Origin of the sequence: Halopseudomonas maritima, assembly GCF_021545785.1 — a bacterium.
Taxonomy (GTDB): domain Bacteria; phylum Pseudomonadota; class Gammaproteobacteria; order Pseudomonadales; family Pseudomonadaceae; genus Halopseudomonas; species Halopseudomonas maritima.
In genome coordinates, this window is record NZ_CP079801.1 from 3,615,731 (window position 1) to 3,671,641 (window position 55,911).

The window sequence follows — 55,911 nt, forward strand, 5'->3', positions numbered from 1 at the left end:
CGCTGGGCTACCGGGCGCGGCAATCGCAATGGTCGCTGCGCCTATCAATTTGCCCGTGCTTGGGTGGGGCAGCGTCTGTTGGAGCAATAAACTGGTTCAGAGGCGCCCAGTCAACTTGGCGACCAGAGCATGCTCGGCCGGTAATATGGACGATACGCTGCTGCGTGCGGTCAAGCGGCTCAGCAGTGACGACAGGCCCGGCCAGCGATACTCGTCGATCAGCTCGCCGGCGTGTGCCAGGTTGATCAGCTGGCAGCCCACTGCGATATCGGCCAAGCTGAATTGCTGGCCGAGAAACCAAGGCCGGTTGCCTAGCTCCCTTTCCAGGTAATCAAGCAGCGGCGGTAAGTGCTCGTTCAGCGTGCGCTGCACCTGCGCTTCATCTGCGCTTTCGCCCACGCTGCGGGCAACGATTCGTGGAAAAAACACCCCAAAGGTGCTGTGCGGCGCTACCTCGTAGTCTGCGTACTTTTCCAGCCAGCGCACGCGTGCGGCGTCTGCCGGGTTGCTGCCATAGAGCGACGGGCCGCCACGACTATCCTGTAGGTATTGGGCGATCACCGCTGAGTCTGCAAGCTTGAGATCGCCGTCAGTCAGTGCCGGAATGCGGCCGAGCGGGCTGATGTCGTAGTACCAGTCGGGCTGGCCGCGCGGCGGGATAAACTGGTGCTGGTAGGGGATTTGGTGCTCGGCGAGCAGGATGCGTACCTTGCGTACATAGGGCGACAGGATGGCGCCATAAAGTGTTACAGCCATGCGGTAATCCGAATCGGGTTGCTGGAAAAGTAGCAGGTAGGCCGCTACTGGGGCTGTCGACGCCTCATGTGGCAGGTGGGTGAAGCGTCAACAGGCCTTGCGCTCAATCGTCGTACACAGCCTTTTTTTGCCACTCTTGGTCGGCTGACTCCATCTGGGCCAGCCCGTCGTTCAGCTCGCTGGGTTGGCCCTCATCTGCTTTATTCTGCGCCAAAACGGCGGCTTCGGCACGCTTGAGAAGCTGTTTGTATTGCTCCAGGTGCTGGGCCAGGGCGGGGCTGTTGAGTTTGGTCAAGAAGGCGATAGCCCGCTCGTACTGCAGCTTGGCAATGCGTGGTTTGCCTTGACGCATACCTTGTTTGGCGGTGGCGTTGAAGGTGTCCAGGGTTGCGCTGACCAATGAGCGCCGTACATGCGCGCCCCATTGTTTGAGGCTGGCGTTGTCGATAAGCCCATCCTGCTCAGCCTGCTGCAATTGCTTTAACAGGTTCTCTAGTTGCAGTCGCGCTTCCTTGCCGCGCGCCTCGCTGTCCAGCTCGACAGGCGGATTGCTGGGCACCTTGCCCTCGGCCAGTTCGGCACGGGTCTGGTCCAGTCGCTGCTGTACCTGCGTTGACTTGGTGACGCGTTGCAGTCGTTCGAGCAGCCCAGCTTCTATCTGCAGCATCAATGTGCTCAGCTCGGCGGGCAGGAACTGACCAGGCAGCCCCGCAGCGGCTTGGCGGCAGACTTTAATGCGGGCATTGAGTTCAGCGGCTCGTCTGGCCTTTTCCAGTCGGCTACGCTCCAGGCTATGGCTGATGAAACCGATACATACCAGGATGATCAGACCACCTGCCAGCAGACCGCCTATCAATAGTGGGGACACGGTTTTGGTCTCTCTTTTTATTGGTCGGCATTCAGTACTATCGCCCCGTTTGCCAAGGGGCTCAATAGCAATGGATATCAATTTAGCATCATCGCCGAGCGGTGAGAGTACGACAAGTATTTTCTGGCGTCATAAAACCAGCGACGTGCCGGTTCATCTGCAGGTCATCTGGTTGGCGAGTAAAAAAACCTGAAAAAATATTGGCTTGGGGTTGACGGGTGGTCTCCGGCCTCATAAAATTCGCGCCGCTTGCAGCGAACAATGCGCAGCAAGCAAGCCAAGGTTCAGGCCTCGGCACAGAGAAGTCCGGATACGTCCCCTTCGTCTAGTGGCCTAGGACACCGCCCTTTCACGGCGGTAACAGGGGTTCGAGTCCCCTAGGGGACGCCACTTTCGGCGTCAATTTGCGGGAATAGCTCAGTTGGTAGAGCACGACCTTGCCAAGGTCGGGGTCGCGAGTTCGAGTCTCGTTTCCCGCTCCAGTCGTAACAAAGAAACCGCTCATGAAGCGGTTTTTTTGTGCCCGAAGATCGGGCGCAAAAGGAATGGCTCAGTTGGTGGAGCACGACCCGCCGAGGTAGGGGCTGGGCGGGCAGCTGTGGGCGGCGAGCCTCGCGAGTTCGAGTCTCGTTTCCCGCTCCAGTCGTAACAAAGAAACCGCTCCTGAAGCGGTTTTTTTGTGCCCGAAGATCGGGCGCAAAAGGAATGGCTCAGTTGGTAGGGCGCGACCTTGCCTGGTTTGAGTTGGAAGGTTGGCTGCGGGCGGCAAGCATCGCGAGCTGGAATTGCGTTGATAGCCTTGGATGTGTCGGGGAATGCGTTCCGCCCGCTGTTCTTTTGGCAGGGCGGAACGCAGGTTTTATTACACAAGGTGCATATTAGTTGTTGACGAGGTGGCGAGTGATACATAAAATGCGCGCCACTTGCAGCGAAACACTGCGCTGCAGGTAGCCAGGGTAAAACCTCGGCATAGAGAAGTCCGGATACGTCCCCTTCGTCTAGTGGCCTAGGACACCGCCCTTTCACGGCGGTAACAGGGGTTCGAGTCCCCTAGGGGACGCCACTTTCGGCGTCAATTTGCGGGAATAGCTCAGTTGGTAGAGCACGACCTTGCCAAGGTCGGGGTCGCGAGTTCGAGTCTCGTTTCCCGCTCCAGATGTAACAAAGAAACCGTCCTTGAGACGGTTTTTTTGTGCCCGAGATTCGGCTAGTTCGTGGGCTGGTGCGGACGGCTGGAGGGTGCGCCGTCCGCGCTTTGGTTTTTAGTGGTTCAGTTGAGCGAGTCCGTTCAGCAGGGCTTCATGAAAGCGCTCGGGCGCTTCAACCTGCGGCGAGTGGCCCAATTCCGGGAATTCCACCAGTGTTGCGTTTGGGATGGCTGCCGCAGCCTTGCGTCCGAGCTCCGGGTAGTTGCCCAGGCGTGCGGCGACATCCGACGGGGCCAGATAGGCGCCGGGGGCGGTGCGGTCCATGCCGCCGATCATCAGCAGGGTTGGCGTTGTTAGTCTGGGAAACTCGTGTACCACCGGCTGGTTCAGCAGCATCTCGGCAGTCTGCGCCTGGTTCCAGGCCACTATTTCTTTGCCGGGGCCGGTGTACATGCCGTAGAGCATCTGGACCCAGTGATCGTACTCAGGTTGCCAAATGCCGTTGTAGTAGTACTTGAGCTGATAGTTCTTGATGCCCTCGTAGCTGGTCTTGAGCTGGCTTTGATAGAGTTGGTCGATACTGATATAGGGGACGCCTTCGGCTTGCCAGTCCTCCAGTCCTAGCGGGTTGACCATGACCAGTTGCTCGATGCGGCCAGCATGCTCCAGCGCGTAGCGTGCTGCCAGCATGCCGCCCATCGAGTGCCCGATGACTGTGACTTTCTCGATGTTCAGCGAGGCGAGCAGGGCGTCGGTATTGGCGGCCAGTTGGCCAAAGCTGAACTGGTAGCCGCGCGGCTTGCTGGAGCTGCAGAAGCCAATCTGGTCTGGTGCGATAACCCGATAGCCCGCGTTGCTCAGCGCCTTGATGGTCGACTCCCAGGTTGCTCCGCAAAAGTTCTTGCCATGCAGAAGAGCCACGGTTCGGCCGTTGGCCTGCCGAGCGGGTGCGATGTCCATGTAGCCCATCGACAGTGTCTGCTGCTGGGATGCAAATTCAAAACGGTGTAGCGGGTAGGGGTAGCTGAAGCCTTCTAGCTGTGGGCCGTAGCTGTTGGCGGCCTGCACAGAGGCAAGCGGCGCCAGACAGAGGGCCAGGGTGGCAAGGGCTGTTGTTGTTTTCACGGGCATGTTCCTGCTCTGGTCGTATGACGCTGGTCAGACTATCAGGTCTGATAGCAGGGAACTGTCTAGCGGGGGACGATTACGCAGCTTGGCAGGCCGGCTTGCGGCGACCTGCCAGAGGGTCAGTGTCTCAGTGTGCCTGCAGCAGCTGTCGAGCCTGTTCCCAGTCGAATGCTTCGCCGCGGGCTTCGGCTTCGGCACGGTGCTCGTCCAGCAGTTGGAATTGGGCGATTTCCTCGTCTGGCATAAAGTGCAGGCAGTCGCCACCGAAGTACCACAGCAGGTCGCGCGGAATCAGGTGGGCGATTTGCGGGTAGCGGGCGATGATCTGGCAGAGGATGTCCTGGCCCTGATAGAGGCTGTCGTGATCGCCTTGCTGTAGTTGAGTCAGTAGCTCGGAAAAGCGCTCCATAAAGAGTTCGTTACTTTCCTCGGGAACCTGATCGAGCAGGGCAGTCTGCGCCTTGATGGTATCAAACAGGCTCTGTAGCAGGGCGAGGTGGTATTCGTGGTAGCTGGGCGGGGTAGACATGGATGCTCCTGATAGGCCGGGCGTGTAGCGAGTGCCGAAACCCGGCGAGTCTATCAGGTTGAGCGCGTCAGGCCAGCCATCTCTGGCTGGCCTGACGTTTGCTCAGGCGTCGTCGGCCTTGGCTTTGGCCTTGGTGCGACGGGGTTTGGCGGGTGTCATTTCCTCCTTGGAGAAATCGTCTACCTTGATCACCGCGCTGCGGGCCTGGCGTGCGTTGCGCACCTGCTCGGCCTCGGCGGCGGTAATCAGATCGCTCTCAACCGCAGCGGCAAGCGGGTCTGCACCCTCTGGCTTGAGTTCACCACTGCGCAGGGCTTTTTGCAGGCGCGCTTCAATCGGTGCGCTTTGCAGTACGGCTTCCAGCGTGGTGTTAAGCAGGCCGGTGACATCCTGCGGGTCGTCGCTCTGGTAGCAGCCGGCGATCAGTCGGTCCCGTGCCGCCCCGGGGCGCATCAGAATGCGGGCGATCTCGGTTTCCAGCTCATCACTTGGCGGCGTCAGGCGACGCCCCAGCGGGAAGACAGCAACACGCAGCAGGCAGCCCATGCTCGGATTGGGGAAGTTGAGCAGGATTTCATGCAGGCTGTTTTCGATGCGGTACAGCAGGTCTTCCAGACCCCACTGAACGAAGGGCAGGTCTTCTTCTGGGCGGCCCTGATCGTCAAAGTGCTTGAGCGTGGCGCTGGCCAGATAGAGGTTGCTCATCACATCGCCAAGGCGCGCAGAGAGGCGCTCGCGGCGTTTCAGCTCGCCGCCCAGCATCAGCATGGTGCAGTCGGTCAGGGTGGCGAAGGCGGCCGCCAGACGCGACAGCTGCTGATAATAGCGGCGTGTCTGCGGGTAGTCTGGCACGTTGGCCAAACGGCCACCGGTCAGGCCCAGCAGCAGGCTGCCAGCGGCGTTGCTAAGCGAGAAGCCGACATGCTCGAACAGCAGACCGTCAAACTGCTTGAGCGATTCGTTTTCGTCATCCAGTGCTGCCGCTTGCATTTCGCGCAACACATAGGGATGGCAGCGAATGGCGCCTTGACCAAAGATCATCATGTTGCGGGTCAGGATGTTGGCGCCTTCCACGGTGATGGAGATCGGCACCGACTGGTAGGCGCGGCCCAGGTAGTTGCTGGGCCCCATGCAGATGCCTTTGCCGCCATGCACGTCCATGGCGTCGTTGACGCACTGGCGCATGCGCTCGGTGAGGTGATATTTGACCACGGCAGACAGCACCGAGGGCTTCTCGCCAAGGTCAACCGCTCCTGCGGTCATGGTGCGCGCGGCGTCCATAACGTAAGTGTTGCCGCCGATGCGCGCGAGCGCTTCCTGAATGCCCTCAAACTCGCCAATCGGCAGGTTGAACTGCTCGCGGATGCGGGCATAGGCGCCGGTGGTCATGCTGGCCATCTTGGCGGCGCCGATGCTGCCGGCCGGCAGTGAGATGGAGCGGCCAACCGAGAGGCAGTTCATCAGCATGATCCAGCCCTGACCAATGCGCTCCTGCCCGCCGATCAGGTAGCTCATGGGGATGAACACATCCTTGCCGGAGTTGGGGCCGTTCATGAAGGCGGCGTTGAGCGGGAAGTGGCGACGGCCAATCTCCACGCCCTCGGTGTCGGTCGGAATAAGCGCCAGGGTAATGCCCAGCGACTCCTCGTCGCCCAGCAGGTGGTCGGGGTCATAGGCCTTGAAGGCCAGGCCGAGCACGGTGGCAACTGGCCCCAGGGTGATGTAGCGCTTCTCCCAGGTGACGCGCAGGCCCAGCACTTCTTCACCGTTGAACTGGCCTTTGCAGACAATACCTTTGTCGGGCATGGCGCCGGCGTCAGAGCCGGCATCCGGCGCGGTCAGGGCAAAGCAGGGGACATCTTCACCACGGGCCAGACGTGGCAGGTAGTGCTGTTTCTGCTCATCGGTGCCGTAGTGCATCAGCAGCTCGGCCGGCCCCAGGGAGTTCGGGACCATAACGGTGGTGCCCAGATCGCCGCTGCGGCTGGCCAGTTTCATGGCTACCTGGGAGTGGGCGTAGGCAGAGAAGCCCTTGCCGCCAAACTCCTTGGGAATGATCAGGCCGAAGAAGCCGTTGTCGCGGATGAACTGCCAGACGTCCGGTGGCAGGTCCTGCAGGTGGGTGGTCAGCTCCCATTCGTTGGTCATGCGGCAGAGTTCTTCCACCGGGCCGTCTAGGAAGGCTTGCTCCTCTTCGCTTAGATGCGGCGCTGGAAAGCTGTGCAGTTTGCCCCAGTCCGGGCGGCCGCTGAACAGCTCGCCATCCCACCAAACAGTGCCAGCATCCAGTGCCTGCTGTTCGGTATCGGACAGCGGCGGCAGCACCTTGCGGAACCAGGTCAGCAGTGGCGCGCTGATGCTGCGTTGGCGCCATTCGGGCAAGTTGAGGGGGATGGCAATGCCGAGGAACAACGCCCACAGCAGTAGATCGATCAACCAGTGGACCGGACCCAGAAGGGTCATCACGGCCAAGTAGGCAGCCACACCGAGGGTGGCGTTGAGCAAACTTGTTCGAATGTAGGCCAGGCCGCAGATGCAGAGTAGCAGGCCAACCAGCCAAAGCAGGGTCATCATGTCGCGCACTCCTTGTTCGTCACAGTACTCCTGACCGCGTATGGCGCCGAATAATTCCCCACTCTTTATTAGGTTCTGTTGCCGTACTGTCGATGCTGCTGACCAGCAGGGGGCGCCGCGGGGGTGTTAGCGGTCATGCTCTATTAAGGATAGTCGTTTGCGACAGGAATGCAGCAGAGGGGAGGGCACCGGGTGCGCGCAGGCACCCGGTGTATAGCGTTCAGTGGTCGACGTTGTCGAGGTCGTGACGCAGCGTGCGGCCAGCAAAGTAGTAGTGCGCGCACGCCCAGATGTTGAGGAAGGCAGCGCCAATCAGGGCGTAGCGCAGGCTGTCGGTGCCAAAGCTGCCGCTGATCATGTCGCTGACGATGCCGATCAACTGCGGGCCGAGACCCAGGCCGACCAGGTTGAGCACCAGCAGCATGATTGCCGAGGCCAGTGCGCGGCTGCGCAACGGCGTGAGGCTCTGGATCATGGCGAAGCTGGGGCCGAGGTAGAAGGCGCCCAGGAAGACAGCAGGGCAGTAGACGACCAGCGCCCAGAATGTACTGTCGATCATGTAGAAAGCGACAATAAACGGAATCGCCAGGAACTTGGCCAGGCCAACGATCCAGGCATTCCAGCTGGCGTCACGGGCAGCCAGCTTGTCGGCCAGCATGCCGCCAATCCAGGCGCCCAGGCCACCCACCACGCCCATCAATGGGCCGAGGAACAGGCCAACCTGGCCGGGCGTCAGGCCATGGCTGCGAATCAGGAAGGCAGGGTTCCAGACGATGGTGCCGTAGCCCACCAGCGCTGTCAGGCTGACGCCCAGGACCACGTGACGGGTGGTGCGCACGCGCCACAGCACGGCAAAGCCGGCTTTGATGTTGACCTTGCCCAGCGGCGGCGGCTTGACGCCATCGGCAAAGCCACGTGGCGGCTCGACCATGGTAAAGCGTACCAGCAGGGCAATCAGAATACCGGGCAGACCGACAACGAAGAACGCCGCACGCCAGCCCCACCACTCGGCCACAAAGCCGCCGACGATAAAGCCGATCATGATCCCCAGATAGACGCCCAGCGCGTAGATGGACATGGCGCTGGAGCGCTTTTCTTTAGGGTACAGGTCCGCAATCATTGAATGCGACGGCGGGCTGGAGCCGGCTTCGCCGATGCCGACACCGATACGTGCCAGAGCGAGTTGCCAGAAGTTCTGTGCCGTGCCGCATAGCGCGGTCATAGCGCTCCAGATAGCGATGGACCAGGCGATGATGTTGCGACGGTTGGAGCGGTCGGCAAAGATCGCGATCGGAATACCCAGCGTGGCGTAGAACAGCGCAAAGGCGATGCCAGACAGAAAGCCAAGTTGGGTATCCGACAACAGCAGGTCTGCCTTGAGCGGCTCGATCAGAATGCCAACAATGTTGCGATCGACATGGCTAGAGGTATAGGCCAGCACCAGAATAAAGAGTGCATAGCGTCGGTAGGCTGGGGTAATGCGGTGGCTGACGTCGTTCGCGTCCGTCACGTTGTCTGGCGTTTGGGCCATCATTGTCTCCGGCGTTTGTTGTTTGGCTGCGAGAATACGTTGTCCCGTTGTGAGTCACAACGAACCGGCTGGCCGCATTTGTTGCAAAATTGTAAGCCGCTAATTCCGCAGTGCGGTATTTGTATTCGCGTTTTCAATGGTGTGTCATCGAGATGGCGGAGTCCTCAAAGCAGGGGTTGATTCTTCGCTATTCGGCCGCATAGTTAGCCCTCTACTTTGCAAGGCATGAGGCACGGCATGAGCGCAGCTATTCGTATTCGGGGCCTGGAGAAAACCTACGGTTCCGGAATGCGTGCCCTCAAGGGCATTGATCTGGAGGTGCGCGAGGGTGACTTCTTCGCGCTGCTCGGGCCCAACGGGGCCGGCAAGTCCACCACTATCGGGATCCTATCCTCGCTGGTTAACAAGTCGGCAGGTCAGGTGAGTATCTTCGGTCACGATATTGACCGTGAGCTGATGGCCGCCAAGCGTTGTATTGGCGTTGTGCCTCAGGAGTTCAACTTCAGTCAGTTCGAGAAGGTCATGGACATCCTGGTCAGCCAGGCTGGCTATTACGGTATTCCTCTGGCCAGGGCCAGGGAGCGTGCTGAACACTACCTCAAGCGTCTGGGCTTGTGGGACAAGCGTGACGTGCCGGCGCGCATGTTGTCTGGCGGCATGAAGCGTCGCCTGATGATCGCGCGGGCGCTGATCCATGAACCAAAACTACTGATTCTGGATGAGCCGACCGCGGGCGTGGATATCGAGATTCGTCGCTCGATGTGGCAATTCCTGCAGGAGATCAACGCGCAGGGCATCACCATTGTGCTGACCACGCACTACCTGGAAGAAGCCGAGCAGCTGTGCCGGCACATCGCGATCATCGACCAGGGGCGCATCATCCATAACACCAGCATGCGCGCGCTGCTCAAGGAGCTGCATGTCGAGACCTTCCTGCTGGATATCCGCCAAAGCCTGACTGCGGCGCCAGATCTGGGTGAATACGCCTGCCAACGGATTGATGAGCACACCCTGGAGGTGCAGGTAGATAAGGCGCAGGGGCTTAACGCGCTGTTTGCAGCACTGACTGAAGCCGGTCTGGAGGTGACGAGCCTGCGCAACAAGAGCAACCGACTGGAGGAGCTATTCCTCACGCTGGTGGATGAAAATGCCGAGAAACGGGGAGCCTGACATGCAGTATTGGCAACAGAGCTGGGTGGCGTTCAGCACCATTGTGACCAAGGAAATTCGCCGCTTTACCCGTATCTGGCCGCAGACGCTGCTGCCGCCGGCGATCACCATGGCGCTGTACTTTGTCATCTTCGGCAACCTGATCGGCAGCCGCATTGGTGAGATGGGTGGGTTTCGCTATATCGACTACATCGTGCCCGGCCTGATCATGATGTCGGTCATTACCAACAGCTACTCCAACGTGGTTTCAAGCTTTTTCAGCACCAAGTTCCAGCGCTCCATCGAGGAGCTGATGGTGGCGCCGGTGTCGCCCCATGTGGTGCTGCTGGGGTACACCTTCGGCGGTGTTGCGCGGGGGCTGATGGTCGGCTTTATCGTCACCCTGACCTCGCTGTTCTTTACCCGTTTGCAGGTCCAGCATATCGGGCTGACCATTGCGGTGGTGTTTTTCACCTCGCTGGTGTTCTCGCTGGGCGGCTTCATCAATGCGGTGTTTGCTCGCACCTTTGATGATATTTCCATTGTGCCAACCTTTGTGCTGACGCCGCTGACCTACCTTGGCGGGGTGTTCTACTCGATCAGTCTGCTGCCGCCGTTCTGGCAAGCGGTGTCGCAGGTCAACCCGATTCTGCACATGGTCAATGCCTTCCGTTACGGCATTTTGGGGGTATCGGATATTCCGATTGCGACCGCGCTGATCATCATGTCGGTATTTACGCTGATTCTTTACAGCTTGAGCTACTGGTTGCTGGTCAGGGGCACCGGTCTGCGACAATAATGGCGCCGGGCCGCCACTCGGCGGCCTTTTGGCCAACTGAGGTTACTCGTATGTCTGATCATCCAGCGACGGATTCGCCACTGGGTAAATCCAGTGCCTACGTCAGTGTTTACACACCGTCGTTGCTGTTTCCCATTGCACGCCAACCCAAATGGCAGGAGCTGGGGCTGGATGCGCGGCGATTGCCCTTTCACGGTGCTGATATCTGGAACTGTTTCGAGCTGTCTTGGCTGACACCGTCAGGCAAGCCCGAAGTGGCGGCGGCGGAGTTTGTGTTCCCGATCAAGGCGGCGCGCATCGTCGAGTCCAAATCCTTCAAGCTCTACCTCAATTCGCTGAATCAGACCGTGTTCCGTGATCGTCACGAGCTGCTGCAGACGCTGGAGTCGGATTTGTCGGTAGCAGCCCAGGGGCCGGTGGCCGCGCGTCTGTTCAACATGCAGCAGCTGCACCAGTTGGGCATGTTCAGCCTGCCTGGACGCTGCATTGATGACCTGGAGGTGGATGTCAGCTGCTACCAGTACGACGCCGCATTGCTGGCCCTAGACCCCAGCCAGGTGCAGGTCAGCGAGGTGCTGCACAGTCATCTGCTGAAATCCAACTGCCCGGTGACCGGTCAGCCCGACTGGGGCTCGGTACTGATCAGCTACAGTGGACGGCGAATCGATCCGGCGGCGCTGGTGCGTTACCTGGTGTCGTTTCGTGAGCATTCGGATTTTCACGAGCAGTGTGTGGAGCGCATTTTCCTCGATTTGCTGGCGCTGCTCGGTGAAGGGGCCAAACTGACTGTCTATGCGCGCTATGTGCGCCGTGGCGGGTTGGATATCAATCCCTGGCGCTCGACTGAGCCGGGCATGCCTGAGAATCTGCGCCTGGCCCGGCAGTAAAGGAATTGATCAGTGCTTTGTGAACGGCAAAACGCCCCGGTTGACGGGGCGTTTTTGCAAGGGCCGGGATGGCTCAGATGCCCATGTCGGCCAGGCTCTGCATGACGCTGCGCAGGGTCCCCGCCAGCGTGGGGTGGCGCGCTTCAAACTGTTCGGCCATGAGGTTGACGCCGTCGACCAGCGTCGGATCTTCTTCGACCTCCGCCTCACCGCGCTCTTTCAACAGGCGTGCTTCCAGGCTGGTTGCCAGCGCCTGCAGGGCCTCGCGCTCCTCCGTGGTCAGTTCCGAGTGACTTTCGTTAAGGGTCGCCTGTAACGATTCCAGCTGAGATTTCAGACGCTCTGTGGGCATGTACGCTCTCCTGTCCTGCGGGTTTACTTCACTATACCCCCAGATAGACAACGCGTGCGGTGGTTTTACGCCAACGCGGCCTTGGCTTGACGTGCCTCAATGTCATCCAGGCAGCTGGCCAGTTCGTCGACACTGTCGATTACGTAGTGCGCCCCTGCGTTCATCAATGCCATGGTGGCCTGCAGTCGCAACCGGTCGCGGGTGCCGCTGTCCTGGTCTCCCAGGCGCGCCATAGCTTCAGCGCTCAACGCGCCGCTCAGTGCCGTGCCCACGGTCCAGACGCCAGCGTTGAGCCCGGCGCTGACAGCCTCGGGGCTGCCGCACACCAGTACGCAGCGGCGCAAGGCGCAGACCCCCATCTGTATAGCGAGCGTCACTACCCGGTCCGGTGCAGGGTAGGGGCGCAGTGTCTCGACGCCTTGCAGGCAGGTGATGGCGGTGGATCTCAGCTCGGTGTAGTCACGCTGATGGTGGTCGGGCACTAGGCCGGCTGGCAGTGTGCGTGTGGCCAGCTGCTGCAGGCTGGGCAGCGCCTGGGGGAGTAGGGTGAGTGCGTCGGGCGCTGGGTCGGCGGCAGTCAGGGTGCCGGCGAGATCGAAGAGTACGGCCTCGATCCGGTGTGCGGTCATGGTCCGGGGTCCTTGTCGGAAATCGGTGGTGACCGCACATTATCTTGCAATGATATTGCAGTTTTATGACGCAGCCAGCGGTTCTGCCCCCATGGCGACACGCACGCTGTCGGGCACGGGGATGGGGCGCTGGTTGGCGACCTCAATCCAAACCATCTTCACGTCACCGTAACCAACCAGCTCGGGCGAGCCCTTGACGTAGAGCTTGTGTTGCAGCGTCAGACTGCTGCGGCCAACCACGCCGCCGTACAGCTCTACGACGACCACGCCTGGGTGAAATACGGGCTTGAGGAAGTGATGGGTGCAGGTCAGCAGCACCAGGCCCTGGCCGACCTCGCGGCGCGGCGCATTGAGGCCATCGAGCCACTCGATGCGCGCATCCTCCAGATACTGATAGTAACGGGTATTGTTGACGTGCTGATTGCTGTCCATGTCGCCGTAGCGAATGGGTATCTCGGTGGTATAGAGCAGGGGGCCTGTGGTGTCGGTCATGGGCAAATTTCGCTAAAATTGATATGGGGTTTGCATTACACTGCGGGCCTGCGTTGGTATTGCCTGACTGACGAATCAAAGCCAGAACTGGAGAGGCCGCTGATGAATTTGCTGAAGACAGGAGCCTTGGCAGCATTGCTGTCGGCGCTGTCATTGACCTGTATTACACCCGTTTTTGCTGCGGATGACTACGACGATTACGAGTCTGAATACGTTGATCCTGATCCGTGGGAGCGTTTCAATCGGGTCAGCTTTCGCTTCAACGACACCCTGGATCGTTACGCGGTAAAGCCGGTCGCCAAGGGCTACAAGGCGGTTACGCCAGAGTTCTTCCGTGATGGCGTAGGGAATTTCTTCCACAACCTGCAAGAGCCGATGAACTTCCTCAACAACAGCCTGCAGGGCAAGTTCAACGAGGCAGGAGTGGATGTCTCGCGCTTCCTCTTCAACACCCTGTTGGGTGGTCTGGGCGTGGTGGATGTGGCTACCCCGATGGGCCTGGAGCGCAACGACGAAGACCTGGGGCAGACGCTGGGCTACTGGGGCGTGGAGAGCGGTCCGTACCTGATGTTGCCTTTTTTGGGGCCTAATACCCTGCGTGACACGGCGTCGAAGCTGCCGGAAAACTTCTTTAACTACACCTACACCGGCTATATCAACGATATCCGTGTGCGTAACCAGTTGTTCGCGCTGGAGACGCTGGATCTGCGGGCCGGCTTGCTGGATCAGGAGCGCCTGATTACCGGTGATCGCTATACCTTTATTCGCAACGCCTTTTTGCAGAATCGGGAATTCAAGGTGCGCGACGGCAATGTGCCGGATGAGTTCTGAGGTCTGCTGATTCATGCGAGCCCGGTCTGCTGCAGGCCGGGCTTTTTTCTGCCGGCAGTGTCAGTTCAGGCTGTCAAAGCGCAACCCGAGACTGAAGCGGCCATCACTCTCAGGCTGGCAACGCACCACTTCGCCCTGTGCCTGCAAGCCCTGCAGCCCGGGGGTGGGAGATGAAATGGTCAGGGTGACAGACGAGCCTTCGTTGACGGCCTGGTCACTGATCACCAATGCGCCCTGGTTGGACAGGTCGCGGCACAGCACCTCCAGTTGCTGATCTCCGGCGCTCAGTCGAGCGGTGGCGTCCATGGTCATGCGCATGAAATCGCGTTTCTCGCTGTACTGCTGGTCATGAAATGACATCGGCGGCTCCCGCTGCAAACAGGTCGATTTTGTAATGGCAATTTGCTCTTCATCCTAGTGGTGCTGCGGCCTGCAGACAAGCACTCGAATGCGTCCGGGCAACGGTTGCGAGTTAGATCGGATGGGAGTAGTGTTTCCCCCTTGAAAACGCCGGGGTATCGCCGGTTCGATTCAGCCACCCTGTGGCCGCCTGCCGAGTGCATGGTGGCGTTGACGTAGGGACTCTATGCAGCCTTCAGGCACGACACTGCTGGTGATTGACGATGACGATCATGTTCGCCAGCGTCTGACAGCTTACTTGGAAGAAAGCGGTTGCGAAGTGCTGCAGGCCGCGTCAGCCCGTGATGGCGTGGCGCTGTTTGCCAGCGCACGCCCTGAGCTGGTGCTCTGTGATCTTCACCTGGGTGACGGGCAGGGCTTCGAGGTGCTGCGGCAGATCACCGAAGCTGGGCTTGAAGTGCCGGTTATCGTGATGTGCGCTGACGGCGCCATGGCTGATGCGGTCGAGGCTTTGCGGCTAGGGGCGAGCGATTTCTTGCTCAACCCGCTTGGCGATCCTGAGGTGCTGTCGCACGCGGTTCAGCGCGCACTTGACCGTGCGCGCCTGCGACTTGAAAACCAGCGCATTCGAGAGCGACTGGAGCGCGCCAACCGTGAGCTTGAGGTTCACCTCAAGGAGTTGCGTGACGATCAGGCCGCCGGGCATCAGGTGCAGCTCAACATGTTGCCGCAAAGCCCCTGGGTCAGTGGCGAATACCAGTTGGAGCATCGACTGATCCCCTCGCTGTACCTGTCTGGCGACTTTGTCGATTATTTTCGTATTTCTGATTCGCAGCTCGGTTTTTATCTCGCCGATGTGTCGGGTCATGGCTCGTCCTCAGCGTTCGTCACTGTGCTGCTGAAGTTCATGACCACGCGTCTGATGTACGAGCAGCGCAAAAGCGAAGCGCAGGCGAGCGGGCGCATTGAGTTCAAGCCGTCCGACGTGCTTGGGCATATCAACCGTAGCCTGATCAATTGCAAGCTTGGCAAGCATGTGACCATGCTCGGCGGTGTGATTGACGAGCAGGCGCGTACCTTGACCTACAGTATCGGCGGGCATCTCCCCTTGCCGGTTATCTATACTGAAGGGCAGGCGCGCTATCTGGCAGGCAAAGGACGCCCGGTTGGGCTTTTTGAGGATGCCGTGTATCAGAATGAAACCATCGAGTTGCCGGAGCGCTTTAGCCTGACGCTCTGCTCCGATGGTGTGCTGGACTGCCTGGAAGGCTCTACGCTGAAGGATAAGGAAGCCCGTTTGCCGGCATTAATTGCCGAGCATGGCGGGACGATGCAGGGTATTATGGCGGCCCTGGGGTTGGACCCCAATAAAACCATGCCTGATGACATTTCCGTGTTGGTGTTGAGCAGGAACGCAGAATGATGACCACTGGCAAGATCCAGTTTGCCGAAGAGCAGGGCACCTTTGTGCTCAAGTTCATTGGTGACGTGCGCCTTACGTTGTGCGCGGCGCTGGATTCTTACATTGAAAAAATCTTCAGTGTGCTGAGTTTTGAGTCGATCGTCATTGATCTGACCGAAACCGAGTGCATTGATAGTACCTCCCTCGGCCTGCTGGCCAAGCTCTCTATCCTGTCTCGCCAGAAGGTAGGCTTTCTTCCCACGCTGGTGTCCAACCACGAGGATATGAACCGTCTGCTGCAAAGCATGGGCTTTGATCAGGTGTTCAATATCGTGCCGGAAAGCACGCCCAGCTGCGAAGAGTTGCAGGATCTGCCAGCGCAGATGCTGTCTGAAGAGAAGGTCAAGCGGAAGGTGCTCGAAGCGCACCGTATCCTGATGAATCTCAACGACAGCAATCGCGAAGCCTTCCGTGACTTGGTCAGCGCGCTGGAGTCAGGCGCCTGACCCTGCAATCAGGCGCTCCAGCTTAATCTGATCTGCCGCAAAGGCGCGAATCCCCTCTGCCAGTTTTTCCGTTGCCATGGCATCCTCATTGTGTGCCCAGCGGAAGGCTTTTTCGTCCAGCAATTGGCGGGCATCGGCGTCGCCCTGACTCAGGAGCGGAGAGGGTTGCAGGCTGCCTTGCTGTTCGCGCAGGCTCTCCAACAATTGCGGGCTGATGGTCAATCGGTCGCAACCAGTCAGTGCCTCGATCTGTCCGGTGTTGCGGAAACTCGCGCCCATCACCACGGTGTCGTACAGGTGCTGCTTGTAGTAGCGGAATATACGCGCCACCGACTGCACGCCCGGATCTTCCAGTCCTGTGTAATCCCGTCCCTCGTGCGCCTTGTACCAGTCGTAGATGCGCCCGACAAAGGGTGAAATCAGGTGCACGCCAGCGTCAGCGCAGGCCTGGGCCTGAGCGAAGGAGAACAACAGCGTCAGATTGCATTGAATGCCCTCGCGCTCTAGTGCGGCGGCGGCCTGGATGCCTTCCCAGGTGGCCGCAATCTTGATCAGCACGCGGTCGCGGGTGACGCCGGCCTGCTCATACAGCTCGATCAGCTCGACGGCCTTGCGCAGCGTAGCGTCCCGGTCAAACGACAGGCGCGCGTCAACTTCGGTAGAAATGCGCCCCGGTATCAACTGCAGAATTTCGCGACCGATCGCCACGGCAAAGCGGTCACAGGCGTTGGCAACCGGCTCGGCGCTAGATTGTGCCTCCGCGATGGCCTGTTGCAGTAGCGGCTCGCAGCGCGCTAGCGAAGCGGCTTTCAGTAGTAGAGACGGATTGGTCGTGGCGTCGGTGGGTTGCAGTTGTGCGATGGCGTCGATGTCGCCAGTGTCGGCAACGATCTGGGTGTGCTGTTTCAGGCTGTCGAGTTTCGAGGTCATGATACGAGGCAGATTCCAGAGGGCTTTATCTGACCTTACCTCATGCGCTCTGACCGCCGCAATCGCGCCTGTGCTTCCCTATGCGTCGCGCTCATTGATTGGCGGCTTTACAGGCTGCGACAGACGGGCGGGCGAGCCCCTAACAGACCCTAGGCCACACGTGCCTGCATCTGTTCAAACAGTTGATCGAACAGCGCCAGCGGCTGTTCGGTGCGGTGTATCGTGGTGCTCAGCTCGCGACGAAAGTGTCGAGCGCCCGGCAACCCTTGGAATAGTCCGAGCATGTGGCGGGTGATGTGATGCATTTGGCCGCCGGCGGCCAGGTGCTGCTCTATGTAGGGGCGCATCTGTGCCAGCACCTCCAGCCGCGTCGGCTGTGGGTGGTCGTCGTTGAAGAACGTCTGGTCCACCGCGGCGAGCAGCCATGGGTTGTGGTACGCCTCGCGCCCAACCATCACGCCATCCACGTGGGCCAGCTGAGCCTGCATGACGTCCAGGCTGGCGAGGCCGCCGTTGAGGATGATTTCCAGCTGCGGAAAGTCGCGCTTGAGCTGTTGCACTACGTCGTACTTGAGCGGGGGAATCTCCCGGTTTTCCTTTGGAGATAAGCCCTCAAGGATGGCGATACGTGCATGGACGGTGAAGCTGGTGCAGCCAGCGGCGTGCACGGTGCCGACAAAGTCGCACAGCTGCTGGTAGCTGTCGCGGCCATTGATACCAATGCGGTGTTTAACGGTGACCGGTGTGCTGCAGGCATCTCGCATAGCCTTCACGCAGTCGCCTACCAGTTCGGGGTGGGCCATCAGGCAGGCGCCAATCATATTGTTCTGCACCCGGTCGCTCGGGCAGCCGACATTCAGGTTCACTTCTGCATAACCGGCCGCCTCGGCCAGCGCCGCGCACTGCGCCAGCTCCTGCGGGTTGCTGCCGCCCAGCTGCAGCGCCAGCGGTTGCTCGGCGATGTCATAGCCCAGATAACGCGCTCGATCCCCGTGCAGAATGGCTCCGGTGGTGACCATTTCCGTGTACAGCAATGCGTGACGGCTGATCAGTCGCGCGAAATAGCGATAGTGCCGGTCAGTCCAATCCATCATCGGCGCAACGCTGAAGCGGCGATTGGGTTCGGGGCGAGTGGCGCTGCGGTGCTGCATTGGTGGGCCTGTGTATGCTGGAGTGGTGCGAGGGCGTTCAGGCGGCGTAGTCTAGCATCAAAGGCGGCGCAGGGCGCGTGGCTCGGCGGTTGGGGTCTGTTGCGGTTTCGTTCGCCCGCCTGTTTGCCGCCTGTAAAGCTGTCAATCAAGCTGCGAGAAAGGCGGGGTGTTCAACGCACCCCTGCGCTTTGCCCGCCTGCCAAATGGCTTCCGGTAGCCAGATGGACTGTCTGTCCGCGCGGGCGGGTTAGCGTCTTGCTGGCCTGAGGTGTGCTATTTGGGAAACAGCGCGGTGACTTGCAGGCGCAGGCCCAGGCCTTCCGGCCCATTGTCCATGCTCTTGGCCCAGTACCGCACCCCGGCGCCAACGCTGAACAGTTGCCCGCCAATCGGCAGCACTTTGCTCACAATGGCGTTGATCGGGACCTGGCTGTCGTGGTTTTCCCAATCCACGGCGGTTTCGGAGTTGAGGGTATAGCTTACGCCCTGTGGTGTGGTGTATGACATGAAGGGTTGCACGAAGGTGCTGCTGATATCGCTTCGGTCGTCGTCGCCCGCGAAGTCAACGATATGGTTAAACAGGGTGCCGTAGGTCCAGGGGCCTTGTTGGCGCAGTACAACGCCGGTGGGGCCTGCGCCCCATTTGTCTGCAGTCAGTTCATCCTCGGAGCCTGTAGGCAGCAGAAAAACCGGGCCCAGGCCCCAGATCCAGCCGCTGGTGGTTGGTTCTTTGGGAGAAAAGAACAGGCTTTGGGCAATGTCGCCTGTACCGCTCTGGCTGCTATTGCCGACTACATCATCCTGGCTGATGAGCGGCAGGATGGTCCGGGAGATCAGGTTCCAGTCATCAGATAGCGAGAAGGGTACAACCGGCTGGATGTTAAGGGTGTGGCGATCTCCGTCGTCGTTTGCGCCAATGTTCTGATCATAGTTGTACTGAAAGGGCACGCTGATCAGGTCGGCGACCGGGTTACTCAGGGATTTGGCGAGATCTTCGGCGCTTTGCTGGGCATGGGCGCTGGCGCACCAGCCCAGTGTGAGCAGTGTAGCGGCGTGACGAAGGGAGCGGCGGAGCATCCTTATTCCTCGGTGCGGACATTGGCAACTGACAGCGTAGTCCAGCCGCTCTAGTTCGCCACCTTGACTAGTGTTTACTCGGTTTGTTTGTGGGTGTGCTTGCGCCTATTCACTGTGCTTATGACGCTGCGATCACGAAAGCGGTGTTGCTTTCGGTGGGAGAGTGCCTGGGCCAGACTGGGCTATCGCGCCTGTAGTTGTCAGGGCCGAGTAGTACAACAATAAGAGAGGTCGTGCGATGCAACAGCCACAACAAGCGAGAAACGCCTGGCGGGTGCTATTCCTGCTGTTTCTCGCGAACATGTTCAATTTTTTTGACCGCACCATTCCAGCCATCATCATCGAGCCGCTGCGCATGGAGTGGGGGCTCAGCGACTTTCAGCTGGGTCTGGGCGGCACGGTGTTTACCGTGGTGTACGCCTTGGCGGGTATTCAGCTTGGGCGCATGGCGGACCTTGGCTCGCGCAAGAAGATCATGGGTTGGGGGCTGGTTGCCTGGAGTGGCTTCACTGCGCTGACGGGCGCGGCCTGGAACTTCTGGAGTTTCCTGCTGATTCGTATGGGGGTTGGGATCGGTGAGGCCAGCTATGCGCCTGCCGCCAACTCTCTGCTGGGGGATCTCTTCCCTGCACATCGCCGTGCACGGGCTATGGGGATTTTCATGCTTGGCTTGCCGCTGGGGCTGTTGCTGGCGTTTTTCACCGTCGGCGCTATGGTCGAGGCCTTCGGCAGCTGGCGTGCGCCGTTCTACATTGCTGCTGTGCCCGGGTTGATCCTGGCCATCTTTATCTTCTTGATCCGCGAGCCGGCGCGTGGTGCGGCCGAGGCGGTCAGGTCAACCAATCAGGCGCCGGTGGCTAACCCGGTTCGCAAGATCTTTGCGGTGCGCACCTTCTGGTGGCTGACCCTGGCGGGACTGGCCTACAACTTTGCCTCCTACGCCTGTAACTCCTTTATGGTGCCGATGCTGCAGCGCTACTACCACATGCCGTTGCAGGATGCCGCCGTGGCGACCGGGGTGATCGTTGGGGTGACGGGTCTGATCGGCCTGACCACGGGGGGCTGGATTGCGGACAAGGTGCATCAGCGCTGGGCGACCGGTCGCCTGATGTTCGGTGCCATCAGCATGCTGATCGCCGCGCTGGCAACGGGTTACGCGCTGCTGGTGGATGAGATTGCCATTGGCGTCTTTGTTGCCGTGTTCTCGGTGGGCTGGCTGTTTTCCTACAACTACTTCACCAGTGTGTACACGGCCATTCAGGATGTGATTGAGCCGCGCCTGCGTGCCACGGCTGTGGCGCTGTTTTTTGCCGGCCTCTACCTGTTTGGTGGTGGCATGGGGCCTGTGGTGGTGGGGTTGCTGTCCGATCATTACGCCGAGGCTGCCCAGGTGGCGGCGGGCGCGGCCGAGATGAACGAGGTCTTCAAGGCGCAGGGCCTGCACGACGCTATGGTCTTGATCCCGGTGGCGCTGCTGCTGGCGATGGCTGCGTTGCTGGTGGCGGCGCGCAGCTTCGTGGCGGACTCCAAGCGTATGGAAGCGGCGATGGCCAGTGAGCAGCAGGAGGAGCTGGAGGGCGCTGCGTCCCCCGCAGCCTGATTTATGCTCACAGCAAGCCGTCGCCGGGCAGCCGGCGGCGGTTTTTTTTGCTCAGTTGGCTTGGGCGCAAGGGCTGACCGGCAGGGCGTTTAGCAGGTTGCTGACCTTGGTCAGTGTTTCCTGATACTCGGCAGACTGCACCGAGTCGGCGACGATACCGCCGCCGCCCCAGCAGTAAATGTGTCCCTGATGGCATACCAGGCTGCGAATGGCGATATTGAAGTCCATCTGGCCTTCGCAACCCAGGTAGCCAACACTGCCGCAATACAGGCTGCGACGCACAGGCTCCAGCTCTTCGATGATCTGCATGGCGCGGATTTTCGGCGCGCCGGTGATGGAGCCGCCCGGAAAGGCGTGCATCAGCAGGTCGATGGCGTCGCAATCCTCACGCAGTTGTCCGGTGACGCTGCTGACCAGGTGATGCACGTTGGCGTAGCTTTCCAGGCTGAACAACTCCGGCACGCGAATACTGCCGGGGCTGCAGCTGCGGCCGAGGTCGTTGCGCAGCAGATCTACAATCATCAGGTTCTCTGCCCGGTCCTTGTCGCAGCTGATCAACTCCTCGGCCAGGGCACGATCGTCGGCTGCTGTGCTTCCTCGCGGGCGCGTGCCCTTGATTGGCCGCGTCTCGACCCGGCCGTCGCGCACCTCGATAAAGCGTTCAGGCGACAGGCTGAGCAGGGTGCCATCAGGCACTGGGACGTAGGCCGAAAAAGGGGTTGGGCTGCGCTCGCGCAGCAGCCCATAGGCTGCCAGCGGGTCGCCGCTGAACTGCGCACTGAAGCGTTGGGCCAGGTTGATCTGGTAGCAATCACCCGCATGGATGTAATGCTGGATGCGTTCAAACGCCTGGGCATATTGCTGAGCGCTTTGATCGGGGCGAAACGGGGTGCTCAGGCTGAACGCGGACAGCGCAGGGCCAGGCTGCTCAAGGGCAGTCAGTATCTCGGCCTGGTGCGCCGCCGAAAGGGTTGGGTGGCACACCAGCCAGCAGCGGCGCAGCTGGTGATCGCTGACCAGGCTCCAGGTATACAACCCAAAGGCCAGTTCTGGCAGCGCGATATCGTGCCGGGCCTGCGTGGGCAGGGTTTCCAGTTGGCGGCCGTAGTCATAGGCGAGATAGCCTGCCAGCCCAGCCCCAAAGGGCAGGGTGACGCCATCCGGCCAGCTGGCCGGTCCGAGCTGCTGCAGGGCGGCGCGCAGCTGTTGCTGATCGGTGGCGGCGTTGTTGCTACCGGTGATGTGTTGCAGTGGGCCGGCGCAGAGAATGCTGTAGCGGCCCAGCTGGCTGCGCTGGTCGGCGGAATCGAGCAGGATGGGGGCGCCCAGACTGCGCACGGCGTTCAGCCGTGGCAGCGGGTCTGCCTGGTACACCAGCTCGTGGAGCTGGTATTCAGGCATGGTAGGAGTCGTCAATCATGCGTTGCTGGCGTTGGCTTCGTCACTCGACAGCGGTGCGTCCGGCAGCTTGGCGAAGTGCTTCTGGGAGAAGGCCACGCGCTCCTCAGCGCTTTCCTCGCGACCTTCTTTCTTGAGTTGGGCCAGATGCCGCTCAACCATATGGCAGCGTGTGGTCAGGCCCGCATCGTTGGCAATCTGAATGTTAAGACCGGGGCGGGCGTTGAGCTCGAGGATCAGCGGGCCCTGATCCTGATCGAGTACCAGGTCCACGCCGATGTAGCCCAGGCCTGACAGCTCGTAGCAGGAGGCGGCCAGGTGCATAAAGCCGTTCCAGTCCGGCAGCTGCACGCCATCGACCGGGTTGGTGGTGTCGGGGTGCTTGCTGATGATCTTGTTCAGCCAGGTGCCTTTGAGGGTAATACCGGTGGCCAGGTCTACACCGACGCCAATGGCGCCCTGGTGCAGGTTGGCCTTGCCGCCGGACTGACGGGTTGGCAGGCGCAGCATGGCCATGACCGGATAGCCCATCAGGCAGATGATGCGGATGTCCGGCACGCCTTCATAGCTGATGCTTTTGAAGATCTGGTCCGGGGTCACGCGGTATTCGATCAGCACCCGGTCACGGTGGCCACCGAGGGAGTACAGGCCGGACAGGATGCTGGAAATGTGGTGGCCGATCTCGTCGCGGCTGATGATCTTGCCGCCCACGGTCTTGTACATGCCCTCAAAGCGGTCGGCGATGACGATGATGCCATCACCGCCAGCGCCCTGGGCCGGCTTGATTACGAAGTCGCGGTGCTCGGCAACGATGCTGTCAAACTTGTCGAAATCCTTCTCGGTATCAATGATGCCGTACAGCTTGGGCACGTGAATGCCGGCAGCGATGGCGCGCTCCTTGGTCAGGATCTTGTCATCTACCACCGGGTAAAGGTGCCGTTTGTTGTACTTCAGCACGTAGTCCGCGTTGCGGCGGTTGATGCCCATGACGCCGGCCTGGGACAGCGCCTTCCAGGTTTTCCAGAACATGCGGCCTCCTCAGCTCTTGGTCAGCGCCTTGAAGCGCATCAGCTCGGTGAGGCGGTAGCCGCGGTAACGACCCATCGCCAGCATGAATGCCACCAGAATCAGCAGCACGGCCGGGAAGGTAAACACGAAGTAGGTCAACTCCGGAATCGTCATCAGCAGGTGCGCCAGGGTGGCTGCAATCAGGGTGCCCAGGGCGGTTTTCAGCGACTGCGCGCCGCCACGCTCTTCCCAGGTGATCGACAGGCGCTCAATGGTCATGGTCAGAATCACCATCGGGAACAGCGACACCGACAGTGCCTTTTCCAGCCCCAGCTTATGGCTGAACAGGCTGATGGCGGCAATCAGCAGCACCACAAAGGTCAGTACGATGGACAGGCGCGGCAGCATCTGCAGCTTGAGGTGCTCAAGGTAGGAGCGCAGCGACAGGCCCAGGGCGGTGATTACGGTGAACAGCGCGATACCCCAGCCCAGCTCGGTCTCGCGGAAGGCGAGGGCAATCAGCACCGGGGTAAAGGTGCCCAGGGTCTGCATGCCTATCAGGTTGCGCAGAATCAGAATGACCAGCACCCCGACCGGGATCATGATCATTACCTGATAGACGCGCTGCGCCTGCAGCGGCAGACCGTAAAGGGAGTATTCCAGCAGTGCGGAGGCGCTGTTCTGGGTGGTCAGCTTGGCCAGGCGCAGGGCATTCATCTCGCTGTTGCTGACGGTCAGCGTCACGCTGGACTGACGGCCGCCTTCCAGCGACAGCAGCGGGTTGCTGCCGGTCCACCAGACCAGGCGGTTGTCAGGGATGCCCTGTTGGCCGGTTTCCGGGTGGAAATACAGCCAGCGCTCGCCGTTGTAACTGCGCAGCCAGAGTTCCGGGGTTTGCGTCTCGGTGTTCTCCAGGCGGATGGTATGCACCAGCTCAAGCGGAATACGTGCGTTGGACAGCAGCAGCTCGATGACTCGGGCCTTGTCCATGGCGCTGGTGCCGCCAGCCAGCAGTAGCTTGACGTTATCGTCGGTGATGTCGTTTACCCGGCGAATGGTTTCGCTGATAAAGGTCTCGATATCAGCCGAGTGCTGGCGGATGGGGTTGATCAGCGCATCGGCAGCCACTTGTTCTGGGCCTTCGAGCTGGATTGGTTGCGGCGCTGGCGGCGGGGCGGCCTTGGCCTGCTCTTCGCTGTAACGCTGGGTCAGCACCAGGCGGTAGTACAGCGTCTGGGTGCCGCTGGCGCGACGTGAGGACCAGGTAACCCGACGGTTGCCGGCCTGGTTGTTGATGTTCACGCCGTAGTTGTTGGAGATAAAGCTCTCGTTCAGGCTGACGTAGTCCTGATTCAGCGGCGGAATGAAAAACTGCGCCTTGATCGGCGTACCGGGCGTCGCACGAAACTCGACCTTGGCATCCAGGCTCCAGATGTCATCGGTTTCATCTTCGGTTACGGGGATATCGAGGAAGTAAATCTGGTAACCGGTAATAAGAACGCCAAGGCTGACCAGTACGGCGATCAGGATCTTCAGGTGCAGGTTTATTGATTGCATAGTTATCTCAACAACTGTTGTAGGTCCGCCTGACCTTGTACCGTCCCGGCAGGCGCAGCGAGCTCGCTGCATCTTAGCATGCGCGCAGGGCGCCTCGTATAGGTTGCGTACAGCATTTAGGAAGCGCTGATCAATCACACGCCCTCTGCGAGTGTTCAAGCGTGCAGATGCATGCTTGAGTGCAGCCCAGCCTGTACGCCAGAGGGCATGCGGAATTAATCAGTGCTTCCTTTAGCCCTCTGGCAGACAGCCCGTCGCGGGTACGGTTCCCTGCCGGATGTCGAGTGGGGCGTTGCGCGAGGGGCTGTATTCAGCATAGTTCAGGCAACACTATTTATGGATTGTTGACAATCGCTGGGGATGAGGCGCAGAATTTCGCTGTTTTCCGCTCAAGCCTGCTGAGGATTGTAGACAATTAATGGAAGCTACTCTGGAAGGGCCAGCGCAAACCCTGTCTGATGGTGCCTTTGAGCGCATCCAGGCCGCCATCGTCAAAGGCGAGATTGCGCCAGGCACGCGAATCAGTGAGCAATACCTGTCCACCACCTTCGGTATTGGCCGTGGGCCGCTGCGTGAGGCGATTCGCCGGCTTGAAGGTCGCCGGCTGGTAGTGCGCATTCCCCATGCGGGCGTGCGCGTGGTGTCGCTGGACTACGCTGAGCTGATCGAGCTGTATCACGTGCGTGAAGCGCTTGAAGGTATGGCCTGCCGGTTGGCTGCGCAGAACATGACCGAGGACGAGATCACCGCGCTGCGCGACGTGCTCGCCATGCACGAGCAGCACAGCGGACTGAAAGCCAACAAGTCCTACTACCAGCAGGAAGGCGATTTGGATATCCACTATCTGATCGTACAGGGCAGCAAGAACCGCACCCTCAGTCACATGCTCTGCGACGAGCTCTATCAGCTGGTACGCATGTATCGCTATCGCTTTTCTACTACCCCCAAACGGCCGAAGCAGGCGTTTGCCGAACACCACAACATTATTCAGGCCATCGCCGATCGCGATGGTGAACTGGCGGAAATGCTGATGCGCCGACATATCAGCGCATCACGCCGCAATATCGAGCGTCGTCTGCAAGAGCAGGGCGATGCCGTCACTTCCCAAGGAGGAACAGTCTGATGTCAAACACCCCGGGTAAACGTTTCCGCGAAGCACTGGCAGCCGAAAGTCCGTTGCAGGTCATTGGTGCCATCAACGCCAACCACGCGTTGCTGGCCAAGCGTGCCGGCTTCCAGGCTATCTACCTGTCTGGTGGTGGCGTGGCTGCCGGCTCACTGGGTCTGCCGGATCTGGGCATCAACACCCTGGAAGACGTGCTGATCGACGTGCGCCGTATCACCGATGTGTGCGACCTGCCGCTGATGGTCGACATCGACACCGGCTTTGGTCCGAGTGCATTCAATATTGAGCGTACCGTGAAGAGTCTGATCAAGGCTGGCGCGGCGGCTGCCCACATTGAAGATCAGGTGGGTGCCAAGCGCTGCGGTCACCGTCCGGGCAAGGAAATTGTCTCCACCGAAGAAATGGTCAACCGCATTAAAGCAGCAGTCGATGCCAGGACCGACCCGGACTTCTTCCTGATTGCCCGTACCGACGCCATTCAGGCTGAAGGCGTGGACGCCGCCATTGAGCGCTGCAAGGCCTATGTTGAAGCCGGTGCAGACGGCATTTTTGCGGAAGCGGCCTATGACCTGCCTACCTACGAGCGCTTTGTTAAAGAGCTGAACGTGCCGATTCTGGCCAACATCACCGAGTTTGGTGCTACGCCGCTGTTCACCCGTGAAGAGCTGGCCTCGGTTGGCGTTGCCATTCAGCTGTACCCGCTGTCTGCGTTCCGCGCCGCCAACAAGGCGGCTGAGAACGTCTACACCGCGATTCGTACCGAAGGCCACCAGCAGAGCGTGGTTGACAGCATGCAGACACGTGCCGAGCTGTATGACCGCATCGGTTACCACGCGTTTGAGCAAAAGCTGGACGCGCTGTTCGCCGCCGGCAAAAAGTAATTACTGGCTCCGGCCCCGCTCAGGCGGGGCCGTCATCTATCTACAAGAATGATCCGTGAGGAGACACTCGCCATGACGTCCAACACCGAGACCCCGACTTTCAAGCCGAAGAAATCCGTTGCCCTGAGCGGCACTGCTGCCGGTAACACCGCGCTGTGCACCGTTGGCCGCAGCGGTAACGACCTACACTACCGCGGCTACGACATCCTGGATGTTGCCACCACCTGCGAATTTGAAGAAATCGCCCACCTGCTGGTGCACGGCAAACTGCCGACCGTTGCCGAGCTGGCCGGTTACAAGGCCAAGCTCAAAGCGCTGCGTGGTCTGCCGGCTGCGGTCATGGCTGCCCTCGAGCAACTGCCGCCGTCTGCCCATCCGATGGACGTGATGCGTACCGGTGTTTCTGTTCTGGGCTGCGTTTCCCCGGAGAAGGACGATCACAACCACCCGGGCGCCCGTGACATTGCCGACAAGCTGATGGCCTCGTTCGGCTCCATGCTGCTGTACTGGTACCACTTCAGTCACAACGGCAAGCGTATCGACGTCGAGACCGACGACGATTCCATCGGTGGCCACTTCCTGCACCTGCTGCACGGCGAGAAGCCGCGTGAGTCCTGGGTCCGTGCCATGCACACCAGCCTCAACCTGTACGCCGAGCACGAGTTCAACGCATCGACCTTTACCAGTCGTGTGATTGCCGGCACCGGCTCTGACATGCATTCCTGTATCGCCGGTGCGATTGGTGCGCTGCGTGGTCCGAAGCACGGTGGCGCCAACGAAGTCGCCTTCGAGATTCAAAAGCGCTACGACAACCCGGAAGAAGCAGAAGCGGATATCCGCGCTCGCGTCGAGAAGAAAGAAGTGGTCATCGGCTTTGGTCACCCGGTTTACACCGTCTCCGACCCGCGCAACAAGGTGATCAAGGAAGTGGCTCGCGAACTGTCTGCCGAGCAGAGCAACACCAAGATGTATGACATCGCCGAGCGTCTGGAAAGCGTAATGTGGGAAATCAAGAAGATGTTCCCCAACCTCGACTGGTTCAGCGCCGTCAGCTACCACATGATGGGCGTGCCTACCGCGATGTTCACTCCGCTGTTTGTGATTGCCCGTACCGCTGGCTGGTCCAGCCATGTGATCGAGCAACGCATCGACGGCAAAATCATTCGTCCGAGCGCCAACTACGTCGGCCCAGAGGATGTGCCGTTTGTAGCGCTCAAGGATCGTAAATAACAATGACTACTACCGTGAATAGCCAATACCGTGAACGCCTGGCCGGTACCGATCTGGATTATTTCAACGCCCCTGCGGCGGTGGATGCGATCCAGCCCGGTGCCTGGGCCAAGTTGCCCTACACCTCCCGCGTGCTGGCCGAACAGCTGGTGCGCTGCTGTGACCCGGCGAGCCTGACGGCGTCGCTGGAGCAGCTGATTTACCGCAAGCGTGATCTGGACTTCCCCTGGTACCCGGCGCGCGTGGTGTGTCACGACATTCTGGGTCAGACCGCGCTGGTCGACCTGGCAGGTCTGCGTGACGCCATCGCCGAGAAGGGTGGTGACCCGTCCAAGGTCAATCCGGTGGTACCCACTCAGCTGATTGTTGACCACTCGCTGGCGGTTGAAGCGCCCGGGTTTGACCCGGATGCGTTCGAGAAGAACCGCGCCATCGAAGACCGTCGCAACGAAGACCGTTTCCACTTTATCGAGTGGACCAAGACCGCGTTCAAGAACGTCGACGTGATTCCGGCCGGCAACGGCATCATGCACCAGATCAACCTGGAGAAGATGAGCCCGGTGGTGCAGGCGCGTGGCGGCATTGCCTTCCCTGACACCTGCGTTGGCACTGACTCGCATACCCCGCACGTTGATGCTCTGGGTGTTATTGCGGTTGGCGTCGGCGGTCTGGAAGCCGAAACCGTGATGCTGGGGCATCCGTCGATGATGCGCCTGCCCGATATCGTTGGTGTCGAGCTGACCGGCAAGCGTCAGCCCGGTATCACCGCGACCGACATTGTGCTGGCGATCACCGAGTTCCTGCGTCAGGAGCGGGTTGTCGGTGCTTACGTTGAGTTCTTTGGCGAAGGTGCAGACAGCCTGACCATCGGCGACCGCGCCACCATCTCCAACATGTGCCCGGAATACGGCGCCACCGCCTCGATGTTCTACATCGACGGTCAGACCATCGACTATCTGAAACTGACCGGTCGTGAGCCGGAGCAGGTGGCGCTGGTCGAGACCTACGCCAAGGAGCTGGGCCTGTGGAGTGACGCGCTGAAGACCGCCGAGTACGAGCGAGTGCTGAGCTTTGACCTGGGCAGCGTCGTGCGTAACATGGCCGGCCCGTCTAACCCGCATCGCCGTCTGCCGACCTCGGCGCTGGCCGAGCGGGGCATCTCTGACGAGGCTAAATGGGAATCTGGCAAGGGCGAAGAAGCGCAGGGCCTGATGCCTGATGGCGCAGTAATCATCGCCGCCATCACCAGCTGCACCAACACCTCCAACCCGCGTAACGTAGTGGCTGCAGGCCTGGTGGCCAAGAAAGCCAACGACCTGGGTCTGGTGCGCAAGCCGTGGGTGAAAACCTCCTTCGCGCCGGGCTCCAAGGTCGCCAAGCTGTATCTGGAAGAAGCCGGTCTGCTGCCGGAACTGGAGAAGCTGGGTTTCGGTATCGTTGCCTACGCGTGCACCACCTGTAACGGTATGTCCGGTGCGCTGGATCCGAAGATCCAGCAGGAAATCATCGACCGCGACCTGTACGCCACCGCTGTACTGTCCGGTAACCGTAACTTCGACGGTCGCATTCACCCTTACGCCAAGCAGGCGTTCCTGGCCTCGCCGCCGTTGGTTGTGGCGTACGCCATTGCTGGTACCGTGCGCTTTGATATCGAGCAGGACGTGCTGGGCACCGACAAGGATGGCAACCCGGTCACCCTGAAAGACCTGTGGCCGAGCGACGAAGAGATCGACGCCATTGTCGCCTCCAGCGTCAAGCCGGAGCAGTTCCGCCAAATCTACATTCCGATGTTCGATCTGGGTAGCGTGCAGGAGGCCGAAAGCCCACTGTACGACTGGCGTCCGATGTCTACTTACATCCGTCGCCCGCCGTACTGGGAAGGCGCGCTGGCCAACAAGCCGGCGCTCAAGGGTATGCGCCCGCTGGCGATCCTGCCGGACAACATCACCACCGATCACCTGTCGCCGTCCAACGCGATTCTGATGGACAGCGCCGCGGGTGAATACCTGCACAAGATGGGCCTGCCGGAGGAAGACTTCAACTCCTACGCAACCCACCGTGGTGATCACCTGACTGCCCAGCGCGCCACCCTGGCCAACCCCAAGCTGTTCAACGAAATGGTGTTGAACGACGACGCTAGCGTACGTCAGGGTTCCCTGGCCCGCGTTGAGCCGGAAGGCAAGGTCATGCGCATGTGGGAGGCCATCGAGACCTACATGGAGCGCAAGCAGCCGCTGATCATCGTGGCTGGTGCTGACTACGGTCAGGGCTCGTCCCGCGACTGGGCGGCCAAGGGCGTGCGTCTGGCCGGTGTTGAAGTCATCGTGGCCGAAGGTTTCGAGCGCATTCACCGCACCAATCTGGTCGGCATGGGCGTGCTGCCGGTCGAGTTCAAGCCGGGTACCACCCGCCTGACACTGGGCCTGGACGGCACCGAGACCTACGACATCAAAGGCGAGGTATCGCCGCGCTGCGAGCTGACGCTGGTGATCAATCGTCGCAATGGTGAGGTGGTAGAAGTGCCGGTCACCTGTCGTCTGGACACCGCTGCCGACGTCAGTGTGTACAAGGCGGGCGGGGTGCTGCAGCGCTTCGCCAAGGACTTCCTTGAGTCAGAGCAAGGTTGATCCAGTACCGGGGCGCGTGCGCCCCGGTGTTCTTTTCAGGAGACGTTTTCATGGCTCATGCAGCCCAAGTAAAGATTCCTGCCACCTACATTCGTGGCGGCACCAGTAAAGGCGTGTTCTTCCGTCTGCAGGATTTGCCCGAGCGCTGTCAGGTGCCGGGCGAGGCGCGTGACAAGCTGTTCATGCGCGTGATCGGCAGCCCCGATCCGTACAGTGCGCATATCGATGGCATGGGCGGCGCCACCTCGTCGACCTCCAAGTGCGTGATTCTGTCGAAAAGTAGCCAGCCCGGGCACGACGTCGATTACCTCTATGGTCAGGTCTCGATTGACAGCGCGTTCGTTGACTGGAGCGGCAACTGCGGCAACCTGTCGACCGCCGCGGGTGCCTTCGCCATTCACGCCGGTTTGGTTGATCCGGCGCGTATTCCAGATAACGGCACCTGTGTCGTTCGCATCTGGCAAGCCAATATCGGCAAGAGCATCATCGCCCATGTGCCGATCACCAACGGTGAAGTGCAGGAGACCGGTGACTTTGAACTCGATGGTGTGACCTTCCCGGCGGCTGAAATCGTGCTGGAGTTCCTTGATCCGTCCGACGACGGTGAAGAGGGCGGTTCGATGTTCCCCACCGGCAATCTGGTCGATGACCTGGACGTACCCGGTGTCGGCACCTTCAAGGCAACCATGATCACCGCCGGTATCCCGACCGTGTTCGTCAATGCCGAAGATATCGGCTACCAGGGCACCGAGCTGCGCGAAGACATCAACAGCGATCCGGCCCAGCTGGCACGCTTTGAGCAGATTCGCGTTGCCGGTGCGCTGCGCATGGGGTTGATCAAAACCCCGGAAGAAGCCGCCAAGCGTCAGCACACGCCGAAGATTGCCTTTGTCTCCGCGCCAAAGAGCTATCAGGCCTCCAGCGGCAAGCAAATTGAAGCGGGGGATGTCGACCTGCTGGTGCGTGCACTGTCCATGGGCAAGTTGCACCACGCCATGATGGGCACCTGCGCGGTGGCTATCGGCACGGCGGCGGCGATTCCGGGCACGCTGGTCAATCTGGCTGCCGGTGGTGGTGAGCGCGAAGCTGTGCGCTTTGGTCACCCGTCCGGCTCGCTGCGCGTTGGCGCTGAGGCCAAACAGGTTGACGGTCAGTGGGTTGTCACCAAGGCCATTATGAGCCGCAGCGCGCGTATTCTGATGGAAGGCAACGTGCGGGTGCCGGGCGACGCGTTCTGATGTGCAGACCTCCGCCGCGTGTTAGGCTCGTCCGAGTTTACAGCGCGGTGGAGAGGTAGCATGAATCTGGACTTGTCTGGTCGGCGTGCGCTGATCTGTGGTGGCAGTCAGGGCTTGGGTGAGGCCTGTGCTCGCCAGTTGGCGGAGCAGGGCGCCGAGATCGTCTTGCTGGCGCGATCACTCGATAAACTGCAGGTAGTACGCGATAGCCTTGCCACGCCTCAAGGGCAGCAGCACGCGGTGCTGGCGGTCGATGCAAACGATCGAGCTGCGCTGACGCTGGCGCTGGTGAATGAGCTGGAGCGGGGCGGCCCCATCCATATTTGGCTGAATAACACCGGCGGCCCTGCGCCAGGGCGCGCCTGTGATGCTTCGCCAGATGCCTATGCCGATGCGCTGACCCAGCACGTGGTCAATGCGCAGGCCATTCTCTCGCTGTTGTTGCCCGGTATGCGCGGCGCGGGCTTTGGGCGCATTCTCAATGTGCTCTCTACCTCGGTCAAACAACCCATTGGCAATCTCGGTGTGTCCAATACCGTGCGGGCCGCTGTTGCCAACTGGGCCAAGACCTTGTCGAGCGAATTGGCCGCCGACGGCATTACAGTCAATAACGTCCTGCCGGGGCTGACGCAAACGCCAAGGCTGGATAGCCTGATTGCCGGCGGCGCCAAGGGTAGTGGCCGCAGTGTCGAGCAGGTGGCGCAGGCTATGGCAGCCAGCGTGCCAGTGGGGCGCTTCGCCGAGCCCGCGGAGTTTGCCAATGCGGTCGGCTTTTTGGCGTCGCCAGCGGCGGCCTATATCAACGGCATCAACCTGCCGGTGGATGGCGGTCGCACCGGCAACCTCTGATTGTTGATGTAGAAACGAAAACGCCCGGCAGAAGCCGGGCGTTCTTGTTTGCGCTACTGCGTTTTATTTGTGCAGGTGCTCGCAGGCGTGCAGGGTGTTTTCCAGCAGACAGGCGCGGGTCATCGGGCCAACACCGCCGGGTACCGGGGTGATCCAGCTGGCACGTTCGGCAGCGGGGCCAAACTCCACATCGCCAACCAGGCGGCCGTCTTCCATGCGGTTGATGCCCACATCGATGACGATGGCGCCCGGCTTGATCCACTCACCCTTAACCAGTCCGGGCTTGCCGGCGGCAACTACAACCAGATCGGAGCGGCGTACGTGCTCCTCCAGGCTCTTGGTGAAGCGGTGGGTAACGGTCGTGGTGCAGCCAGCCAGCAGCAGCTCCAGTGCCATCGGGCGGCCAACGATGTTGGAGGCACCAACCACGGTGGCATCCAGGCCGTACAGGTCAACGCCGGTGCTGTTGAGCAGGCGGACGATACCCATCGGCGTGCAGGGGCGCAGCAGCGGCATGCGCTGGGCCAGGCGACCAATGTTGTAGGGGTGGAAGCCGTCAACGTCCTTGTCAGGGCGGATACGCTCCAGCAGCTGGGAGGCGTCCAGGTGAGCCGGCAGCGGTAGCTGCACCAGAATGCCGTCGATTTCGGCATCGTCGTTAAGGCTGTCGATCAAATCGAGCAACGCCTGCTGGCTGGTGGTGGCCGGCAGATCATGCGAGCGGGACAGGAACCCGACTTCTTCGCAATCCTTGCGCTTGTGCGACACATACACCTGAGAGGCCGGGTCGCTGCCGACCAGAATCACCGCCAGGCCCGGCAGACGCTGCCCGTTGTTCTTGCGTTCGGTGACTTTGCTGGCGATATCCTTGCGGAGGTTGGCGGCAATCTGCTTGCCATCGATGAGTTTGGCGTTCATGGGGTTCCTGACGCAGAAAAAAGTGGCGCTATTGTGGCATGCCCAACCCCGCGGAAAAAGGGCATGCGCGGCAGGTTGTCGGAAAACGCCACCGGCTGACGGAGTTCCGGTGTTTCACGGCGTCGGATACTTAACTTGCTCTTGTGATTAAATTTTTTTGATTGCGGCGTTGACGTGGGCGGGCGTGCTCAGTATTATTCGCCCCGCTTCACAAACACAGCGATACCGGTTTGGAAGGCGACCAGGCAACACCGATTACACGTCACAAGGTGATCGGGTGCGTCACCCGCAAGGGCAGCGTATGCAGAGGGCGCCCGTAGCTCAGCTGGATAGAGCATCCGCCTTCTAAGCGGATGGTCGCAGGTTCGAGTCCTGCCGGGCGTGCCATTTGGCAAGGCTGTGTGGTCGAGAAGCATGTAGTGGTGGGCGTAGCTCAGTTGGTAGAGCACAGGATTGTGACTCCTGTTGTCGTGGGTTCGATCCCCATCGTCCACCCCACTATTTTGTAAAAATGCCAGGCCCAGCCTGGCGTTTTTGTTTCAAGCTCCGAATGCGGACGTGGTGAAATTGGTAGACACACCAGATTTAGGTTCTGGCGCCGCGAGGTGTGGGAGTTCGAGTCTCCCCGTCCGCACCATCTTTCAAGCCCTTGGGCTTTGTCGATTTGCTTCCTTATATAGGTCTGACAGCCGCCTCTTGCTTTCTGGTGAGTGCGGCTGTTTTTCTGTTTGTCGCGGCGATGATGACTTCTGCAAATCAAGCGACTAGAATGTCGACCCTTTGGAATTCGCCAAATAACATTTTCTTTGTCTGTTGAACGAGGACTATCCATGCAAGTTTCGGTTGAAACCACTTCCGGCCTCGAGCGCCGCATGACCGTAGGCATTCCTGCCGATCGTATTCAAAACGAGGTCAACAAGCGTCTGCAGCAGACCGCCAAGCGTGCCCGCGTTGATGGTTTCCGTCCTGGCAAAGTGCCGATGAGCGTTATCCGCAAGCGCTTTGGTGCTTCCGCTCATCAGGAAGTGATCGGCGAAGTCATCCAGTCTTCCTTCTATGAAGCGGTCATGCAGGAAAAGCTGAACCCGGCCGGTGCGCCGAGCGTTGAGCCCAAGTCCATGGAAGAAGGCAAGGATTTCGAATACATCGCCACCTTCGAAGTGTATCCGGAAGTTGCTCTGGCCGGTTTTGAAGGTATCAGCGTTGAGCGTCCCGAGTCTGAAGTGACCGACGCTGACGTCGACACCATGCTGGATACTCTGCGCAAGCAGAACACTCGCTTTGAAGCGGTTGAGCGCGCTGCCGAGAACGGCGATCAGGTCACCATCGACTTCGTTGGCAAGATCGACGGTGAAGCCTTCCAGGGCGGCGCTGCCAATGGCACCAACCTGGTTCTGGGCTCTGGCCGTATGATCCCCGGCTTTGAAGACGGTCTGGTCGGTGCCAAGGCAGGTGACAGCCTGACCCTGAATGTGACCTTCCCTGAGGACTATCAGAACCTGGATCTGGCTGGTAAGGCTGCCGAGTTCGAAACCACCGTTCAGGAAGTCGCAGCACCGGCGCTGCCGGAGCTCGACGACGAGTTCTTCGCCCAGTTTGGTGTGACCGAAGGTGGTCTGGACGGTTTCCGCGCCGAAGTTCGCAAGAACATGGAGCGTGAACTGCGTCAGGCAATCAAGACCAAGGTCAAGGCTCAGGTCATGGACGGTCTGCTGGAAAGCAACACTGTTGAAGTGCCCAAGGCGCTGATCAGCAGCGAAATCGACCGTCTGCGTGAGCAGGCCGGTCAGCAGTTTGGTGGCGCCAACTTTGACGTCAGCCAGCTGCCGGCTGAGCTGTTCGAAGAGCAGGCCAAGCGCCGCGTCAGCCTGGGCCTGATTGTTGCCGAAGTGGTCAAGCAGAACGACATCAAGCCGGACAACGATCGCGTTCGCGCCATGGTTGAAGAGCTGGCTTCTGCCTACCAAGAGCCGGAGCAGGTCGTTAACTGGTACTACCAGAACGAGCAACAACTGGGCGAGATTCAGTCGGTTGTGCTGGAAGAACAAGTCGTGGATACTGTGCTGCAGAAGGCGCAAGTGACTGATAAGAAAGTTGCTTATGAAGAGGCCGTGAAGCCGGCGCAACCTGCTCAGGTTGCTGCTGACGAGGCCGAGGAAGCCACTGCAGCCGAGTAATTCGCTGCGGTTTTCCGTCAACGCAAGCCAGCCTTCGGGCTGGCTTGTGCGTTTTTGCGATACGCATATTTGGAGTGACAGGAATCCATGACCCAAAACAGCTTTATGCAGTTGCCCCCAGAAGTGCAGGCCGCCGGCGGCCTGGTCCCGATGGTGATCGAGCAGTCTGCGCGCGGCGAGCGCTCCTACGATATCTACTCCCGGCTGCTGAAAGAGCGCGTGATCTTCCTCGTGGGTCAGGTGGAAGACTATATGGCCAATCTGGTCGTGGCGCAGCTTCTGTTCCTTGAGTCGGAAAATCCCGACAAGGACATTCACCTGTATATCAACTCGCCGGGTGGCTCGGTAACTGCCGGTATGGCGATCTACGACACCATGCAGTTCATCAAGCCCAACGTCAGTACTCTGTGCATTGGTCAGGCGTGCAGCATGGGCGCCTTGCTGCTGGCTGGCGGTGCTGAGGGCAAGCGTTTTTGCCTGCCGCATGCGCGCATGATGATCCACCAGCCGCTGGGTGGCTTCCAGGGCCAGGCCTCGGACATCGAGATCCATGCCCGTGAAATCCTGTTCATTCGCGAGCGTCTGAACAAGGTGCTGGCAGATCACACCGGCCAGCCGCTGGATGTTATTGCACGTGACACCGACCGCGACCGCTTCATGAGCGGCACCGAGGCGGTGGAATATGGTCTGATCGACAAGGTGCTGGAGTCGCGCACCAGCGCCGAGTAAGGCCACAGAGACCGGAACAGGCGCGTTACTGGCCGCTGACGTGCAACTCGTCGTGGCCAGCTGCCGCCGGTACAAGTTTGATCGGGTCGCACTTGCAATGTGGGCATGTTGCCCCCATCTTTGTTACAAGAGCGATTCAAGAGTAGGGGTTTTCGATGACCGATATGACTGGGAAGGGTGACGACAACGGCAAGCTGCTGTATTGCTCCTTCTGCGGCAAGAGCCAGCATGAAGTGCGCAAGCTGATTGCCGGCCCCTCCGTGTTTATCTGCGATGAGTGCGTTGACCTGTGCAACGACATCATTCGCGAAGAAGTACAGGAAAGCCAGGCTGAAAGCAGCCAGCAAAAGCTGCCGACGCCGGTTGAAATCTGCTCGATCCTTGATCAGTACGTGATTGGTCAGCAACGCGCCAAGAAGGTGTTGTCCGTAGCGGTTTATAACCACTACAAGCGCCTCAATCAGCGCCAGGGCAAAGACGAAGTTGAGCTGGGCAAGAGCAACATCCTGCTGATCGGCCCCACAGGTTCCGGTAAGACGCTGCTGGCCGAAACGCTGGCTCGTCTGCTGAATGTGCCCTTTACCATTGCTGACGCCACCACCCTGACCGAAGCCGGTTACGTGGGCGAAGACGTCGAGAACATCATTCAGAAGCTGCTGCAGAAGTGCGATTACGATGTTGAGAAGGCCCAGATGGGGATTGTCTACATCGACGAGATCGACAAGATTTCGCGCAAGTCTGACAACCCCTCCATCACCCGTGACGTTTCGGGCGAGGGTGTACAGCAGGCGCTGCTGAAGCTGATTGAAGGCACCGTTGCCTCGGTTCCGCCGCAGGGTGGTCGCAAGCATCCGCAGCAGGAGTTCTTGCAGGTTGATACCCGCAATATCCTGTTTATTTGTGGCGGCGCCTTTGCCGGTTTGGAAAAGGTTATCCGTGATCGCTCTGAGAAGAGTGGTATCGGCTTCAATGCCAGCGTGCGCAGCAAGGACGCTGGCAAGAAGGTCGGCGACACGCTGAAAGACGTTGAGCCGGACGACCTGGTGCGCTTTGGTCTGATTCCCGAGTTTGTCGGTCGTCTGCCGGTTATTGCCACGCTCAACGAGCTGGATGAAGACGCGCTGATCCAGATTCTGACCGAACCGAAGAACGCGCTGACCAAGCAATACGCTCGTCTGTTCGATATGGAAGAAGTGGAGCTGGAGTTCCGCGCCGACGCACTCAAGGCGATCGCCAGCCGTGCGCTGGAGCGCAAGACGGGCGCCCGTGGTCTGCGTTCCATCCTGGAAAGCGTGCTGCTGGAAACCATGTACGAGATCCCGTCTGCCGAGAACGTCAGCAAGGTGGTTATTGATGAGAATGTCATCAATGGCGATGCCCAGCCGCTGCTGATCTATCAGACGCCGGAACAGCCGCCCAAGGCGGTTCCCGAAGACTGATCCGCGTTAACACAACGCCGCCGCCAGGCGGCGTTGTGCTTTTGTGGCAATTCTGTTTCGGCAATAGCCCCGTCCGCGCTTGTAATTTGTTGGGGCTGCCCCCATCTTGAAAGCATGAACCCGTCCTGTTTCGGTGTTGCCGTTTCGGCCACCCCTCTTCAAGCGAGCCTCTGCCATGACGACTCCCGCTGAATATCCGCTTCTTCCACTGCGCGATGTAGTGGTCTATCCGCACATGGTCATCCCGCTGTTTGTCGGGCGTGACAAATCCATCAAGGCACTTGAATCCGCCATGGCCGGTAATAAGCAGGTGCTGCTGGTTGCCCAGCGCGATGCCAGCGATGACGACCCGAGTCGCGATGGTCTTTACGACGTCGGGACGCTGGCAACCATTCTGCAATTGCTGAAGCTGCCAGACGGTACCGTGAAGGTGCTGGTCGAGGGTGAGCGTCGTGCCCGTCTGGGCAGCCTGGACGACGTTGAGGGCTACCAGAGCGCCGAGATCGAGCTGCTGGAAGAAGGTGGGCTGGACGAGCGCGAATCCGAAGTGCTGGTGCGCAGTCTGATGAGCCAGTTTGAACAATTTGTGCAGCTGGGCAAGAAGGTGCCGGCTGAGGTGGTTTCGTCGCTGTCCAGCATTGATGAGCCCGGGCGCCTGGTCGACACCATGGTTGCGCATCTGTCGCTCAAGCTGGACGAGAAACAGAAAATTCTGGAAATCCTGCCGCTGCGCGACCGCGTTGAGCACGTGCTTGGTGTGCTGGATAGCGAGATCGACCTGCTGCAGGTCGAGAAGCGCATCCGCGGCCGTGTGAAGAAGCAAATGGAGCGCAGCCAGCGTGAGTACTACCTGAACGAACAGATGAAGGCCATCCAGAAGGAGATGGGCAATCTGGACGAGGGTGAGGGCGAGTTCGACGAGCTGCGCCGCAAGATCGACAATGCAGGCATGCCCGAAGAGGCGCTGGCCAAGGCCAACGCAGAACTGGGCAAGCTGAAGATGATGTCGCCGATGTCAGCCGAGGCCACCGTCGTGCGCTCCTACATCGACTGGCTGACCGCCGTGCCGTGGAAAAAGGCCAGCAAGGTGCGACATGACATCGCCCGCGCCGAGAAGGTGCTGGAGAGCGATCATTACGGCCTGGAAGAGGTCAAGGAGCGCATTCTCGAGTATCTGGCGGTACAGAAGCGCGTACGCAAGCTGAAAGGCCCTGTGCTCTGTCTGGTGGGCCCTCCGGGCGTGGGTAAGACCTCGCTGGGTGAGTCTCTGGCGCGCGCCACCAACCGCGAGTTTGTGCGTATGGCGCTGGGCGGCGTGCGTGACGAGGCCGAAATCCGCGGGCACCGCCGCACCTACATCGGCTCGCTGCCTGGCAAGCTGATTCAAAAGATGACCAAGGCAGGCGTTAAAAACCCGCTGTTCCTGCTCGATGAAATCGACAAGATGGGGCAGGACATGCGCGGTGATCCGGCCTCGGCGCTGCTGGAGGTGCTGGACCCCGAGCAGAACCATGCCTTCAACGATCATTACCTGGAGGTCGACTACGACCTGTCAGATGTGATGTTCATCTGTACCTCCAACTCGATGAATATCCCGGCGCCCTTGCTTGATCGTATGGAGATTATTCGTATCCCGGGTTACACCGAGGATGAAAAGATCAACATCGCCCAGCGCTACCTGGTACCCAAGCAGATCAAGAACAACGGTCTGAAGAAGGATGAGCTGACTTTCAGCTTTGAGTCGCTGCGCGACCTGATTCGCTACTACACCCGAGAAGCCGGTGTGCGGGGGCTGGAGCGCCAGATTGCCAAGGTCTGCCGTAAGGTGGTCAAAGAGCAGGCCGCTGAGCGTAAGCCCAAGCCGGTGGTGCTGGATGAGGCGCTGCTGGAGCATTATCTGGGCGTACGCAAGTTCAAGTACGGTCTGGCCGAGGAGGCCGACCAGGTTGGGCAGGTAACCGGCCTGGCGTGGACGCAGGTGGGTGGCGAGCTGCTCAGCCTGGAGGCTGTGGTGGTGCCCGGCAAGGGCCGTCAAATCAAGACCGGGTCGCTGGGTGACGTCATGCAGGAGTCGATCAGCGCGGCGCTTACGGTAGTGCGTAGCCGCTCTGCGAGCCTGGGTATCGCGGCTGATTTTCACGAGAAGCAGGATATTCATATTCATGTGCCTGAAGGGGCTACGCCAAAGGATGGTCCGAGCGCCGGTATCGGTATGTGCACTGCGCTGGTCTCCGCGCTCACGGGGATTCCGGTCCGTGCCGACGTGGCCATGACCGGTGAAATCACCCTGCGCGGGCAGGTGCTGCCCATTGGCGGTTTGAAGGAGAAACTGCTGGCTGCGCACCGTGGCGGGATTCGTACAGTGGTGATTCCTCACGACAATGTGCGTGATCTGAAAGAGATTCCTGAGAAAATTCGCCAAAACATTGATATCAAGCCGGTAAAATGGATTGACGAGGTGTTGCAGATTGCGCTGCAATACCAGCCGGAGCCCTTGAAAGAAGGGGTTGAAGAGATGGTTGCAAAGGATGACAATCGCGAGACTGATGAACAGGGACGCATCAGCACTCATTGATCTGATCCGGGTCGATTGGCGGTTCGCTTCCCTCGGGAAGTAATGCCAATCGGCCTTGAGTCGCTGCAGGCACACTCCTTGACATGGTTTTTGACCGCTTGCTATAAAGCGGCTTCGACCTAAAGCAGGTATGCTGACTGGCCACAGCTTTGCTAAGACCAAAAGCTTACATAATGACTAACTACTCGTTGAACTAAATAAGGGGACTTAGAGTGAACAAGTCTGAACTGATTGATGCCATCGCTGCATCCGCCGATATTCCTAAAGCTGCTGCCGGTCGTGCTCTGGACGCCGTCATCGATTCCGTTACTGGTGCACTGAAGGATGGTGATTCCGTGGTATTGGTAGGTTTCGGTACTTTCGCTGTTAAAGAGCGTGCCGCTCGCACTGGTCGTAACCCGCAGACTGGTCAGCCGATCGAAATCAGCGCAGCCAAGATTCCCAGCTTCAAAGCTGGTAAGGCTCTCAAGGACGCCGTTAACTGATAGCGTCCCTGATCTGATGGCATGTCCGCGCTTGCGCAGATGTGCACGCGGGACCGGAGATCTGGCAGCCTGAGATGGCATCACAATCCGGTTCCGACAGTTAGCAGAAAGGCGCATCACCTCGATGCGCCTTTTTTGTTGGGCAAAACAAAAAGACGACGCCGACCCCGGTGGCCATCCAGAGCCTTAAAGTCGCAGGTAGCAGACAAGATTTCGGGGGCATGATGCTGCAAACAATGAGGGACAATGCGCAAAGCTGGGTCGCCAAGGTGATCGTAGGCGTCATTGTGCTGATTTTCGCGTTGACCGGATGGGAGTCCATCAGCCGCTTCACCAACGATGCCGAAACGGCAGCGGAGGTCAACGGGCAGACTATCACCAAGCTGGAGCTCGAGCAGGCCGTGGCGCAACAGAAGCGTCAACTGGTGCAGCAGCTGCAACAGATGGGCAACCAGTTTGACCCCAGCATGATCGACGATGCGTTTTTGCGCAGCTCGGTGCTCGACGGGTTGATTGAGCGTGCTGTGCTGCTGCAGGGCGCCGAGGACGCCGGTTTTCAGATTTCCGATCAGATGATCGACCAGCTGATCCTCTCCACGCCGGACTTTCAGGTCGACGGCAAATTTGACGCTAATCGCTTCGACGTTGTGATTCGCAACATGGGCATGCCGTCGCGCATGGCCTTCCGCGATCTGGTGCGTCAGCAGATGATGATTACCCAGTACCGCAACGGTTACGAGGCAACAGCCTTTGCGACGCCCAAGGAGCGCCAGCAACTGGTCGCGCTTGAAAATCAGACCCGTGACTTTGCGGTAATCAACGTGCCGGTTGGTGAGGTTGATGCGCAGGTATCTGATGAAGAAGTCGAGACCTACTACAACGACAACGCCAGTCAATTCATGACGCCGGAGCAGGTGGTGTTGGAGACGCTGACACTCAAGCGGGCCAGCTTCTTTGACCAGGTGCAGGTAGATGAACAGGCGGTCGAAGAGCTGTATCAGCGTGAGATTGGCAACCTGGCCGAGCAGCGCCGTGCGTCGCACATTCTGGTAGAGGTGGCTGACGATGACGCCGCTGCCAAGGAAAAAATCGACGCTGCGGCGGCGCGTATTGCCGCTGGTGAAGACTTTGCGGCAGTTGCGGCCGAAGTATCGGAGGATACCGGCAGCTCGCGCGACGGCGGTGATCTGGGCTATATCGTCAAGGGCAGTTTTGATGACGCCTTTGATGATGCGCTCTTCGCTCTGCAGCCCGATGAGGTTTCTGCACCGGTGCGCAGCACCTACGGTTATCACCTGATCAAGCTGACAGATCTCAAGGCGCCGGAGGTCCCGTCATTGGACTCCATGCGCGAAGAGCTGGTGCAAGAGCTCAAGGTGCAGCAGGTGGAGCGCCGCTTTGTCGAGGCTTCGCAGGAGCTGGCTAACCTGGCCCACGAGGCGCCCGACCTGGCTGAGCCGGCCGCAGCGCTGGGTGTCAGTGTCGAGACCCTGGGGCCGGTTGAACGCCTGGGTGGTGAAGGCCTGGCAGCCAACCCCAAGGTCATGAACGCCGCGTTCAGTGAAGATGTGCTGAAGAACGGGTTTAACAGCGAACTGCTCGAGCTGGATGCCGATACCGTTGCTGTTGTTCGCGTCAAGGAGCATCTGGAGCCGTCACAGCGACCGTTGGCTGAGGTGAGTAGCGAGATTCGTGAGCAGCTGGCGTTTGCCAAGGCCGAACAGGCTGCCGCTGAGCGCGCGACCGCGCTGGCCGCTCAACTGCGTGAGCAGACGCTGAGCAGTGATGCTGTAGCCGAGCAGTTGGCCGCCGAGTGGCAACTGCATGAGGCGGCCGCCCGTGCCGAGGGCGACATTGACCCGGCGCTGCTGCGTCAGGTGTTCGCGCTGCCCAAGCCCGCGGCGGACAAGCCTGTCTATGCCAGCATCAAGCAACCGGCCGGTGGCTACTGGCTGGTGTCGCTGCGTGGTGTTGCCACTGCTGCAGATGTGCAGTCAGCGGAGGGCGCGCCGGATCAGTATGCTTTGTTCGTTGCCGGTCAATCTGGCCAACAGGACTTTGCCGCAGCGCAGCAGCAATTGCGCACTGATGCAGATATCGAGCGGCATTGATATCCAGGGCAGTCTGAACAGGAGAGGGCGCTGCGGCGCCCTTTTTTGTGGGCGGGTGTCGCTTGAAGCCCGCGTTGCAGGGCGCCCTCGGGCGCGTGTGTGCGGACAATAAAAAAAGCCGACAGCGCCTCGGGAAGCACTGTCGGCTCAAAATCCAGGCCTTCTCTGGGGGGGCTGCCTGGATGGAGCGGAGCTATTTCAGGGCAAAGCTGTAGCTGAGAATCAAACGGTTTTCATCGATATCGCGGGTGGCGTCGGAGCGAACCATCGCGTTGCGCCAGCGCAGGGCCAGGTTTTTGAAGGTGCCGCTTTGCACCGTGTAGCTGACGTCGATGTCGCGTTCCCACTCGCTGCCTTCACTCCCTGCAACATCAAAGTTGTCACCGCTGATGTAGCGGGTAAAGGCGCTCAGGCCTGGAATTCCGAGGGACGCAAAGTTGATGTCGTAACGTGCCTGCCAGGATTTTTCGTTGGCGCGGGTGAAGTCCAAAATCTGCACGTAGTTGACCACGTAAGGATCGGTTTCGGCCAGATAGGGGAAGGCGGTGTCGCCGTCGCTGTGCTGGTAGCCCAGGCGGAAGGTATGTGCGCCGGTCGCTGCTGACAGGGTCAGTGAGGTCAGTTGGTTGTCGATATCCAGCGGCTGATTGCCGTCATCGCTGGTGTCAAACCAGGCCAGGTTGGCGCCCAGCTTCCAGTCGCCTACCGGTTGGTTATGGATCAGGTTGATCAGGTTCTGGCCGTAGACGTCTTGCAGTTCGCCGCGCCACAGTCCAACGGTAGTGTTCTTGCTGTTGAAGGCATAGCTGCCGCCAAGGAAGTTGAAGCGATCCGAGGCCCCGCCAACGGTTGAGCGGATGTCTTCGCGGTTGCTGCTGTTGCGGTAGTTCACTTCGCGCAGTTGGCCGGCTTGAATGTCCAGGTTCTCGATTTCATTGATCGACAGGCTGGCCCCGGTGAAACTCTGCGGCAACAGGCGAGAGTCGCCGGAGCTAACGACCGGCAGTTTCGGCATCAGGCCGCCGACCTTGAGCACCGTGTCGGAAATGCGTGCTTTGACGGCCGCGGTGGCCTCGCTGTAGCTGTCTTTACCTTCGTCGCCAAAGCTGTTGGGCAGCAAGCCAGAGCCGGCGCGCTGGTCGTCTGAGTCCAGCTTCAGGCCGAGGCCTGCGTAGACATCGACACCAAAGCCGATGGCGCCTTGGGTGTAACCGGATTCGGCCTTGAAGATAAAGCCTTGCGCCCATTCTTCTGCCTTGGACTGGGCTCCGGGGTCGCGGAAGTCGCGGTTGAAGTAGAAGTTGCGCAGTTGCAGTGTGGCAGTGGCATCGTCGGCAAAGCCGGCTGCTTGGGTCTGACCGCAGGCCAGGGTTGCAGCAATGGCGAGCGCAAGGGGCGTCACATGCTTCATTGTTATTCTCCTGATGTGATTGGGTGGCGCGGAGAAAATAAAGCACGCAGCCGGTAGCATGACCTTACGACCATGGTCTTACTGTCATTAAAGTGTCTTCTAAGGGATGTCGGCAAAAGCCCGATCTTGAGCGGCGGCGCTGCCGTAGTGGAGCGCCGCAGTACTTTAGTCTAATACGCTTCAGGACATGCCGTTGGTGAAGGCCGGGTTGCTCATGTCAATCTCCGCCCGTATGCCTGCCAGTGCGCGGCTGTAGTGCAACAGCACGTCGAGGTTGTAGCTCAACCGCTGACGCAGGCGCTGGTCGGCCTCGGATTCGGGTTGTTCGCCGTTAAGCACGTGATTCACGTCGCGCACGATCAGGTGCTCGGGGATATAGCACAAGCGGCAGTTCTTGTAGCTGGAGGCGCGCAATTCGCTGATGGGAAAGGCGCCCCCCACTCCAGCAGAAATGCCGCCCAGCATGGCGGGTTTATGAGCCAGTTGCGCCTTGGTTGCATAAAGGAAGAAGTTCTTGATGGCCGGACAGGCCATGCCGTGCCATTCCGGCGCCAGTACTACCAGGGCGTCGGCGGCGGCCAGGCGCTTTTCGTAGTCAGCCCAGGGGCTGGGGCTGTCGTCGGGCCACAGTGGCAGGGGGTGTTCGCCCAGGTTGATCAGGTCCACGGATTCGCTAGTCAGACCATGCGCGGTTATCAGCTGTTGCTGAATGAAGCGCGCAACCTTGGCAGTCTGGCTGTCGGGCCGGCCGCTGCCGGAAATGATGACGATGTTCTGCATGCAAGCTCCTGTTGAGTTCTCTAAGGTCACTGTACCCCATCGCTGCGGCCGCCGCCTTTGGTCAGCGCCTTTTGACAGGGCTGGGCGAGTGGGGCAGAGTACGCGCCCTTCGGGGCGCTGTCGTGGCGCTGATGCCGGTAGTGGCCCTTTTGGCCATGCGCTAGGAGAATCAACGATGAATGCTGTAGTCGCGGCCGTGGCCGTAATGCTGGTCCTGAGCCTGTGCCGGGTGCATGTGGTGGTGGCGCTGATTGTCGGCGCTCTGACCGGCGGATTGCTTGGCGGCATGGGGCTGGAGAATACGCTGAGCACTTTTCAGGCGGGACTGGGCAAGGGCGCCAATATTGCCCTGAGCTACGCGCTGCTTGGCGCCTTTGCCGTGGCAATTGCCAAGTCGGGCCTGGCGCATGCGCTGGCTGACAAGGGGCTGGCGCTGGTCGACAGTCGCCGCGATAGCGGTAGCGGCCTGCTCAAGCTGATGATGCTGCTGGTGTTGCTGGCGGTGGCCATTTCCTCCCAGAACATTCTGCCGATCCACATCGCCTTCATCCCACTGCTGGTGCCGCCGCTGCTGTTTGTCATGGCGCGTCTGCGCCTGGATCGCCGTGCGGTGGCCTGCGTACTGACCTTCGGCCTGATTACCCCCTACATGTTTTTGCCGGTGGGCTTTGGCGGTATTTTCCTCAACGATATTCTGCTGGCCAACGTAGCTGACAGCGGCGCGCAGATTGATGGGATCAACGTCATGCATGCCATGGCGCTGCCAGCATTGGGCATGTTGTGCGGCCTGCTGGTCGCGGTGCTGGTCAGCTATCGCAAGCCGCGAGACTACGATCAGAGCCTGATCAGCGAAGTGGAGCGCACCGGTACCCGGTACAACAGCTTGTCGCTGCTGGTCGCGTTGGTAGCGGTGGCGGCGGCATTCGTCATTCAGCTGTGGCTGGACTCGATGATCATGGGGGCGCTGGCCGGGTTTGTGATCTTCTCGCTCTCGGGTGTCGTGCGCTGGCGTGAGGCGGACGACGTCTTTACCGAAGGCATGAAGATGATGGCCATGATCGGCTTCATCATGATCGCTGCGGCGGGTTTTGCTGAAGTCATGCGCGAAACGGGCGCCATCCAGACACTGGTAGACAGCTCGGCAGCAATGATCGGCGACAACCGTGCGCTGGCCGCACTTTTGATGCTGCTGGTGGGGCTCCTGATCACCATGGGCATCGGTTCATCCTTTTCGACCATTCCGATCATAGCGGCCATTTATGTGCCGCTGGCCATGCAGCTGGGCTTTAGCCCGGCAGCTATCGTGGCACTGGTGGGTACTGCGGCGGCCTTGGGTGATGCAGGTTCTCCGGCGTCGGATTCGACCCTGGGGCCGACTGCTGGCCTGAACGTTGACGGTCAGCACAACCATATCTGGGATACCGTCGTGCCAACCTTCCTGCATTACAACTTGCCGTTGATCGTGTTCGGCTGGGTGGCGGTGATGGTGCTCTGAGACGCACCGCGGGTGGCCACGGATACTAAAAAGCCCTGCCAGCTGAGCTGAGCAGGGCTTTTTTACGCGCTTTGATCAGGCTCAGACCTTGAAGCGCTTCACCAGCTCGTCGATCTGCCGGCCCAGGCTGGCCAGGTGTTGACCTGCCTGCGCGGTTTCACGGGCGCCGTCAGTGGTTTCGCGGGCCAGTTCGGCCGCTTCAGTCACGTTGCGGTTGACGTCCTCAACCACAGTGGACTGCTGCGTAGTGGCGCTGGCGATGGAGGCGTTCAGGGCCACCAGCTGCTGCATTGACTGGGCAATCTGCTCCAGTGCTGCGCCTGCCTCGTTGACTTGCTCGACGCTCGCCTGCGAATGGCGGCTGCTCTCGTTGATCACGCCGACCACCGTTTGGGTGTTGGTCTGCAGCTTGCTGATCATGTTGTGGATTTCTTCGGTGGACTGCTGGGTGCGCTGCGCCAGGTTGCGCACTTCGTCAGCGACCACGGCAAAGCCTCGACCCATCTCGCCAGCCCGTGCTGCCTCAATCGCAGCGTTCAGGGCCAGCAGGTTGGTCTGCTCGGCGATGTTGCGAATGACATCCAGCACCGAGGTGATTTCCTGGGCATCGCTGGAGAGGGTTTCCATATGCTCGACGGCGGTGGTAACGCTCGTCGACAGCTGGTTGATTTCGCCAATCGTGCGCTCGACCTGTGCGCGACCGTTGTCGGCGCCCTGGTTGGCCTTCTCGACTTCCTCCGCGGCGGCGTTGGCGTTCTGAGCAACATCCTGCACGCCATAGGTGATCTCGTTGATCGCGGTGGCCATCAACTCCATGCGCTCGGACTGTCGCGTCATGTCACGCAGGCTGTTATTGCTGATCTGGTCCAGCTGATGGCTGGAGCTGATCAACTGCCGGGCGCTGTCACCCAGCTGCTGGATGATGTCGCTCAAGTTGCGGTTGAAACGGTTGAAGTAATGCGCAATCTGCGACAGCTCATCGCGTGCCTCGTCATCCAGGCGTCGAGTCAGGTCTGCCTCGCCGCTGGCAACGTCGCGCATGGCGTTGACTACCTTGTCGAGCGGCTGAGAAATGCTGCGGCCAATGATGAACAACAGCAGGAACATTGCCAGGATCACCACGGCGCTAAGCACCACAGAGTTGATGACCGCCGAGCGGAATTTGGCCTGCATGGCATCAACGTAGATACCCGTACCCACCATGTAATCCCAGGGTTTGAAGAGCTTGAAGGCGGCAATCTTGGCGGAGCCGTCCTCTTCGCCCGGCTTGGGCCAGGAGTACTCGAAGCTGGCGCTGCCCTTGGAACGCGCTAGTTGAACCATTTCGGAAATGACGTTGACGCCGTCCTCGTTCTGCATGGTGGTGAGGTCGGTGCCGACGGTCTGCGGCGCCAGCGGGTGCATGATCATGATGTTATTCATGTCATTGACCCAGTAATACTCATTACCGCTGTAGCGCAGGGAGGAGAGGGCGTCGAGCGCCTCCTTGCGGGCCTGCTCGCTGGTCAGCTCGCCATTCAGCTCCTTCTGGTGATAGAAAACCATCAGGTCGTGGGCCACTTGCACCAGATGCGTTGCCTTGGTGATTTCGGCTTCTCGGATTTCTTTGTGCAGGTGCGAGAGCGACAAGCCTTCTGCGGTCAGGGTACTGACCAATGCAATAATCAGGATCAGCCAGATCCGCTGGCTGATTCGAATGTTGCGCAACAGCTTCATGTACAACCTCCACCCGCTGAATGTGATGTTTCTTGTTATGTGTTTGGCTGACACCGTGCCGGCAGCGAGGTGCTGGCGTGGTGTGCGTGTCCAGTGTGTCGGCTGATGCTGTCAAAACCTGAGCGGTATTTTCCCGTCACCCGTGATGGCGATTTGACTTCAAGTGCGCAGGGCTTGCAAGTAACAATCGGTTTCTGTGATCTTTTCTCATAAAACAGAACGCGTGTTTTCGCCTTGGCACTGGTATAAAGGCGTCCTGCGCCGTCACTGTGACGGCTTCATCCGCTGTTTGGCAGACAAGGGTTTCTCATGCAGTCATTTTTCAAGGTGGTTGGTCTGTGCTCGGCTTTGCTGGGCACCGTTACGCTCAGCACGCTGGCCCAGGCGGATGGCGCCCCGGCTCCACGGGTTGTCGGCTGGATTGAAAAGGGGTTGATCCTGCCCGAGTACACGGCGGTCAAGATCAAGGTGGACTCTGGCGCGCTGACCTCATCCATGCATGCGGTCAACCTGGAAGAGTTTGAGTACAAGGGCAATGACTGGGTGCGCTACGACGTGCCGGTTGAAGATGTTGATACGGGTGAAGAAATCACCATGCACTTTGAGCGGCCGGTCTACCGCCGAATTCTGGTGCGTGGCGCCGGTGGCTCGGAGCGTCGGCCGGTGGTGAAAATGTCTATTTGCATGGGCGATCAGGTCTACGAGGAACAGTTTTCCCTGCGCGACCGTGGCGACATGAATTACCCGGTGCTGATCGGGCGGCGCACCATCGAGCACATTGGCCTGATCGATGTGTCCGAGACGTTCATGCACAAACCCAGCTGCTCCGAAGCTCAACATGATCAGGAGCGCCGTCGTCAGCAGCAGCGCGAGCGGGACGGTGCTGGTAACGATGCGGCAGAGGCTGCCGAGGAATCGGACGCCTGATGCAAAAAGGGGCTGCCCAATCCGGCAGCCCCTTTTGCTTTGCTGTTGCCTGTTACCACATCAGATCATCAGGGATCTGATACGCGGCGTAGGGATCATCCTCGTCCACCGCCTGCTTGCTGACCTCGGCAACGTGCACAGGCCAGTGCGGCGCGCGCTCGCGCACTTTTTCGGCTACTTCCAGCGGGATGAGGACGAAACCACCCGACAGGCGGGTGATGCCCAGGCGGCCGCGGCTGAGCAGGCCAAACTGCTCTTCGGTGACGTGAATCTTCTTGATCTTGTTCTTGGCGACAAACTGATAGGGCGTTTCGCCGCCGGTGCGCTCGATAACCGCCTGTTCGATCATCTGCTTTGCCTGCGCTTCGGCCGCCTTGCGTGCAGCCTCCGCTTCGCGTTGCTGGTTCAGCTCGCGGTCACGGGCCGCTTTCTGATCGCGCGCCTGCTGCGCGCCACTGGGGCTCTTTTCGCCGGCTGGCTGAGCCTTGGCTTCTTTTTTCTTGGCGCGCTGCGCCTGCTTGAGTTTCTTCTCATCGACCAGTCCGGCCTTGAGCAGTTGAGCTTGCAGTGAGTTGACCATGGGTTGTCACAATCGTCGTGATGGTGGCGCAGTGGGGCGCGCCGGGTTTGACAGCATGCCAGCGAGCTGGCGTTGAAAGGCGCCTAGTCTAACAGGCCGCTGCAAAACTATCTGCGTTGGCGCGATAGGCAGGTGCGCCGCTTCAGCGCGCGTCGTCTTCGGCTTCCTCGCGGCGCAGCTGCGCCTCGCGCTCCTTGACCTTGGCTATGGTTTGCGGGCTGACCCGATTGCTGCCGGCGTTGTCGCGCAACAGCAACAGGCTGCCGACGATGCTACCGAGGGCCAGAGCGATGAACAGCCAGCCGTACCAGGGCATGGTGCTACTCCTAATCAGGGTGAGCATTCATGATGCGCGGCCCCCGGGTCGATGGCAAGGCCGGATCAGGCGCGCAGTGACTGGTTGAGCATCAGCATGGTGTAGTCCAGCAACTGCTCGGCAGCCGGCTGTCCGGCCAGAGACGCGTCTTCTTGCTGGCGGGTTTGCAGGATCACGCCATGCAAGGCGCCGCGCAGATAGTAGGCGGTCAACGTCGGGTCGGCCACGCGCTCGCGGCTCAGGCTGCCATCGGCGACCCCTGTTTGCATGGATTCGACCATGCAGCCCATCGCCAGCTCGCTGCAGGCGCTCAGCTCCGCGGTCTGTTCATCACTGTCCATAAGGTGCGCGAAGGTGCTGGCGTTGGTCAGCACGTCAAAGTAGTTGGGCTGCTCAAGGCTGAAACGGTAATAGCTCCGGCCCATGCGCTCAAGCTGCACCAGGCCGCTACCACCGGCTGCTTGGGCCGCCTGAAACGCGGACAGCAGGGCGTAGCCGGCCCGCAGCATAACACCGCGCATGATGGCGGCCTTGTCCTTGAAATAAACGTAGAGCAGGGCGCGACTTAACTGGGCGCCCTTGGCGATCTCATCCATTGAGGTGCGCTCATAACCCTTGCTGAAAAAGCACTGCTCGGCGCTGTCCAGAATGCTCTCACGGCGCTCCTGTTTTTCTCGTTCACGACGCTCTACCGAATTCATCTGTGTTCCTGCTGTGGATTTAAAAACAGTCTGCCAGATATTGACAAAGTGTCAATAATTGACAGATTGTTAATTAGGGGGTCGATTTCAGGAGCACAATGATGGCTAGTGCGGCGTTTTGGCAAGATCGAAGCAGTATGAGGCGGTTGCTGGCAGGGGCATCGGTACTACTGGTGCTGGGCGGTTGCCGTGGTACCCCAGCCGAGCCAGCGCCCGAGCAGCCTGCGATTGCGGTACGCGCCGCAGAGGTGATGGCGGCAGGCGAGGTCGAGCCGCTGCGTTTTGCGGGCTTGGCGCGCGCGCGGCAGCGCGCCAGCCTGACCTTTCAAGTGGGCGGTACGCTGGCTACCAGGCCGCTGACGATTGGCCAGCGCGTTCAAGCCGGTGAGGTATTGGCCACCCTCTACAATCCGCAGTTGGCACCGGCGCGGGATGCGGCGCAAGCGCGCCTGACGGAGTTGCAGGTGCAGGCGGCGCAGGCGCGGCGTGACCTGGCGCGCAGCGAGCAGCTGTTCCAGCGCGGGGTGTTATCGCAGGCTGATCTGGAGCAGCACAAGGCGCGGTTGCAGGGCCTGGATGCGGCGGTGCGCAGTGCAGGGGCCAGTTTGCAGCAAAGCGAGCAGCTGCACAGCGAAACCCGTCTGCGAGCGCCCTTCGACGGCACCATCGATGCCTTGCTGGTTGAAGCCGGGGAGTATGTCGCGGCGGGACAGCCAGTGCTGCAGTTAGCGGCCGGCGACGGTCTGGAAGTTGAGGTCATGGTGCCCGCAGAGCTGCTGCAAGGGCTGGAGGCCGGCATGAGCGTGCCAGTCTGGGCTTCTCTGGAGCAGACGCAGTGGCAGGGCCGGGTGGTAGAAATCGGCCGTGGTGCAGGCTACGGCTCGGCGCTTTACCCCTTGGTGGTCAGTCTGGAGGGGCAGGGCCGCGCGGGCGACGCACTGGAGGTGGGGCTGCAGCGCCGCTCTGACGCTCAGCTTGGCGTGCCGCTGGCGGCGGTCATGCGCTCGGCCCAGGGGTTGTCGGTGTTCCGGCTCGAGCAAGGCTTGGTACAGCGGGTGTCCGTTCAGGTGTCTGGGTTTGCCGGCGAGTTGGCGATGTTGAGTGAGGGCGACGTGCGCGCCGGTGATCGGGTGGTCTACGCGGGTCTGGGTCGGTTGGCTGACGGTGACGCCGTGGAGCTGCTGCCATGAACCCGTCTCGCTGGCTGCGTCCGCGCCTGCTCGGGCTCGTGGTGGTGATGCTGGCCTTGCTGGGCGTGGCCTCTTATCTGACCATGGCCCGGCAGGAAGATCCGAGCTTTCCTTACCGGGCTGGCATGATCACCGTTATCTACCCCGGCGCGGTTGCCGAGTCGGTCGAGCGGCTGATTGTAGAGCCGCTGGCCGATGAGCTGTCGCAGGTCGAGGAGGTGGATTTCATCAGTGCCACTGCGCGCACCGGGGTGGCACTGGTCTCGGTACGGCTGCTCGACAATATCTACCATACCGACGCCGCCTGGGATCGCGTGCGCCAGGCAATTACCCGGGCGGAGCTGGAGTTTCCCGAGGGCGTGCAAAGCATTGAGTTGGATGACCGCCTGATCGACATACCGGCGGTGGTGCTGGCTGTGCGCGGTGACCCCTCGCTGGTGCACCTGAGTGCTCAGGCCGAGCGGCTGAAGCGTCAGTTGATGGACCTGCCGGGCCTTTCGCGTATCGAGCTGTACGGCGATACGGACGAGCAGATCACCATTGCCTTGCGCGACGCCGAAATGCGGCGTCTGGGCCTCTCGCCGGGGCAATTGACGGCGCTACTGGCGCAGCGTAACCAGGTGATCCCCGGCGGCTTTGTGGTGGTAGGCAGCCAGCGTCTTGGCATATTGCCCAACAGCGAGTTCATTAGCGTGAACGCCCTGCGGGCGACCCAGATTCCGCTGCCGCAGGGTGGCAGTGTGCCGCTTGCGGCCATTGCCGATATCTGGCGCGGCCCGACAGAGCCGCTGGGGGAGCGCGCCTGGTACGACGGTGACCCAAGCGTGCTGGTTGGTCTGGTGCTGGAGCGGGGACAGGTCGACGCTATTCGCTTCGGGCAGCAGCTACGCGCGCGCCTGGATGCACTGGCGCCAGAATTTGCGCCGCTGCAGATCGATGAGATGTTCTTTCAGCCGGATCAGGTAAAGCAGCGGCTGGACGGCCTTGAGTCCAATCTGGTGAGTAGCGTACTGATCATCATCGCAGTAGTGCTGCTGGGAATGGGCTGGCGAATGGGCGTGCTGGTGGCGCTTATGTTGCCGTTGGTGGCGTTGATCAGCCTGGGGCTCTATGACCTCGGTGGCGGCATTCTGCACCAGATTGCGGTGATCGGCATGGTGATTTCCATGGGTATTCTGATCGACAACGCGATTGTGATGGTGGAGAACATTCAGGCCCGCCTCAACGCCGGCGCTAGCTGCGCCCAAGCCGTGCTGGGCGGTATTGGTGAGTTGGCTGCGCCGCTGGGCGCCTCTACCGCGACGACGCTGGCTGCCTTTGCTCCTATGCTGCTGTCCAAGGGCGGGACGGCGGACTTCACCCGCGGTATTCCGGTAATGATCATGCTGACCCTGAGTGTCAGTTACCTGTTGGCTATCAGTGTTGCGCCGTTGTTGGCGGGCCGTTTTCTGCGCCCGGCGCGGCAACGCGCAAACCCGCGGCTGCAGGCCGTTGCTGCAACCCTGGCGCGGCTCAGCGAGGTGGCACCAAAGCCCATGTTGCTGCTCGGAGGGTTGGTTGTGGTGCTTAGCCTGGCCTTGGCGCCGTTGGTAAAGCTGCAGTTTTTCCCCAATGCTGACCGGCCCCAGGTGGTGATTGAGCTATACATGCCCGAGGGGACGGATCAGCTGCGGACCAGCGAGGTGGCGGCGCAGCTGGAGGCCGAGCTGGTGAGTCGGCCCGGTGTGGAGACCGTCCACCGCTTTGTCGGTGCTACCGGGCCGAGTTTCTATTACAACCTGACCCGTTCTCCCCAGGCGCCTAACCGCGCCCGTCTGGTGATCAATACCCGTGAGCTGGCCGATACAGCGCCACTGATTCAGTGGGTGCGCAGTGCGGTGGCGGCGCGCTGGCCTGAGCTGGATGTGGTGGCCAGCCCCCTTGGGCAAGGGCCCCCGGTCGCGGCGCCGGTCGAGCTGCGTCTGTATCACCCGGATGACCGCCAGCGCATCGCGGCGGCAGAGCAGCTGTTTGCCTTGCTCAAGCAGATACCTGGGGCGTTGGATGTACGGCATGACATTGATCTGGGTGTGCCGGTGGTCCGTATTGACGTCGATGATGCCCAAGCCGAGCGCTTTGGCCTCAGCCGCGCAGATGTGGCAAAGGCGTTGTATCGTCAGAGCCTGGGCACCACCGTCGAGCAATACCGCCAGGAGCTGGACCCGATTCCTCTGGTGCTGCGCAGCCACGAGGGTAGTCGGCAGAGCCTGAATCGGCTGTTGTCGGCCAGTGTATTCAATGCCGGTGGTGACGCAGTGGCGCTGAGTGCGGTGGCGCGCATCGTTCCGGACTGGCAGCCCGCCAGCATCACCCAGCGTGACGGCGTGCGGGTGCTCACGGTGACTGCAGGCCTGGAGCAGGGTTACAGCTTCAGCCAGGTCATGCGGGCGCTGCAGGCCAGATTGCGGGTATCGCCCTTGCCGGAAGGTACGCGCATGGAAGTCGGCGGGGAGAGCGAGGGTTCCGGCGATGCCAATCGTGCATTGTTTACTACGGCGCCGGTTGGCATGTTGCTACTGCTGTTTTTCTTGCTGCTGCAGTTCAACTCCTTTACCCGTCTGGGCATTGTCTTGCTGACGGTGCCCCTGGCCAGTGCTGGCGTGCTGCCCGGTCTTGTGCTGTCTGGCGCACCTTTTGGCTTTCAGTCGTTGCTGGGGGTGATTGCGTTGGTGGGCATTGTGGTCAATAACGCCATCGTGCTGATCGATGTGATCGACCAGCGGCTGGCTGAGGGCCTGGATATCAACGCAGCTGTGTCGGAGGCGGTACTGCGTCGCACCCGGCCGATCTTGCTGACTACCGCCACGACCATCGCCGGTTTGTTGCCGCTGGCATTGTCCAGCTCAACGCTGTGGCCACCGATGGCCTGGGCGATTATTTCCGGTTTGCTGGCATCTACGGTGCTGACACTGCTGGTCGTCCCGGCGGTGTGCCGATTGGTACTGCGAGCAAAACCGTCAGCTGCTGTGGCAGGGGCGCCGTCGTGTGCAGATATTTTTAAATAATCGCACGCAAGTGCTTGACTCGGTTGGCGGAATCGATAAAATGCGCGCCAGTTCAGACGCACAGGGTGAAAGCCCAGGCCGCTAAAACGGTGTGTTTTCTGATCTACGCGCAGCGGTAGTTCAGTTGGTTAGAATACCGGCCTGTCACGCCGGGGGTCGCGGGTTCGAGTCCCGTCCGCTGCGCCATTTTGCAAAAGCCTCGATTCGCAAGAGTCGGGGCTTTTTTGCGTTTGGAGTACGGCTTCTGGTCGTCGTCGCGACTTACCTGCAACCCCACAGCTCAGCGCTGAAACCTTACCTGCGTGCCTCGTCTGGCACGGCTCTTGCCTCTTCCCGGTGATGATGAGTGGGGAGATCAGGTATGACATCAGCGTTGGACTTTATGTTGGCGGCTCGACGCAGCGAGATGCAGGGGCTGCAGGCGCTGTCTTTGACCTGCGCACTGGTGGTGCAAATCAGTCGTTTGGTCCATGCGCTGCAGCGAGAGCGCGGGTATTCCAACTTTTGTCTGGGTGGGCAGGCGGCCAGCCACGCGCATACGCTCGCTGAGCTGAGCCAGCAAGCGCTGGAGCAGGAGCGGGTTGTCCGCGCAGCCCTGGGCCAGATCAGCGCCAGCGCCAGCGCCGACAAGGCCCAGCTGTTTACCCGGATCGCCTATGCACTGCATGCGCTGGATGCACTGCCGGCATTGCGCCGCCGAGTGC

The 55,911-nt window shown here is 60.3% G+C and carries 48 protein-coding genes and 8 tRNA genes (2 of these 56 only partly in view); 33 read left to right on the plus strand and 23 right to left on the minus strand.

Annotated elements, in window-relative coordinates; genetic code table 11:
* Positions 1–90, plus strand: the final stretch of a protein-coding gene (locus HV822_RS16725; protein WP_238871402.1) for an ATP-binding protein. It extends 798 nt beyond the left edge of the window; the window shows 90 of its 888 coding nt (coding positions 799–888); its start codon lies beyond the left edge, outside the window; the stop codon is at positions 88–90.
* 6 nt (positions 91–96) lie between these two features.
* Here HV822_RS16725 and HV822_RS16730 read toward each other — a convergent pair whose 3' ends face one another.
* The gene (locus tag HV822_RS16730) at positions 97–756 is read right to left on the minus strand and encodes a glutathione S-transferase family protein (RefSeq protein WP_238871403.1); all 660 of its coding nucleotides are present in this window, start codon (positions 754–756) and stop codon (positions 97–99) included.
* A gap of 103 nt (positions 757–859) precedes the next feature.
* Positions 860–1,624, minus strand: coding sequence for a hypothetical protein (locus HV822_RS16735; protein ID WP_238871404.1), 765 nt, complete (start codon positions 1,622–1,624; stop codon positions 860–862).
* Positions 1,625–1,938: 314 nt separating this feature from the next.
* Here HV822_RS16735 and HV822_RS16740 point away from each other — a divergent pair.
* The 4 genes from HV822_RS16740 (at position 1,939) to HV822_RS16755 (ending at position 2,779) form a co-directional block, all read left to right on the plus strand.
* Positions 1,939–2,014, plus strand: a tRNA-Glu gene (locus HV822_RS16740).
* 16 nt (positions 2,015–2,030) lie between these two features.
* Positions 2,031–2,106, plus strand: a tRNA-Gly gene (locus HV822_RS16745).
* Positions 2,107–2,611: 505 nt separating this feature from the next.
* Positions 2,612–2,687, plus strand: a tRNA-Glu gene (locus HV822_RS16750).
* 16 nt (positions 2,688–2,703) lie between these two features.
* Positions 2,704–2,779: transfer RNA gene (locus HV822_RS16755), tRNA-Gly, on the plus strand.
* 107 nt (positions 2,780–2,886) lie between these two features.
* Here HV822_RS16755 and HV822_RS16760 read toward each other — a convergent pair.
* The 4 genes from HV822_RS16760 to HV822_RS16775 form a co-directional block, all read right to left on the minus strand.
* Positions 2,887–3,903 carry an alpha/beta fold hydrolase gene (locus tag HV822_RS16760; protein WP_396264935.1) on the minus strand — a complete coding sequence of 339 codons (1,017 nt, stop codon included), beginning with the start codon at positions 3,901–3,903 and terminating at the stop codon, positions 2,887–2,889.
* A gap of 124 nt (positions 3,904–4,027) precedes the next feature.
* Positions 4,028–4,429: a PA2817 family protein gene (locus tag HV822_RS16765; protein WP_238871406.1), complete on the minus strand. Its 402-nt coding sequence runs from the start codon at positions 4,427–4,429 to the stop codon at positions 4,028–4,030.
* Positions 4,430–4,531: 102 nt separating this feature from the next.
* Positions 4,532–7,000 carry an acyl-CoA dehydrogenase gene (locus tag HV822_RS16770; RefSeq protein WP_238873640.1) on the minus strand — a complete coding sequence of 823 codons (2,469 nt, stop codon included), beginning with the start codon at positions 6,998–7,000 and terminating at the stop codon, positions 4,532–4,534.
* A gap of 223 nt (positions 7,001–7,223) precedes the next feature.
* Positions 7,224–8,534, minus strand: a complete 1,311-nt coding sequence (locus tag HV822_RS16775; protein ID WP_238871407.1) for a spinster family MFS transporter — start codon at positions 8,532–8,534, stop codon at positions 7,224–7,226.
* Positions 8,535–8,771: 237 nt separating this feature from the next.
* Between HV822_RS16775 and HV822_RS16780 the strand changes: the two genes are divergently transcribed.
* From HV822_RS16780 to queF, 3 genes are read left to right on the plus strand one after another with little or no spacing between them, the layout of a single operon-like run.
* Positions 8,772–9,704, plus strand: coding sequence for an ABC transporter ATP-binding protein (locus HV822_RS16780; protein ID WP_238871408.1), 933 nt, complete (start codon positions 8,772–8,774; stop codon positions 9,702–9,704).
* A gap of 1 nt (position 9,705) precedes the next feature.
* Complete coding sequence (locus tag HV822_RS16785) at positions 9,706–10,482, plus strand: ABC transporter permease (protein ID WP_238871409.1); 777 nt, start codon at positions 9,706–9,708, stop codon at positions 10,480–10,482.
* 50 nt (positions 10,483–10,532) lie between these two features.
* Positions 10,533–11,369, plus strand: a complete 837-nt coding sequence (gene queF / locus HV822_RS16790) for an NADPH-dependent 7-cyano-7-deazaguanine reductase QueF (protein WP_238871410.1) — start codon at positions 10,533–10,535, stop codon at positions 11,367–11,369.
* 73 nt (positions 11,370–11,442) lie between these two features.
* On the opposite strand, the gene HV822_RS16795 is transcribed toward queF, so the two are convergent.
* The 3 genes from HV822_RS16795 to HV822_RS16805 all read right to left on the minus strand — a co-directional run bounded on the left by HV822_RS16795 (position 11,443) and on the right by HV822_RS16805 (position 12,842).
* Positions 11,443–11,721: a DUF4404 family protein gene (locus tag HV822_RS16795; protein WP_238871411.1), complete on the minus strand. Its 279-nt coding sequence runs from the start codon at positions 11,719–11,721 to the stop codon at positions 11,443–11,445.
* A 65-nt stretch (positions 11,722–11,786) separates the two neighbouring features.
* Entirely contained in the window at positions 11,787–12,350 is a 564-nt protein-coding gene (locus tag HV822_RS16800) for a hypothetical protein (RefSeq protein ID WP_238871412.1), read from the minus strand.
* 63 nt (positions 12,351–12,413) lie between these two features.
* Complete coding sequence (locus HV822_RS16805; protein WP_238871413.1) at positions 12,414–12,842, minus strand: acyl-CoA thioesterase; 429 nt, start codon at positions 12,840–12,842, stop codon at positions 12,414–12,416.
* A 102-nt stretch (positions 12,843–12,944) separates the two neighbouring features.
* On the opposite strand from HV822_RS16805, the gene HV822_RS16810 reads away from it, so the two are divergent.
* Positions 12,945–13,673 carry an MlaA family lipoprotein gene (locus HV822_RS16810; RefSeq protein WP_238871414.1) on the plus strand — a complete coding sequence of 243 codons (729 nt, stop codon included), beginning with the start codon at positions 12,945–12,947 and terminating at the stop codon, positions 13,671–13,673.
* Between the two features lie 60 nt (positions 13,674–13,733).
* On the opposite strand, the gene HV822_RS16815 is transcribed toward HV822_RS16810, so the two are convergent.
* Positions 13,734–14,033, minus strand: coding sequence for a PilZ domain-containing protein (locus HV822_RS16815; protein WP_238871415.1), 300 nt, complete (start codon positions 14,031–14,033; stop codon positions 13,734–13,736).
* 226 nt (positions 14,034–14,259) lie between these two features.
* Between HV822_RS16815 and HV822_RS16820 the strand changes: the two genes are divergently transcribed.
* Both HV822_RS16820 and rssC read left to right on the plus strand, forming a co-directional pair.
* Positions 14,260–15,456 (plus strand): PP2C family protein-serine/threonine phosphatase, encoded by a 1,197-nt coding sequence (locus HV822_RS16820; protein WP_238871416.1) that lies wholly within the window; start codon positions 14,260–14,262, stop codon positions 15,454–15,456.
* Positions 15,456–15,941: an anti-sigma factor antagonist RssC gene (rssC, locus tag HV822_RS16825; protein ID WP_238873641.1), complete on the plus strand. Its 486-nt coding sequence runs from the start codon at positions 15,456–15,458 to the stop codon at positions 15,939–15,941. Before HV822_RS16820 ends, rssC begins: the two co-directional genes overlap by 1 nt.
* On the opposite strand, the gene tal is transcribed toward rssC, so the two are convergent.
* The 3 genes from tal to HV822_RS16840 all read right to left on the minus strand — a co-directional run bounded on the left by tal (position 15,930) and on the right by HV822_RS16840 (position 19,099).
* Positions 15,930–16,871 (minus strand): transaldolase, encoded by a 942-nt coding sequence (tal, locus tag HV822_RS16830; protein ID WP_238871417.1) that lies wholly within the window; start codon positions 16,869–16,871, stop codon positions 15,930–15,932. The two genes, rssC and tal, sit on opposite strands and share 12 nt — an antisense overlap.
* A gap of 149 nt (positions 16,872–17,020) precedes the next feature.
* Positions 17,021–18,022: a tRNA dihydrouridine(20/20a) synthase DusA gene (gene dusA, locus HV822_RS16835; protein ID WP_238871418.1), complete on the minus strand. Its 1,002-nt coding sequence runs from the start codon at positions 18,020–18,022 to the stop codon at positions 17,021–17,023.
* Positions 18,023–18,295: 273 nt separating this feature from the next.
* Positions 18,296–19,099 (minus strand): transporter, encoded by an 804-nt coding sequence (locus tag HV822_RS16840; RefSeq protein ID WP_238871419.1) that lies wholly within the window; start codon positions 19,097–19,099, stop codon positions 18,296–18,298.
* Between the two features lie 238 nt (positions 19,100–19,337).
* Here HV822_RS16840 and HV822_RS16845 point away from each other — a divergent pair, with 238 nt between their 5' ends.
* Positions 19,338–20,699 (plus strand): spinster family MFS transporter, encoded by a 1,362-nt coding sequence (locus HV822_RS16845; protein ID WP_238871420.1) that lies wholly within the window; start codon positions 19,338–19,340, stop codon positions 20,697–20,699.
* A gap of 51 nt (positions 20,700–20,750) precedes the next feature.
* Here HV822_RS16845 and pabB read toward each other — a convergent pair whose 3' ends face one another.
* The 3 genes from pabB to rloB are packed head-to-tail and all read right to left on the minus strand — an operon-like array spanning position 20,751 to position 24,662.
* The gene (gene pabB / locus HV822_RS16850) at positions 20,751–22,100 is read right to left on the minus strand and encodes an aminodeoxychorismate synthase component I (protein ID WP_238871421.1); all 1,350 of its coding nucleotides are present in this window, start codon (positions 22,098–22,100) and stop codon (positions 20,751–20,753) included.
* Between the two features lie 15 nt (positions 22,101–22,115).
* Positions 22,116–23,126, minus strand: coding sequence for an alpha-L-glutamate ligase-like protein (locus HV822_RS16855; protein ID WP_238871422.1), 1,011 nt, complete (start codon positions 23,124–23,126; stop codon positions 22,116–22,118).
* A 9-nt stretch (positions 23,127–23,135) separates the two neighbouring features.
* Positions 23,136–24,662 carry an osmotic stress tolerance membrane protein RloB gene (gene rloB, locus HV822_RS16860; protein ID WP_238871423.1) on the minus strand — a complete coding sequence of 509 codons (1,527 nt, stop codon included), beginning with the start codon at positions 24,660–24,662 and terminating at the stop codon, positions 23,136–23,138.
* Between the two features lie 418 nt (positions 24,663–25,080).
* On the opposite strand from rloB, the gene HV822_RS16865 reads away from it, so the two are divergent.
* The 6 genes from HV822_RS16865 to HV822_RS16890 all read left to right on the plus strand — a co-directional run bounded on the left by HV822_RS16865 (position 25,081) and on the right by HV822_RS16890 (position 32,613).
* Positions 25,081–25,785, plus strand: coding sequence for a GntR family transcriptional regulator (locus HV822_RS16865; protein WP_238871424.1), 705 nt, complete (start codon positions 25,081–25,083; stop codon positions 25,783–25,785).
* Positions 25,785–26,669, plus strand: coding sequence for a methylisocitrate lyase (gene prpB, locus HV822_RS16870; protein WP_238871425.1), 885 nt, complete (start codon positions 25,785–25,787; stop codon positions 26,667–26,669). The genes HV822_RS16865 and prpB overlap by 1 nt, the downstream gene beginning before the upstream one ends.
* A gap of 72 nt (positions 26,670–26,741) precedes the next feature.
* Complete coding sequence (gene prpC / locus HV822_RS16875) at positions 26,742–27,899, plus strand: bifunctional 2-methylcitrate synthase/citrate synthase (protein WP_238871426.1); 1,158 nt, start codon at positions 26,742–26,744, stop codon at positions 27,897–27,899.
* Positions 27,900–27,901: 2 nt separating this feature from the next.
* Positions 27,902–30,526 (plus strand): Fe/S-dependent 2-methylisocitrate dehydratase AcnD, encoded by a 2,625-nt coding sequence (acnD, locus tag HV822_RS16880; protein WP_239031116.1) that lies wholly within the window; start codon positions 27,902–27,904, stop codon positions 30,524–30,526.
* 50 nt (positions 30,527–30,576) lie between these two features.
* Positions 30,577–31,764, plus strand: coding sequence for a 2-methylaconitate cis-trans isomerase PrpF (prpF, locus tag HV822_RS16885; protein WP_238871427.1), 1,188 nt, complete (start codon positions 30,577–30,579; stop codon positions 31,762–31,764).
* A 60-nt stretch (positions 31,765–31,824) separates the two neighbouring features.
* Positions 31,825–32,613, plus strand: coding sequence for an SDR family oxidoreductase (locus tag HV822_RS16890; RefSeq protein ID WP_238871428.1), 789 nt, complete (start codon positions 31,825–31,827; stop codon positions 32,611–32,613).
* A gap of 63 nt (positions 32,614–32,676) precedes the next feature.
* Here HV822_RS16890 and folD read toward each other — a convergent pair whose 3' ends face one another.
* Positions 32,677–33,531 (minus strand): bifunctional methylenetetrahydrofolate dehydrogenase/methenyltetrahydrofolate cyclohydrolase FolD, encoded by an 855-nt coding sequence (gene folD, locus HV822_RS16895; RefSeq protein ID WP_238871429.1) that lies wholly within the window; start codon positions 33,529–33,531, stop codon positions 32,677–32,679.
* Positions 33,532–33,841: 310 nt separating this feature from the next.
* Here folD and HV822_RS16900 point away from each other — a divergent pair.
* The 9 genes from HV822_RS16900 (at position 33,842) to HV822_RS16940 (ending at position 43,047) form a co-directional block, all read left to right on the plus strand.
* Positions 33,842–33,918 (plus strand) — tRNA-Arg (locus tag HV822_RS16900).
* Positions 33,919–33,953: 35 nt separating this feature from the next.
* A tRNA-His gene (locus tag HV822_RS16905) sits at positions 33,954–34,029 on the plus strand.
* Between the two features lie 54 nt (positions 34,030–34,083).
* A tRNA-Leu gene (locus HV822_RS16910) sits at positions 34,084–34,168 on the plus strand.
* Between the two features lie 193 nt (positions 34,169–34,361).
* Positions 34,362–35,708, plus strand: a complete 1,347-nt coding sequence (gene tig / locus HV822_RS16915) for a trigger factor (protein WP_238871430.1) — start codon at positions 34,362–34,364, stop codon at positions 35,706–35,708.
* Between the two features lie 87 nt (positions 35,709–35,795).
* Positions 35,796–36,437 (plus strand): ATP-dependent Clp endopeptidase proteolytic subunit ClpP, encoded by a 642-nt coding sequence (clpP, locus tag HV822_RS16920; RefSeq protein WP_083724167.1) that lies wholly within the window; start codon positions 35,796–35,798, stop codon positions 36,435–36,437.
* A gap of 155 nt (positions 36,438–36,592) precedes the next feature.
* Entirely contained in the window at positions 36,593–37,876 is a 1,284-nt protein-coding gene (gene clpX / locus HV822_RS16925) for an ATP-dependent Clp protease ATP-binding subunit ClpX (RefSeq protein ID WP_238871431.1), read from the plus strand.
* A 175-nt stretch (positions 37,877–38,051) separates the two neighbouring features.
* Positions 38,052–40,451, plus strand: coding sequence for an endopeptidase La (lon, locus tag HV822_RS16930; protein ID WP_238871432.1), 2,400 nt, complete (start codon positions 38,052–38,054; stop codon positions 40,449–40,451).
* Between the two features lie 212 nt (positions 40,452–40,663).
* Positions 40,664–40,936 (plus strand): nucleoid-associated protein HU-beta, encoded by a 273-nt coding sequence (hupB, locus tag HV822_RS16935; protein ID WP_065336085.1) that lies wholly within the window; start codon positions 40,664–40,666, stop codon positions 40,934–40,936.
* A gap of 224 nt (positions 40,937–41,160) precedes the next feature.
* Positions 41,161–43,047 (plus strand): SurA N-terminal domain-containing protein, encoded by a 1,887-nt coding sequence (locus tag HV822_RS16940; RefSeq protein ID WP_238873643.1) that lies wholly within the window; start codon positions 41,161–41,163, stop codon positions 43,045–43,047.
* A 193-nt stretch (positions 43,048–43,240) separates the two neighbouring features.
* On the opposite strand, the gene HV822_RS16945 is transcribed toward HV822_RS16940, so the two are convergent.
* Together HV822_RS16945 and HV822_RS16950 are read right to left on the minus strand one after the other, a co-directional pair.
* The gene (locus HV822_RS16945) at positions 43,241–44,458 is read right to left on the minus strand and encodes an OprD family porin (protein ID WP_238871433.1); all 1,218 of its coding nucleotides are present in this window, start codon (positions 44,456–44,458) and stop codon (positions 43,241–43,243) included.
* 180 nt (positions 44,459–44,638) lie between these two features.
* Positions 44,639–45,238 (minus strand): NADPH-dependent FMN reductase, encoded by a 600-nt coding sequence (locus HV822_RS16950; RefSeq protein WP_238871434.1) that lies wholly within the window; start codon positions 45,236–45,238, stop codon positions 44,639–44,641.
* Positions 45,239–45,413: 175 nt separating this feature from the next.
* Between HV822_RS16950 and HV822_RS16955 the strand changes: the two genes are divergently transcribed.
* Positions 45,414–46,733, plus strand: a complete 1,320-nt coding sequence (locus tag HV822_RS16955; RefSeq protein WP_238871435.1) for a Na+/H+ antiporter family protein — start codon at positions 45,414–45,416, stop codon at positions 46,731–46,733.
* A gap of 81 nt (positions 46,734–46,814) precedes the next feature.
* On the opposite strand, the gene HV822_RS16960 is transcribed toward HV822_RS16955, so the two are convergent.
* A complete protein-coding gene (locus tag HV822_RS16960; protein ID WP_238871436.1) occupies positions 46,815–48,449 on the minus strand; it encodes a methyl-accepting chemotaxis protein in 1,635 nt (544 codons plus the stop codon).
* 309 nt (positions 48,450–48,758) lie between these two features.
* On the opposite strand from HV822_RS16960, the gene rloA3 reads away from it, so the two are divergent.
* Positions 48,759–49,376, plus strand: a complete 618-nt coding sequence (gene rloA3, locus HV822_RS16965) for a retropepsin-like aspartic peptidase RloA3 (RefSeq protein ID WP_238871437.1) — start codon at positions 48,759–48,761, stop codon at positions 49,374–49,376.
* 52 nt (positions 49,377–49,428) lie between these two features.
* Here the strand turns inward: rloA3 and HV822_RS16970 are convergent, their stop codons facing one another.
* The 3 genes from HV822_RS16970 to HV822_RS16980 form a co-directional block, all read right to left on the minus strand.
* On the minus strand, positions 49,429–49,956 hold the full coding sequence (locus tag HV822_RS16970; protein WP_238871438.1) for a DUF2058 domain-containing protein: 528 nt from the start codon (positions 49,954–49,956) through the stop codon (positions 49,429–49,431).
* A 142-nt stretch (positions 49,957–50,098) separates the two neighbouring features.
* The gene (locus tag HV822_RS16975) at positions 50,099–50,272 is read right to left on the minus strand and encodes a DUF2897 family protein (protein WP_238871439.1); all 174 of its coding nucleotides are present in this window, start codon (positions 50,270–50,272) and stop codon (positions 50,099–50,101) included.
* 65 nt (positions 50,273–50,337) lie between these two features.
* Complete coding sequence (locus HV822_RS16980; protein WP_238871440.1) at positions 50,338–50,973, minus strand: TetR/AcrR family transcriptional regulator; 636 nt, start codon at positions 50,971–50,973, stop codon at positions 50,338–50,340.
* A 137-nt stretch (positions 50,974–51,110) separates the two neighbouring features.
* Here HV822_RS16980 and HV822_RS16985 point away from each other — a divergent pair, with 137 nt between their 5' ends.
* The 4 genes from HV822_RS16985 to HV822_RS17000 all read left to right on the plus strand — a co-directional run.
* On the plus strand, positions 51,111–52,163 hold the full coding sequence (locus HV822_RS16985; RefSeq protein WP_238871441.1) for an efflux RND transporter periplasmic adaptor subunit: 1,053 nt from the start codon (positions 51,111–51,113) through the stop codon (positions 52,161–52,163).
* Positions 52,160–55,207 (plus strand): efflux RND transporter permease subunit, encoded by a 3,048-nt coding sequence (locus HV822_RS16990; protein WP_238871442.1) that lies wholly within the window; start codon positions 52,160–52,162, stop codon positions 55,205–55,207. Before HV822_RS16985 ends, HV822_RS16990 begins: the two co-directional genes overlap by 4 nt.
* A 109-nt stretch (positions 55,208–55,316) precedes the next feature.
* Positions 55,317–55,393 (plus strand) — tRNA-Asp (locus HV822_RS16995).
* A gap of 175 nt (positions 55,394–55,568) precedes the next feature.
* A protein-coding gene (locus HV822_RS17000) for a nitrate regulatory protein (RefSeq protein WP_238871443.1) crosses the window boundary here: on the plus strand, positions 55,569–55,911 show its 5' portion. The gene runs 917 nt beyond the window's last position; 343 of the gene's 1,260 nt are visible here — the first part of the coding sequence; its start codon is at positions 55,569–55,571; the stop codon falls past the right edge of the window.

What these genes read in the sequence shown, in the direction of transcription:
- HV822_RS16730 (WP_238871403.1), bottom strand. Translation starts at nt 756, where the DNA reads ATGGCTGTAACACTTTATGGCGCCATCCTGTCGCCCTATGTACGCAAG.
- HV822_RS16760 (WP_396264935.1), bottom strand. Translation starts at nt 3,903, where the DNA reads ATGCCCGTGAAAACAACAACAGCCCTTGCCACCCTGGCCCTCTGTCTG.
- HV822_RS16765 (WP_238871406.1), bottom strand. Translation starts at nt 4,429, where the DNA reads ATGTCTACCCCGCCCAGCTACCACGAATACCACCTCGCCCTGCTACAG.
- HV822_RS16770 (WP_238873640.1), bottom strand. Translation starts at nt 7,000, where the DNA reads ATGACCCTGCTTTGGCTGGTTGGCCTGCTACTCTGCATCTGCGGCCTG.
- HV822_RS16775 (WP_238871407.1), bottom strand. Translation starts at nt 8,534, where the DNA reads ATGGCCCAAACGCCAGACAACGTGACGGACGCGAACGACGTCAGCCAC.
- HV822_RS16780 (WP_238871408.1), top strand. Translation starts at nt 8,772, where the DNA reads ATGAGCGCAGCTATTCGTATTCGGGGCCTGGAGAAAACCTACGGTTCC.
- HV822_RS16785 (WP_238871409.1), top strand. Translation starts at nt 9,706, where the DNA reads ATGCAGTATTGGCAACAGAGCTGGGTGGCGTTCAGCACCATTGTGACC.
- queF (WP_238871410.1), top strand. Translation starts at nt 10,533, where the DNA reads ATGTCTGATCATCCAGCGACGGATTCGCCACTGGGTAAATCCAGTGCC.
- HV822_RS16795 (WP_238871411.1), bottom strand. Translation starts at nt 11,721, where the DNA reads ATGCCCACAGAGCGTCTGAAATCTCAGCTGGAATCGTTACAGGCGACC.
- HV822_RS16800 (WP_238871412.1), bottom strand. Translation starts at nt 12,350, where the DNA reads ATGACCGCACACCGGATCGAGGCCGTACTCTTCGATCTCGCCGGCACC.
- HV822_RS16805 (WP_238871413.1), bottom strand. Translation starts at nt 12,842, where the DNA reads ATGACCGACACCACAGGCCCCCTGCTCTATACCACCGAGATACCCATT.
- HV822_RS16810 (WP_238871414.1), top strand. Translation starts at nt 12,945, where the DNA reads ATGAATTTGCTGAAGACAGGAGCCTTGGCAGCATTGCTGTCGGCGCTG.
- HV822_RS16815 (WP_238871415.1), bottom strand. Translation starts at nt 14,033, where the DNA reads ATGTCATTTCATGACCAGCAGTACAGCGAGAAACGCGATTTCATGCGC.
- HV822_RS16820 (WP_238871416.1), top strand. Translation starts at nt 14,260, where the DNA reads ATGCAGCCTTCAGGCACGACACTGCTGGTGATTGACGATGACGATCAT.
- rssC (WP_238873641.1), top strand. Translation starts at nt 15,456, where the DNA reads ATGACCACTGGCAAGATCCAGTTTGCCGAAGAGCAGGGCACCTTTGTG.
- tal (WP_238871417.1), bottom strand. Translation starts at nt 16,871, where the DNA reads ATGACCTCGAAACTCGACAGCCTGAAACAGCACACCCAGATCGTTGCC.
- dusA (WP_238871418.1), bottom strand. Translation starts at nt 18,022, where the DNA reads ATGCAGCACCGCAGCGCCACTCGCCCCGAACCCAATCGCCGCTTCAGC.
- HV822_RS16840 (WP_238871419.1), bottom strand. Translation starts at nt 19,099, where the DNA reads ATGCTCCGCCGCTCCCTTCGTCACGCCGCTACACTGCTCACACTGGGC.
- HV822_RS16845 (WP_238871420.1), top strand. Translation starts at nt 19,338, where the DNA reads ATGCAACAGCCACAACAAGCGAGAAACGCCTGGCGGGTGCTATTCCTG.
- pabB (WP_238871421.1), bottom strand. Translation starts at nt 22,100, where the DNA reads ATGCCTGAATACCAGCTCCACGAGCTGGTGTACCAGGCAGACCCGCTG.
- HV822_RS16855 (WP_238871422.1), bottom strand. Translation starts at nt 23,126, where the DNA reads ATGTTCTGGAAAACCTGGAAGGCGCTGTCCCAGGCCGGCGTCATGGGC.
- rloB (WP_238871423.1), bottom strand. Translation starts at nt 24,662, where the DNA reads ATGCAATCAATAAACCTGCACCTGAAGATCCTGATCGCCGTACTGGTC.
- HV822_RS16865 (WP_238871424.1), top strand. Translation starts at nt 25,081, where the DNA reads ATGGAAGCTACTCTGGAAGGGCCAGCGCAAACCCTGTCTGATGGTGCC.
- prpB (WP_238871425.1), top strand. Translation starts at nt 25,785, where the DNA reads ATGTCAAACACCCCGGGTAAACGTTTCCGCGAAGCACTGGCAGCCGAA.
- prpC (WP_238871426.1), top strand. Translation starts at nt 26,742, where the DNA reads ATGACGTCCAACACCGAGACCCCGACTTTCAAGCCGAAGAAATCCGTT.
- acnD (WP_239031116.1), top strand. Translation starts at nt 27,902, where the DNA reads ATGACTACTACCGTGAATAGCCAATACCGTGAACGCCTGGCCGGTACC.
- prpF (WP_238871427.1), top strand. Translation starts at nt 30,577, where the DNA reads ATGGCTCATGCAGCCCAAGTAAAGATTCCTGCCACCTACATTCGTGGC.
- HV822_RS16890 (WP_238871428.1), top strand. Translation starts at nt 31,825, where the DNA reads ATGAATCTGGACTTGTCTGGTCGGCGTGCGCTGATCTGTGGTGGCAGT.
- folD (WP_238871429.1), bottom strand. Translation starts at nt 33,531, where the DNA reads ATGAACGCCAAACTCATCGATGGCAAGCAGATTGCCGCCAACCTCCGC.
- tig (WP_238871430.1), top strand. Translation starts at nt 34,362, where the DNA reads ATGCAAGTTTCGGTTGAAACCACTTCCGGCCTCGAGCGCCGCATGACC.
- clpP (WP_083724167.1), top strand. Translation starts at nt 35,796, where the DNA reads ATGACCCAAAACAGCTTTATGCAGTTGCCCCCAGAAGTGCAGGCCGCC.
- clpX (WP_238871431.1), top strand. Translation starts at nt 36,593, where the DNA reads ATGACCGATATGACTGGGAAGGGTGACGACAACGGCAAGCTGCTGTAT.
- lon (WP_238871432.1), top strand. Translation starts at nt 38,052, where the DNA reads ATGACGACTCCCGCTGAATATCCGCTTCTTCCACTGCGCGATGTAGTG.
- HV822_RS16940 (WP_238873643.1), top strand. Translation starts at nt 41,161, where the DNA reads ATGCTGCAAACAATGAGGGACAATGCGCAAAGCTGGGTCGCCAAGGTG.
- HV822_RS16945 (WP_238871433.1), bottom strand. Translation starts at nt 44,458, where the DNA reads ATGAAGCATGTGACGCCCCTTGCGCTCGCCATTGCTGCAACCCTGGCC.
- HV822_RS16950 (WP_238871434.1), bottom strand. Translation starts at nt 45,238, where the DNA reads ATGCAGAACATCGTCATCATTTCCGGCAGCGGCCGGCCCGACAGCCAG.
- HV822_RS16955 (WP_238871435.1), top strand. Translation starts at nt 45,414, where the DNA reads ATGAATGCTGTAGTCGCGGCCGTGGCCGTAATGCTGGTCCTGAGCCTG.
- HV822_RS16960 (WP_238871436.1), bottom strand. Translation starts at nt 48,449, where the DNA reads ATGAAGCTGTTGCGCAACATTCGAATCAGCCAGCGGATCTGGCTGATC.
- rloA3 (WP_238871437.1), top strand. Translation starts at nt 48,759, where the DNA reads ATGCAGTCATTTTTCAAGGTGGTTGGTCTGTGCTCGGCTTTGCTGGGC.
- HV822_RS16970 (WP_238871438.1), bottom strand. Translation starts at nt 49,956, where the DNA reads ATGGTCAACTCACTGCAAGCTCAACTGCTCAAGGCCGGACTGGTCGAT.
- HV822_RS16975 (WP_238871439.1), bottom strand. Translation starts at nt 50,272, where the DNA reads ATGCCCTGGTACGGCTGGCTGTTCATCGCTCTGGCCCTCGGTAGCATC.
- HV822_RS16980 (WP_238871440.1), bottom strand. Translation starts at nt 50,973, where the DNA reads ATGAATTCGGTAGAGCGTCGTGAACGAGAAAAACAGGAGCGCCGTGAG.
- HV822_RS16985 (WP_238871441.1), top strand. Translation starts at nt 51,111, where the DNA reads ATGAGGCGGTTGCTGGCAGGGGCATCGGTACTACTGGTGCTGGGCGGT.
- HV822_RS16990 (WP_238871442.1), top strand. Translation starts at nt 52,160, where the DNA reads ATGAACCCGTCTCGCTGGCTGCGTCCGCGCCTGCTCGGGCTCGTGGTG.